We start from the raw sequence: 56,520 nt of genomic DNA, 5'->3' as shown, positions 1-56,520 counted from the left end.
TGGCGCACTCCAGGCAGCTCCAGGTTCGGCGTCACAGTGCCCAGGTCCACCACTTCCAGCTGCGCCGCCAACTGGCGGGCCAGCACGCTGATCGCGGCGCCACCATTGACGAAGTTCAGCAGCATCTGGCCGGTCACTTCCTGCGGATAGGCCGACACACCTTCGGCCACCACCCCGTGATCACCGGCGAAGATGGTGATCCACAGCTGCTCGATGGCGGGCTTGAGCCGGCCTTGCAAGCCCGCCAGGCGCACGGCCAGCGGCTCCAGCCGGCCCAGCGAGCCGGCCGGTTTGGTCAGCTGCTGCTGCCGGGCCAGGGCCTGCTCCACCACTTGGCTATCAATGGACTTGCACGGGTTCTGCCACCAGGAATTGCTCATAACGCGGGTCCTTTCAAAGTCAGGGGCAGGCCAGCCACCGTCAGCACCACTCGCTGACAGCGCTCGGCCAGGGCTTGATGCAGCCAACCGGCTTCATCCACATAGCGGCGAGTCAATTCGCCCAGCGGCACGACACCCATTCCGGTCTCGTTGCTGACAAAGATAATGTCTCCCGGCAGCTCGGCCACGCATTGCAGCAAGGCCTCGCGCTCGGCAGAAAGGCGCTGCTGGTCTTCGAGCATCAGCAGGTTGGTCAGCCACAGGGTCAGGCAGTCCACCAGCAGGCAGCGCCCCGGACTGGCCGCCTGGCGCAGTACCCGGGCCAGCTCCAGGGGCTCTTCGACCAGGCCCCAGTGCGCCGGACGGCGTTCGCGATGATGGGCGATACGCTGGTTCATCTCGCCGTCCAACGGTTGGCTGGTGGCGATATAGGTCACTTCCAGCGCACTGTCGTTGGCCAGTTTCTCGGCCAGGCGGCTTTTGCCGGAGCGGGCACCACCGAGGATCAGTTGCAACATGCTTGGGCACCTCTGAAAAGAAAACCGCACACGGCTGCGTGCCTACAGGCCACAAAGCCTACGCAATGCGGCGGTATCCAGGTGGCGCTCCACCAGGTCCGCCAGGCGTTCGATATCGCGCTCGCGCAAGGCCTGGTAATCCACCTGCTGGACATCCTCCAGGCCGGCCCAGCGCAACAGCGCGCCGCAGGCCGCTGGCGTCTCGAACAGGCCGTGCAGGTAGGTGGCGAGGATCTGCCCGTCGGCACTGCGGGCGCCGTCGCTGCGACCATCGTCCAGGCGCACTGCCGCCTGTTCCAGGGCAGGACCACGACTGACTCCGGCATGGATCTCGTAGCCGCTGACCGCAGCGTCTTCCAGGGTCAGGCGTCCACTGACGTTACGCAGCTGCTTTTGCGCCTCCAGCACGGTTTCGAAAGCCAACAGGCCAAGGCCCGGGCTGGAGCCCGCGGCACCTTCCAGCCCCAGCGGATCGTGCAATTGCTCGCCGAGCATCTGCAGGCCGCCGCAGATACCCAGGAGCTTGCCGCCGTAGCGCAGGTGCCGGGCGATGGCCTGCTCCCAGCCATTGGCGCGCAGGTAGGCGAGATCGCCGCGCACGCTTTTCGAGCCGGGGAGAATGATCAGGTCGGCGGCGGGTATCGCCTGCCCGGGTCCGATGAATTGCAGGTCTACCTGGGGATGCAGGCGCAGCGGATCGAAGTCCGTATGGTTGCTGATGCGCGGCAGCACCGGCACCACCACCTTGAGCAGCTGCTCGACCTTGCCGGCCTGGCGCTGGTCGATGCCGTCCTCGGCCTCCAGGTGCAGGTCCATGACATAGGGCAACACCCCGAGTACCGGCTTGCCGGTGCGCTGCTCCAGCCAATCCAGGCCCGGTTGCAGCAGGGCGATGTCGCCGCGAAAGCGGTTGATGATGAAGCCCTTGACCCGCGCCTGCTCGCTGGGTGAAAGCAGCTCCAGGGTGCCCACCAGGTGGGCGAACACCCCGCCACGATTGATGTCGGCGATCAGCAGCACCGGACAATCCACCGCCTCGGCAAATCCCATGTTGGCGATGTCGCCGGCCCGCAGGTTGATCTCGGCCGGGGAGCCGGCGCCCTCGACCATCACCACCCGGTACGCCTGGCGCAGGCGCTGGTGGGAGGCCAGCACCGCTTGCATGGCGATGGCCTTGTAGTCGTGATAGGCCACGGCATTCATGGTGGTCACCGCACGGCCATGGATGATCACCTGGGAGCCCGTATCGCTGTTGGGCTTGAGCAGCACCGGGTTCATGTCGGTATGGGGCGCGAGGTTGGCGGCCTGGGCCTGGACCGCCTGGGCGCGGCCGATCTCGCCGCCATCGGCGGTCACCGCGCTGTTGAGCGCCATGTTCTGCGGCTTGAACGGCACCACGCTGATCCCCTGGCGCAACAGCCAGCGGCACAGCGCGGTCACCAGGGTGCTCTTGCCCGCGTCCGATGTGGTGCCCTGCACCATCAGCGTGGTCATGGGTAGTCCTTGCGATAAGCCAGCAAGGCCTGCTCCAGGCGAGCGCACTCGGCCTCGTCGGCAGGCAGGCCGAAACGCAGGCTGCTGTTGTGGGCGAACAGGCGCAGGAGAATGCCGCGCCGGGCCATGAAGTGATAGAGCCGCTCAGCCTCGTCGGTGATCAGCCATTGGAACAACGCGCAACCGCCCTGGGGCTTGAAGCCGTAACGCTGCAGCACCTCCACCAACTGCTGGCTGGCGGCCTCGCTGCGCTGGCGCTGGCGGGCATGGCCGGCGACATCCCGCAGGCAAGCCTGCCCCAGGACTCGGGTCGGGCCACTGACAGCCCAGGGCCCTACCTGCTCGGCCAACAGCCGCAACAGCCGATGCTCGGCCAGGACGAATCCCAGGCGCACCCCGGCCAGGCCGAAGAACTTGCCGAACGAACGCAGGACGATCAAGCCCACCTGGTGGGCATGGCTGGCCAGGCTCAGCTCAGGCGTGTTGTCCATGAAGGCTTCGTCCACCACCAGCCAGCCACCGCGCTGGACCAGGCGTGCATGCCACTCCAGCAGGCGCTCGGGGCCGAGGCTCAGGCCTGTGGGATTGTTGGGATTGACCACCACCAGCACATCGAGACTGTCGAGAAAGAGGTCGACTTCCTGCTCCAGCACCTCGCGAACCCGATAGCCACTGCGACGCCAGGCTTCGGCGTGCTCGGCATAACAGGGTGACAGCACCCCGACCTTGCCAGTGCGACGCAAACGCGGCAGCAGTTGGATCGCCGCCTGGGAACCGGCCACCGGCAGTACTTCATTGGCGCCGTAATAGGCACAGGCCGCCTGCTCCAGGCCGTCGTCGGTTTCCGGCAGGCGGGCCCAGGCACGCAGCGGAATCTGCGGCAACGCGAAAGGCCAGGGGGCCAGGCCGCTGGACAGGTCCAGCCAGTCCTCTTCGGCGATGCCATGTTCCTGGGCCGCCCTGCGCAAACGCCCACCGTGCTCAAGCATAGAATTGCGCCCCCAGGCAAAGAATCAGCAACCACAGCCATACCCCACGCTGCACCAGCTGCCAGCCACCATCGATGGACCCGGCGCTGGCCGCTTCCCCCTCGCCCAATTGCGGGCGCTGGTGCAGTTCACCGTGATAGATTGCCGGGCCGCCCAGCTCTACCCCGAGGGCTCCAGCACCGGCGGCCATCACCGGACCGGCATTGGGGCTGTCCCAGGTCGGCCCCTGGCGATACCAGCATTTGAAGGCCAGCCGGGTCTTGCCCAGCAAGGCATAGGTCAGGGCCACCAGGCGCGCCGGAATATAGTTGAGCAGATCATCGATCCGCGCGGCAGCCCAGCCGAAACGCTCGAAGCGCTCGTTGCGGTAACCCCACATCGCATCCAGGGTGTTGCTCAGACGATAGAGCACCACCCCTGGCGCACCGGCCACGGCGAACCAGAACAAGGCGGCGAACACCGCGTCGCTGCCGTTCTCCAGCACCGACTCGGTGGCCGCGCGCGCCACGGCGGGGGCATCCAGCTCGCTGGTCTGGCGGCTCACCAGGAAACCCACCCGCCGCCGCGCCTCATCCAGGTCATCGCTACGCAGGGCCTGGGCCACCGGCTCGACATGCTCGCCAAGGCTGCGCAGCCCCAAAGCGCAATACAGCGCCAGGACTTCCACCAGCCAGCCGATATAGGGGAACCAGGACAAGGCCGTGGCCAACAGGGTGAGGGGCAGGACCGCCAGCACCCAGGCCGTGACGCCATGACTGCGCCAACCCCGCCCGGCGGCGTTGAAACGTTGCTCGATGCGATCCGCCAAACGCCCGAAGGCCACCAGTGGATGCCAGCGCTTGGGCTCGCCCAGCAGCGCATCCAGCGCCACCCCGGCGACACTCAGCAACGCCACGCTCATTGACTCACTCCCCAGTAATTCTCATACAGCAATTCATTCAATGGCCGGGGCTGGGCCCAGCCCTCCAGCGCGAGCATCGGCGCCGCATAGAACTCGGTGACCGGCCCCAGGCACAGCACGGCCAGGGGCTTGGCACCTTCGGGCAAGCCCAGGAGATTGGCCAGGGCCTGGGGCTCGAACAGCGATACCCAACCCATGCCCAACCCTTCGCTGCGCGCCGCCAGCCAGAGGTTCTGGATCGCGCAGGACAGGGATGCGAGGTCCATTTCCGGCAGGGTCCGGCGACCGAAGACATGCCGTTCCCGGCCGTCCATCAACGCGGCCACGAGCAATTCGGCGCACTCGTTGATGCCTTCGACCTTGAGCTTCATGAACTCGTCGGAACGCTCCCCCAGCGCCTCGGCGGTACGTACCCGCTCTTCTTCCACCAACTGCCGGATGTTGTCCCGCAGCGCACGGTCACTGATGCGGATAAACCGCCAGGGCTGCATCAGGCCAACGCTGGGGGCCTGGTGCGCGGCCTCCAGCAGGCGCTGCAACAACTCGGGGGCAACGCTGCCGCCGGCGAAATGACGCATGTCACGACGCTCGGCAATAGCGCGATAGACCGCCTCGCGCTCGGCCGCGGAAAACGCCTGTTCAGTCACACGCCAGGCCCTCGGCAACCCCTGGCCGGGGTGCGAACAACGCCGCCACCGCCACGGGATTGGATGGGAAGTAGAAGTGCACATAGGAGGCGGTCATGCGCCCGTCGCGATACACCGCCTCGGCACCCCGGCCACCATTGGGACTCGCCCCCCGGGCGATGGGCGCAAGCTCGGTACTGGTCAGGGAATGATGATAGGTATGCCCGCGCAGACTACCGTCCGGCAGGTCCACTGCCTGCAAGGCCAGGGCCGCCAGGCGCTTCTGCATCACCGCCTCGCCGGGCAACAGCCCCAGGAGCTCGGCACGCTGGCCTTCGACATCGGTCAGGGCATCGAGCAGGTACAGCATCCCGCCGCATTCGGCGAGCAGTGGCTTGCCGGCGGCGTGATGGGCGCGGATGGCCGCGAGCATGCCACTATTGCTCGCGAGTGCCTGATGGTGCAGCTCGGGGTAACCGCCAGGCAGGTACAGGCTGTCGGCCGCCGGCAACTCACTATCGTGGATCGGCGAGAAGAAACTCAGTTGCGCGCCCATCGCTCGCAGCAGGTCGAGGCTGGCGCCGTAGGTGAAGGCGAATGCCTCATCCCGCGCCACGGCGATCCGCACGCCCTCCAGCAGCGGCTCGCAGGCCACCGGAGCCGGCGCGGCAAACCCCACCGCCGGCGGCAGCGCCACCTGGCAACTGCTGGCCAAGGCCTCGGCAGCGGCATCCAGGCGCAGATCCAGGTCATTGAGTTCATTGGCCTGGACCAGGCCCAGATGGCGGCTGGGCAGCTCGATCGAGGTTTCCCGGGACAAGGCTCCATACCAGCGCAACCCCTCGGTCAGGCTGCCTTCGAGCAGTTGCGCATGGCGCAAGGTCCCCACACGGTTGGCCAACACGCCGGCGAACGGCAGGTCCGGCTGGTAGCGCGCCAGACCCAGGGCCAGGGCGCCGAAAGTCTGGGCCATGGCGGTGCCATCGATCACCCCCAGCACCGGTACGCCGAAATGCCGTGCCAGATCCGCGCTCGATGGCGTGCCATCGAACAATCCCATGACGCCCTCGATCAGGATCAGGTCGGCCTCGCCGGCGGCCTCCCACAGCAGGCGGCGACTTTCCTGCTCGCCCACCATCCACATGTCCAGCTGGTACACCGGGGCACCGCTGGCACGCTCGAGAATCATCGGATCGAGAAAATCCGGACCGCACTTGAACACCCGCACCTTGCGCCCCTGGTTACGGTGCAGGCGCGCCAGGGCGGCGGTCACGGTGGTCTTGCCCTGGCCGGATGCCGGAGCGGCGATCAATACCGCCGGGCAATGACGAACATCATTCATGGGTTCACGCTCACAGCTCGATGCCCTTCTGCGCCTTGATACCGGCCTGGAAGGCGTGCTTGACCATGCCCATTTCGGTGACGGTGTCGGCCAGTTCGAGCATTTCCGGCTTGGCCCCGCGCCCGGTCACCACCACGTGCTGCATCGGCGGACGGGCCTGCAGGTCGCTGAGCACCTGATCCAGGTCCAGGTAACCATGCTTGAGGGCAATGTTCAGCTCATCGAGTACCACCAGGCCGATCTGCGGATCGCGCAACAGCTCCCGGGAAACCGCCCAGGCGGCCTCGGCGGCGGCGATGTCGCGCTGGCGATCCTGGGTCTCCCACGTGAAGCCCTCGCCCATCACATGGAACCGTACCTGCTCGGGAAAGCGCCGGAAGAACAGCTCTTCGCCTGTGCTTTCGCGGCCCTTGATGAATTGCACCACGCCACAATGCATGCCATGCCCCATGGACCGTGCCAGCATGCCGAAGGCCGAACTGCTCTTGCCTTTGCCGTTGCCGGTCAGGACCAGCAACAGCCCGCATTCATTGGGCGAGTTGGCGATACGCTCGTCGATCACCGCTTTTTTGCGCAGCATGCGCGCCAGATGACGTTCGTCACGCTCGAGGGATTCACTCATGGAGCAGCTCTCCGTTGGGGCTTGGGGAACGGGGGGCAGGAATGGAAATGGACGGCGCAAGCCTGGCATCGCCCTCCGTGATGCCGTTGGATGAATCAGGCCGGTCTCCGGGCTCGTGAGCGGCACCACTGCCGGACTGCGCGCCTTCCCATGCCTGCTTTCGACACAGTGGCACTTGCGCAATCTTGACTCACCTACCGTTGCGGGGGCAGCGCCGGAATCGTCGCCGGCTCCATCGCTGGAACGGGCCCTGACCGGCTTCCCTGTTTCACTCTGTCGACCCGGGAGTCACAGAGCACCTGAAACAAGTCGCGAAGGTTAGAGGGTTGGGAATGGAGCGTCAATGAAGCGGCCCGCCGCACCCAACGGAAAACTGCACTGCATCAACAAACTGACGCCAATCTTGTGCCACACTGAAAGCAGTGATATCAAATAGCCACTTTCAGGACATGACGTCCCGTCACAACAATAAGGGGTGAGTTCGATGCAAGGCATGATCATCAGCAATCCAAGGCTGGAATTCCTGCGACCGATGCTGGAGCGCTGGTTCGATTGCATTGACCGCTACAACGCGATTCGCGGCGATAACGAAACCCCTTACTGGTTCGACGAGCAGGCCAACCTGGGACTGCTCTCGGCCGCGGCCTGGATGGCCGAGATGGTGACCCTGGAACGCAGCCCCAGCAAGAAGCAGCTCGAAGAAGGTGCGCGCAATGCCCGTACCGATCTGTACCTGGCCACCAAGGAAGAACGTGCCTACATCCAGGCCACCCAGCGCTGGCCACGAGTCAACAACCTGGCCCTGACCCAGGCCCTGCAGGATATCGCCAATGCAGCGAAGACCATCAGCCACCCCAGCGACCTGAAGCTTGGCTGCCTGTTCGTCGCACCTCAAAAGGCCCAGCACAGCGCGACCCCCGAGGAACTGCAAGACATGCTCGACGACCTGCAGAAGGAACACTGCTGCGCCGTGGCCTGGTACTTCCCGTATGCCTACCGCAAGCTGCACAACGAAGCCGGCCACTACCACCCCGGAGTGGCGGTATTGTTCAAGGAAGCTCGCTAAACACAAGGAACCCCAGGGCGCCCATGCTTCTCTATGATTGAATGTTCGCGCACTCATAGGGATATCAGCATGCTCAAGCCTCGCCATACCTTGCTCATCGCCATCGCCGCCGGCCTCGCCGCCTGCGGCGAAACCTCCAGCCTGCAGGTTGCGGACGGCACCGGCCCGAACCCCAAGCTGCCGGAACCCAACCCCACCCTGATCCCCACGCTGAACATCGCTCCGGCCATCGGTTGGCCCGAGGGAGCGAAACCGCTGGCCGCCAGCGGAACCCAGGTCAGCGCCTTCGCCGAGAATCTCGATCATCCACGCTGGCTCTATGTACTGCCTAACGGGGACGTGCTGGTGGCGGAAACCAACGCTCCACCCAAACCGGACGACAGCCGGGGCATCCGCGGCTGGGTAGCCGGCAAGGTGATGGGGCGCGCCGGGGCCACGGTTCCCAGCGCCAACCGCATCACCCTGTTGCGCGATGCCGACCACGACGGCGTGGCGGAGACGCGCAGCGTCTTCCTGGAGAACCTCAATTCACCCTTCGGCATGACCCTGGTGGGCAACGATCTGTATGTAGCCGATACCGACAAGCTGCTGCGCTTTCCCTACCAGAGCGGTGACACCAGGATCAGCGCCAGGGCCACCAAGGTAGTGGACCTGCCCGGCGGTACGCTGAATCACCACTGGACCAAGAATGTCATCGCCAGCAAGGATGGCAGCAAGCTGTACGTCACCGTCGGCTCGAACAGCAATGTCGGCGAAAACGGCCTGGACAAGGAAGAAGGCCGGGCAGCGATCTGGGAAGTGGACCGTGCCAGCGGCCAGCATCGCTTGTTCGCCACTGGGCTGCGCAACCCCAACGGCCTGGCCTGGGAGCCAGTCAGCGGAGCCCTCTGGACAGCGGTGAACGAACGGGACGAGATCGGCAGCGACCTGGTGCCCGACTACATCACATCGGTCAAGGATGGTGCCTTCTACGGCTGGCCCTTCAGCTACTACGGCCAGCACGTGGACGTACGGGTCAAACCCCAGGATCCGGCACTGGTGGCCAAGGCAATTGCCCCGGACTACGCCGTAGGGCCGCACACGGCCTCGCTGGGCCTGGCGTTCGCCACTGGCAGCAAGCTGCCCGCGCCCTTCACCGAAGGCGCGTTCATCGGCCAGCACGGCTCCTGGAACCGCAAGCCCCACAGTGGCTACAAAGTGCTCTTCGTGCCGTTCAGCGGCGGCAAGCCCCAAGGACAGCCGATCGACCTGCTCAGCGGCTTTCTAGATGCCGACAAAAACGCCATGGGGCGCCCGGTAGGAGTGGTGATCGACCAGCAAGGGGCCCTGCTGGTCGCAGATGACGTCGGCAACAAGATCTGGCGCGTGAGCGCTGCCAAGAAGCCCTGAGTTCAGCGCTTGCGGCACAGGGTCAGGCCATCCCCCAGGGGCAGCAGCGACAAATCGATACGCGGGTCATCCTTGAGGGCACGATTGAGCGCCTGGATGGCCCGGGTATCCTCGCTGGCAGGAGCCACCTCCAACACCCGCCCGCTCCACAAGGTGTTATCGAACACGGCCAGCCCCCCGGTACGCAGCAAGCGCAGCGCGAACTCCAGGTAAGCCGGGTAATTGGCCTTGTCGGCATCGATGAAGATCAGGTCGAAGGAATTACCCTGCCCCTGCCGCTCCAGGCTGGCCAGGGTTTCCAGGGCAGGCGCCAGACGCAGATCGATAAGCTGCTGGACTCCAGCCTCCTGCCAGTAACGGTGGGCAGTGGCGTTGTAGTCGCCGGGAAGATCACAGCAGACCAGCGAACCATCCCCAGGTAGCGCCTGGGCCATGCACAAGGCGCTATAGCCAGTGAAAGTGCCGACCTCCAGTACCCGGCGAGCACCGATCAGCTTGACCAGCAGGGCGAGGAATTGCCCCTGCTCCGGCGCAACCTGCCAGCGCGCAGTGGGCAAGGCCCGGGTTTCATCCCGCAGGCGACGCAGCAACGGCGTGTCACGCAGGGATACATCCAGCAGGTATTGATAAAGGGCGTCGTCGAGGTTGAGCGTACGAGCAGTCACGAACACCTCGACAAGAAAGGATTATGGATTGCGCGCCAGGTGTTCCGGCTGCAGCACGCGCTTGGCGCTCAGGTAGGCTTTCTGCCAGTAGGCCTTGGACAGGCTGTCGAGCTTCACCGTGCCGCCAGTGGCCGGGGCATGCACGAAGCGCCCTTCGCCGACGTAGATACCGGCATGGCTGACCTGGGAGCCGCCATTGGTGGCGAAGAAGATCAGGTCGCCGGTCTGCAAGGCATTCTTGCCGACATCCTGAGCCTGCATGCCGATCATTTCCCGGGTCGAGCGTGGCAGCGAGATACCTGCGGCATCGCGATACACGTAGCCGATCAGGCCACTGCAATCGAATCCGGAGTCCGGAGTGTTGCCACCCCAGCGATAAGGCGTACCCACCAGGCCCAGGGCGCGGAACAGCACGTCTTCGGCAACCGGTGAAAAGGTCTGGGCAGGGCTGAATACCGGAGTTCGCACCACGGGCGCAGGTGGCGGAGTACGGCTGGCGCAGGCGCTGAGCAGCGCGGCGAGGACAACAAGAGCGATACGGGCCGAGGTCGACATAAGCTGGACAATCCTGATCGGGATGCGGCTTTCTCTGCCGTGGTACTGAAAACAAAACCGCGTAAGCAGGGCTTACGCGGTTAGTTTCAACAATAGATCAGGATTCTAGCGCCTACACGTCAAACTTCAAGTAAGACTTTAACTTCGCCCTACAAATAGTCCGTTTATTTGCGTGCGGTGACCACGGTCGGAGCCATGGCGAGTGCACGCTTGGCTTCGATGAAGGTCTTGCTCCAGTAGCTGTCGCCCAGGCTATCGACCCGCACACCGCCACTGCGACGGCTGCTGGAGTGGATGAACTGGTCGTCGCCCAGATAGATACCGGCATGGCTGACGCGCCCGCGGCCATTGGTACTGAAGAACAGCAGGTCACCTGGCTTGAGGTTGTTGCGCGCGACCAGCGGCGCCTTGACGTTGATCATCTCGCGAGTGGAGCGCGGCAGGTTCATGCCAGCCTCTTCGCGGAACAGGTAGCCGATGAAACCGCTGCAATCGAAGCCGGCTTCGGAGCTACCACCGAAACGGTAGCGGGTACCGATCAGGGACATGCCGCGCTCGAGGATGCTGTCAGCCAGAACTGGCAACTGGTAAGGCTTGCTGTCAGCGAATTCTGCCAGTTCCTTTTCAGTTGCCAGCTCTTCCTGGTAGACCGCGGAAGACTGGTTGGTAGTGGTGACTTTAGCCTGCTGTACGACTTGCTGCTGCGACACCGGGGCATGAGAGGCGCAGCCAAACAACAGGGTAACGAGTGCGAGAGGCACGAGGGGTGCGAAGCGATTTAGCATGGGCACGACCGTGGCTTGTTATAAAAGAAGGAGCGACTATGCCTTCTATCGCTCTCATTTGCAAATTCAATCGATCAGAATGTGACTTATGAGTTTCTTCAGTACATCTAAGGCTTTAAGCCCATTTAAACGCCACCTGCCTGTGGAAACCCTGCCAAAGGCGCGTTTTCTGGCGCCTGGAATATGCCAAAACCCGACCAAAGGTCGTTTCTAACCGCTGGACTCACCAGCCCAGGGTTTCCTTCAGGAAGGGAATGGTCAGCTTGCGCTGGGCCTGGAGCGAGGCTTGATCGAGGCGCTCCAATAGCTCGAACAAGGCACTCATGCTCCGCGTACCCCGGGTCAGGATGAAATGCCCGACCTCGTCGGTCAGGTGCAAGCCACGCCGGGATGCACGCAACTGCAGGGCACGCAGCTTGTCTTCATCGGAAAGTGGGCGCATCTGGAAGATCAGCGCCAGGGTCAGGCGCGACTTGAGGTCCGCCAGCTTCACCGGCAACTCTCGCGGAGATGTCGAGGCTGCGATCAGCAGGCGCCGACCGCTGTCGCGCAAACGATTGAACAGATGGAACAAGGCCTCTTCCCAGTCGGCCTTGCCAGCCACCACCTGAAGGTCGTCCAGACATACCAGCTCGTATTGTTCGAGGTGGTCGAGGATCTCGATCCCTCGATCCAGCAGTTCCGCCAGCGGAAGGTATACAGCAGGCTCCCCCAATTGCTCGAAACGCAGGCAAGCCGCTTGCAGCAAATGAGTACGCCCCACACCATCCTTGCCCCAAAGGTAGATCAGGCTCTCGGTCCAGCCGGCATCGGCTTCGCAGAGACGCTCGACATAGCCGAGTGCTGCGGCATTGGCGCCTGGATAGTAGTTGATGAAGGTGGCGTCATCACGCAGACGCACCCCCAGGGGCAGCTGAATCGGTTTCATGCTGGCTGAACAGTTCCAAACGAACCGTTAGTGGCCTCTGTGTAAATTTTGCAAAGTTTATACCCGTGACGCCGAGCGCACAATCCGGCAGACCACAAGCAAAATCAAAGGTTTGCGTGAGCCGAAAGCCCTGCCAATGACTTCCTTGACAGCTCGGGATCGCTGCACGACCACCGAAATGAAGGAGCGCCAAGCTCTGGCGCCCCTGCTGCTCGCGCTACAAGTCGGGGTCTTGCGTCCCACTATAGAGGTTCGAGTCCTTGTACAAGTCATGTACATGACGTACCAGCACCATGATTACCGCCGCCACCGGCAAGGCCAACAGTACCCCGGTGAAGCCGAACAGCTCGCCGCCGGCAAGGATGGCGAAGATCACGGCCACCGGATGCAGGCCGATGCGGTCGCCAACCAACAATGGAGTGAGCACCATCCCCTCCAACGCCTGCCCCACCATGAACACCGCGACGATGCCGATCATGGGATACAAGTCGCCACCGAACTGGAACAGGCCCGCGATCAACGCTGCACCGATACCGATGATGAACCCCATGTAGGGCACGATGGCCGCGAGCCCGGCGATCAAGCCGATCAGCAGGCCCAACTCAAGCCCCACCAGCATCAACCCGGCGGCATAGATCATGCCCAGAGCCACCATGACCAGCAGCTGGCCACGAACAAAGGCCCCCAGCACCTCATGGCACTCCCCAGCCAGGGACACCACCTGATCTTCGCGATCCCGTGGCAACAGGCTGCGGACCTTGGTCATCATCAAGTCCCAGTCACGCAGCAGATAAAAGCTGACCACCGGAATCAACACCAGGTTGGCCAACCAGCCGATCAGCGCCAAGCCAGAGGCCGTGGCCTGGCTCAGCACCACGCCGACGATGTCGGTGGTCTGCCCCATATGCTCGCTGATGGCGGCCTTGACCTTGTCGAACTTCCAGAAACCATCCGCCAGCCCCAGCCGGGATTGGACCCAGGGCATAGCCGTGTGCTGGACCCAGTCGAGCATTTGCGGCGCCAACTCATAAAGGCGCACCAACTGCTTGGCCAGCATGGGCACCAGCACCAGCAACAGGGTCATCACGATCAGGGTGAACAGGGCGAAGACCGCCACCACCCCCCAGGTGCGCGACAAGCCCCACTTCTCCAGGCGATCCACCAGGGGATCGAACATGTACGCCAGTAATAGCGCGACCAGGAACGGGCTGAGGATCGGATGCAACAGGTAAAGGAACCCGCAGACCAACAGCGCCACGCCCAACCAGACCCAACGACGGGTATCACCCATAAAGCACTCCTGCTTCTATATAGAAGGAAACCACCCGCTACCAACGAAAACGCAACTGCGCCCCAGAGTCTGGAGCGGCCGCCGGCGCACTACCTTCGACTCCTGCGGCAGGCAACGGTTGCGCCTGCCCGGCGGGAATTTCCTGCAACTTGGCCAGGGACAATTGCGCACGCAACTGCTCGGTGCTGCCATTGACTCGATAAACGATCCGATCGCCGTCGACGCTGCGCAACTGCGCACCAAAAGGCTCCAGCAAATGGCCCAGACTCGCATAACGTTCCAGGTTCATGCCTTGCACCTCCAGCAACTGCTCGCTGGAAACACCCGGACGCGTGACGAAGCGCGGCGCCAGGCGCTGGCTCACGGCCAGCAACACCGCATCGGCCAAGGCGCCAGTGTCAGCTCCCTGGACCGTCCCCTGCTCCTTCTGGTCACCCAGCCACAACCGCCACTTGGCCTGCCACTGGCCGCCCTCTTCACGGGCATGCACCGCCAGCAGCGCATCCGCGCCATATCGTTCCGACGCCTCGCGCAGTGGCGCCGGGTCGGCCCCCTCGAGATTAGGCGCAGTGGCGACGATCTGTTCGTCCAGATCCCCCAGCGGCAGGCGCAGCGGCAATCCGCGATGCTGGGCGGCTCGCCGCAAAGGCTCGGCGCTGGCCTGGCCATCGCCCACCAGGGTCGAGCCCTCGGTGGAGTCGCTCAGCCACCAACCGAGGATCGACGGCCGATTGCTCCCCCACAGCGACAAGCCGGCCTGGCGCAAGGCGCGGTCGGTACTGGCCGGATCGAAGTCCACCTGCAGGCTCTCCGGCGGCCCGGCGTCATAGCCGTACTGGCTGATGATCTGCTGCGGATCCTTGCGGACTTCCGCCAGCCCCGGCCCCTGGGCCGCCTTGGCATCGCCGGTGAGGCGCAGCACCAGGGTCTCCAAGGCTCGCTGGGTGGCCTGGTCGCGCTCCTGGGGCGACTGGCTGCTCACCGGTTCGCGGACCTGATACAAGCCATTGAGGGTTTCGGCATGACTCGCCAGGCTGACCAATGACAAGCAGCCCACAAATAGAAATTGACCCAGACGCATGGAAGATTCTCGATGACAAAAACGATTGAAACAGCGCGCATGCATCGCTGCGGACAAGGCTGTGACCACAAGCCCCGGCAAAACATTCACCGTCGCCGGACGGTTTTCGCACTGTCATGACGACAACCAATCAAGCGCTATACCTTATACAGACAAGGGCGCAACCACCAACATGGGCGATCCCAGTTTTTTTAGCAGGATATGCCTCTACCCGTCGGCCCGAGGATGGCCGCTGCCCCTCAAGCCTGATAAAATCGCGCGCCTTCGCAGACCGCCATCAGCGGGTCCCTTGAAGCACAGTCCCAGTGTTTCAGCGGCCTCATTGGTTCGGTCGATATCCCTGAATCCCCTTAAAGGCCTGGATCAATGAGCAAGCAACCCTCCCTGAGCTACAAAGACGCCGGTGTAGACATCGACGCCGGCGAAGCACTGGTCGAACGCATCAAGGGCGTCGCCAAGCGCACCGCACGCCCTGAAGTCATGGGTGGCCTGGGCGGCTTCGGCGCCCTCTGCGAGATCCCGGCCGGCTACAAGCAGCCAGTACTGGTCTCCGGCACCGACGGCGTCGGCACCAAGCTGCGCCTGGCACTGAACCTGAACAAGCACGACAGCATCGGCCAGGACCTGGTCGCCATGTGCGTCAACGACCTGGTGGTGTGCGGCGCCGAGCCGCTGTTCTTCCTCGACTACTACGCCACCGGCAAGCTCAACGTCGACGTGGCTGCCACCGTGGTCACCGGCATCGGCGCCGGCTGCGAGCTGGCCGGCTGCTCCCTGGTCGGTGGTGAAACCGCCGAGATGCCAGGCATGTACGAAGGCGAGGACTACGACCTGGCAGGCTTCTGCGTCGGCGTGGTGGAAAAGGCCGAGATCATCGACGGTTCGAAAGTGGTCACCGGTGATGCGCTGATCGCCCTGCCCTCTTCCGGCCCGCACTCCAACGGCTACTCGCTGATCCGCAAGATCCTCGAAGTTTCCGGCACCGACATCGACAACACCCAGCTGGACGGCAAGCCACTGGCCGACCTGCTGATGGCGCCGACCCGCATCTACGTGAAACCGCTGCTCAAGCTGATCAAGGACACCGGCGCGGTCAAGGCCATGGCCCACATCACCGGCGGCGGCCTGCTGGACAACATTCCGCGCGTGCTGCCAAAAGGCGCCCAGGCCGTAGTCGACGTGGCCAGCTGGCAACGTCCGGCGGTCTTCGACTTCCTGCAGGAAAAAGGCAACGTCGACGAGCATGAAATGCACCGCGTGCTGAACTGCGGGGTGGGCATGGTCATCTGCGTAGCCCAGGACCAGGTCGACAACGCCCTGAACGTGCTGCGCGCAGCCGGCGAGCAACCTTGGGTCATCGGCCAGATCGCCAATGCCGCCGAAGGCGCGGCCCAGGTCGAGCTGAAGAACCTCAAGGCTCACTGATGCAAGAGCGGAAGTCGCCGACCTGTGATGTTGTGGTGCTGTTGTCCGGCACCGGCAGTAACCTGCAAGCACTGATCGACAACGCGCGGACCGACGACAGTCCGGTCCGCATCGCTGCAGTGATCTCCAATCGCGCCGACGCCTACGGGCTGCAGCGCGCCAAGGAGGCGGGCATCGCTACCCGCTTCCTCGATCACACCACCTTCGAGGGCCGCGAGGCCTTCGACCAGGCGCTGATCGAACTGATCGACACCTTCCAACCGAAGCTGGTAGTACTGGCCGGATTCATGCGCATCCTCAGCGCAGGTTTCGTCCGCCACTACCAGGGTCGCCTGCTGAATATCCACCCTTCGCTGCTACCTAAATACAAAGGGTTACACACTCACCAGCGGGCCCTGGAAGCCGGAGACCCGGAACACGGCTGCAGCGTGCACTTCGTCACCGAGGAACTCGATGGCGGGCCTCTGGTCGTACAGGCTGTGATCCCGGTAGAGTTGCACGACTCGCCCCAGAGCCTGGCGCAGCGAGTGCATGTCCAGGAACACCGGATTTACCCAATGGCCGTACGCTGGTTTGCCGAAGGTCGACTGGCCCTCGGCGACCAAGGTGCTTTACTGGACGGCAAATTACTGGCCGCCAGCGGTTACTTGATTCGAACCTAGGAGATTTTATGCGTCGCGCCCTGCTCTTCGCTTGTGCTCTGTTCGCCCTGCCGGTTGTGCAGGCGGCAGATCTTCACCCGTTCTCCGCCAGCTACACCGCCGACTGGAAGCAACTGCCCATGAGCGGCACTGCTGAGCGCAGCCTGGAAAAAACCGCCAGCGGCGCCTGGAAACTCAGCTTCAAGGCATCGATGATGATCGCCAGCCTGACTGAGGAAAGCACCCTGACCCTGGAAAAGGACACCCTGGTGCCCCAGTCCTACCACTTCGAACGTGGCGGCCTGGGCAAAGCCAAGAAGTCCGACCTGGACTTCGACTGGACCGCCAAGATGGTCACCGGCACCGACCGCGGCGACGCGGTGAAGCTGCCCCTGAACACCGGGATGGTGGACAAGTCGACCTACCAGCTGGCCCTGCAGCATGACGTCGCCGCTGGCAAGAAGACCATGAGCTACCAGGTGGTGGACGGCAGCGATGTCGATACCTATGACTTCCGCGTCCTGGGCTCTGAGAAGGTCGACACCAAGGCCGGCCAGATCGACGCCATCAAGGTCGAGCGCGTTCGCGATCCAACGCAGAGCAAACGCACCACCGTGATGTGGTTCGCCAAGGATTGGGATTACCTGCTGGTGCGCCTGCAACAGGTGGAAACCGACGGGAAGGAGTACAACATCATGCTCCTCAACGGCACCGTCGATGGCAAGGCCGTCAAGGGCAACTGAAGCTACCAACGAAAAGCCCCGCTCATGCGGTGATGCTGTTCACTTAAGCATTTGAGCTTGTGCCGGGCTTCCTAGAAAATCCGATACCAGAATTCTGGCATCGGATTTTTTATGTCTGTTCAGCAGGATCTGCTCGACCTCAGTGACCTTTTCAACTTCTGCGACCTGAACACTTTCACTCAAAATATTCCCATCGAGTGGGTAGCTTCTGCTCTGCAACTGTCCACTCAGGCCACTATTCGTCGACGTCTCCTACCGACCGACCAGGTCCTGTGGCTGGTACTTGGCATGGCGCTGTTTCGTGACGAGCCGGTTCATGAAGTGGCCAGGCGCTTGAACATCTGCGCCCAAGGCTTGGCCTGCGACCATTTGCTGGCCCGTAGCGGCCTGACCGAAGCACGTAAACGGCTCGGTGCCGATCCCGTTCAATGGTTGTTCCGCAAAACTGGCGCCCAGTGGGGAGCGCAGCGATATGACGGCGATACCTGGCAGGGCCTTCAGGTGTTCGCGGTGGACGGCGCATTCTTGCGTACCCCGGATATGTGATTCTGGATGCTCAACTGAGCCCTTACCGGCGCAGCGAAATACGCTTGGCCGACGAACTTCTACAGCAAGTCCCCGACCACTCGGTGACCTTATTCGACAAAGGGTTCTGGGGCGCCGAGATGCTGTTGAAGCTGAGCCAGGCAGGGACCCATCGCCATTGATTGATTCCCGCCAAGAAAGGTCTGGTGTGTGAAGAGCTGGCCCGTTACAGCCAGCACGACCGTTTAGTGCGCATGAAGGTCTCGCCTCAAGCCCGAAAGCGCCATCCGGCGCTCGACACGTACTGGGAGGCTCGCGAAGTCAGCTATGAGGTTCAAGGCAAACTCAAGACCGTCATGACTTCGTTGCCCGCCAGCACCTACGACACCAAGGCCGTTACCGAGCTTTATCAGGAACGCTGGGAGATCGAATTAGGCTTCAGGGATATCAAGAGTTCGATGCAGCGGAACGCGATGACCTTACGGAGTAAAAAGGTCGATCTGGTCTATCAGGAGGTGTGGGGACTGTTACTGGCTTACAACGTGATCCGTCGAGAAGCCAGCCAGGCGGCGATGGCATTTGGTCGAGCACCGTCGGACATCCGGTTCAAACCAGCCTGCCAGTACATTGCCGTGCAACTGATCGTGATGGCGGCAGCCAATCCGGTTTCAGCGACAGGCAGACGCCTGGCAGAGTTGAGGGCCGGAATCGGAGGATTGTTCCTGGATCGCCGTCCCAGGCCTTCGAGGCCAAGGACGGTGAAGATCTCAAAGACCCGGTTTCCAGTGGACCGTAAGGCCGCTCCACTTAAGTGAACAGCATTACGCTCATGCGGGGTTTTTTTTGCCCGAAATCCGCCATCACCTCGACTTGCAAGGCGAGAAAGATGAAACTTTTTTCATGAAACTTCCGGCCCTGCGACCGAATGTCACGGTTTTCGGGGGCTGTGGAATTGTCTTCATTTTTGCAAAGGTCTATTGCAAACCAGGTCGATTTACTTAGCTAGCTAACAAAATATATAACAGAGGCCTGCACACGCCTTGCTGCAGATCAACAGAGATTGGAGCTAGCAGATGACTGTAAAAGTGACTGAACGCGACGATTCACATATGTCCCATGAAGGCGTAGCCGCGGGCGTACGTATCTGGGACGTGCATCAACAAGACATGCTGGTGGGCATGTTCCACTCCGAAAGCGAAGCCCACAGCTACAAGGCAGAACTGGAAAAACTCGAACAGCAGCGCACCCTGCTGGGCTCCTGAGTCAAGGCCGATCCGCAAGGCGGGAATCTCCACGCCGGTCCCCGCCCTTGCAACAACGACAAACCCCGCTCATGGCGGGGTTTGTCGTTGTTGCTGGTTACCACATCAGATCGTCGGGGATCTGGTAGGCCGCGTATGGATCATCCTCGTCCGGCGCTTCGGTCGGGGTATTGAGCTGCACGATGCGGCTGGGGTCACGCTCCTGGATCTTCAGCGCCGCCTCCCGGGGAATCACCTCGTAACCACCACCATGGTGGACGATGGCCAGGGAACCGCTGCTCAGCTTGTTGCGCATCAGGTTGTTCACCGACAGGCGCTTGACCTTCTTGTCATCGACGAAGTTGTAGTAGTCCTCGGTGGTCAGCTTGGGCAGGCGCGACACCTCGATCAACTGCTTGATCTGGGCGGTCCGGGCCTTCTGCTCGGCCTTCTCCTGCTGCTGGCGGTTGAGCTCCTGGTCACGCTTGACCTTCTCGGCCATCGCCTCTTGGGCGGCGCGTTGTTGGGAGTCGTCGAGCACGACCTGCCCCTTGTGGGCCAGACGCTGCTGCTTCTGCTTGTCCTTGCCGACCTGCTTGGCCTGCTTTTGGTTGACCAGGCCTGCTTTGAGCAACTGGTCGCGAAGGGAAAGGCTCATGGTGCTTACTCACTTGGGCTACGGCTTGCGCCGCAGTTGGGCAAAATCTTTTCCTGGCGCTTGGCCTCGCCCCACAGGGCATCCAGCTCTTCCAGGGTGCAATCTTCCACGGGACGACCGTTATCGCGCAATGCCTGCTCGATGAATCGGAAGCGGCGATCGAACTTGCCATTGGCACCGCGCAGCGCGGTTTCCGGGTCGACCTTGAGCTGCCGGGCCAGGTTGACCACCGCGAACAACAGGTCGCCGATCTCGTCGGTGATGGCTGCGGAGTCATTGTCGGCCATGGCTTCCAGCACCTCGTCCAACTCCTCACGCACCTTGTCCACCACCGCCAGCGGTTCTGGCCAGTCGAAACCGACCTGGGCCGCACGCTTCTGCAACTTGGCCGCACGGGACAAGGCGGGCAGCGCCGCCGGCACATCGTCCAGCAACGACAACTGCTGCGGCACGACAGCCTTCTCGGCACGTTCCTCGGCCTTGATCTGCTCCCAGCGTTCCTTGACCTGCTCTTCGTCGAGGCGCGGGGTGTCCAGCGGCGCATACAGGTCCCCGGTCGGGAACACATGGGGATGACGGCGAATCAGCTTGCGAGTGATGCAATCCACCACCGAAGCGAACTCGAAGCGCCCCTCTTCCCGGGCCAGCTGGCTGTAGTACACCACCTGGAACAACAGGTCCCCCAGCTCGCCTGGCAAGTGATCGAAATCGCCGCGCTCGATGGCATCGGCCACTTCGTAGGCTTCCTCGAGGGTATGGGGGACGATGCTGGCGTAGCTCTGCCTGAGATCCCAGGGGCAGCCGTATTGCGGATCCCGCAGGCGCGCCATGAGGTGAAGCAGGTCGTCGAGGCTGTACATCGGTTCGTTCATGTCCTGGGTTGTCATGGAGTCCGGTTGCGCCGGGTCTCGATGATGTTCGGCAACTGCGAGATCCGCCCCAGCAAGCGCCCCAGCGCATCCAGGCCGGGGATCTCGATGGTCAGGGACATCAGCGCGGTATTGTCTTCCTTGTTCGAGCGGGTGTTGACCGCCAGCACGTTGATCCGCTCGTTGAGCAGTACCTGGGATACGTCACGCAGCAATCCGGAGCGATCGTAGGCCCGGATGATGATATCCACCGGGTAGGTCAGCACCGGCACCGGCCCCCAGCTGACCTGGATGATCCGTTCCGGCTCGCGTCCGGCCAACTGCAGGACCGAGGCGCAGTCCTGGCGATGGATGCTGACGCCGCGGCCCTGGGTGATGTAGCCAACGATGGCGTCGCCCGGCAATGGTTGGCAGCAACCGGCCATCTGGGTCATCAGGTTGCCCACGCCCTGGATCTGGATATCGCCACGCTTGCCCGGCTTGTAGCCCGCGGCCTTGCGTGGAATCAGCTCCAGTTGCTCGTTGCCGCGCTCGGGCTCCACCAGTTGCTGGGCCAGGTTCACCAGTTGCGCCAGGCGCAGGTCACCCGCACCCAGGGCGGCGAACATGTCCTCGGCGATCTTCATGTTGGCCTTCTCGGCCAGCTTGTCGAAGTCCACCTGGGGCAGGCCCAGGCGGCTCAGCTCGCGCTCCAGCAGGGTCCTGCCGGCAGCGACGTTCTGGTCGCGGGCTTGCAGCTTGAACCAGTGGACGATCTTCGCCCTCGCCCGGGACGTGGTGACGTAGCCCAGGTTGGGGTTCAGCCAGTCGCGGCTCGGAGTGCCGTGCTTGCTGGTGATGATCTCCACCTGCTCGCCGGTCTGCAGGCTGTAGTTGAGCGGCACGATCCGGCCGTTGATCTTCGCGCCACGGCAGTTGTGGCCGATCTCGGTGTGCACCCGGTAGGCGAAGTCCAGTGGCGTGGCGCCCTTGGGCAGGTCGATGGCGTGGCCATCGGGAGTGAAGATGTAGACCCGGTCCGGCTCGATATCCACCCGCAGTTGCTCGGCCAGGCCACCGATATCGCCCAGCTCCTCGTGCCATTCCAGCACCTGGCGCAACCAGGAGATCTTCTCTTCGTAATGGTTGGAACCGGACTTGACGTCGGTGCCCTTGTAGCGCCAGTGGGCACAGACTCCGAGCTCCGCTTCCTCATGCATCGCATGGGTGCGGATCTGCACTTCCAGCACCTTGCCCTCGGGACCGATCACTGCCGTATGCAACGAGCGATAACCGTTTTCCTTGGGGTTGGCGATGTAGTCGTCGAATTCCTTGGGAATGTGTCGCCACAAGGTGTGCACGATACCCAGCGCGGTGTAGCAGTCGCGCATTTCCGGCACCAGGACCCGCACGGCACGCACGTCGTAGATCTGGCTGAACTCCAGGCCCTTGCGCTGCATTTTGCGCCAGATGGAATAGATGTGCTTGGCCCGGCCGCTGATGTCGGCATTGACGCCAGTGGCCTGCAACTCGCTCTGCAACTGGTTCATCACATCGCTGATGAAGCGCTCGCGATCCAGGCGCCGTTCATGCAACAGCTTGGCGATCTGCTTGTACTGCTCGGGCTCCAGGTAACGGAAGGACAGGTCCTCCAGCTCCCACTTGATATGCCCGATCCCCAGGCGATGGGCCAGGGGCGCATAGATATCGAAGACTTCCCGGGCGACCCGGTTGCGCTTCTCCTCGTCGGCGCCCTTGACCGCACGAATGGCGCAGGTCCGCTCGGCCAGCTTGATCAGGGCCACGCGCACGTCGTCGACCATGGCCACCAGCATCTTGCGCAGGTTTTCCACCTGGGTCTGGGTACCCAGCACCAAAGACTGCCGTGGGCTGAGGCTGGCGGTGATCGCCGCCATGCGCTGCACGCCATCGATCAGCTTGGCCACCACCGGACCGAAACGCGGGCCGACCGCCGTCAACGGGATCTGCCCTTCACGAACGCCGCGGTACAACACCGCGGCGACCAGCGAGTCCTGGTCCAGCTTGAGGTCGGCGAGGATCTCCGCGATCTCCAGCCCCGTGCTGAAGCACGATGCCTCCTCGGGATCGAGATTCTTCGCCGCGATGTATTGCTGCTCCGCCTCGCGAGCGAACTCGCAGGCTTCCTTCAAGGCTTCACGGTCCAGTGCCATGTCGATACTGACCGTATGATCGAGCCATGCCTCGAGATTGATACTGCCGTCGGTGTTGATCGGCTGGTGCGCTCTCACCTGTACCATCTTGCTTTACCTTCCCTACGACGCACGTCAGTGCGTCAAATCGCTGACCTTCACAACACTCAGGTCTCGCTCGCAGGGCCCGCGAGCCGGACCTTGAGGACCAGTCGGATTAGACAAGCCATCCTAGCTCGCTTCGAATAACGCCATGGCCTCGACATGCGCCGTTTGAGGAAACATATCGAGAATCCCGGCACGTTTTAACCGATAGCCCTGCCTGGTCAGTTCGACCGTGTCACGGGCCAGAGTCGCCGGGTTGCATGACACATATACCAACCGCTTGGCGCCCAGGGCCGCAAGATTGCGAACCACCTCGAAAGCACCGTCGCGGGGTGGGTCCAAGAGTACCGCAGAAAAGCCCTCGGCGGCCCACTCGGCAGTACCCAGGGGCTGGGATAAATCGGCTTGAAAAAAGCGCGTGTTATGCAAATTGTTGCCGGCGGCATTTTCCGCCGCCCGCGCCACCATGGTTGCCACGCCTTCTACCGCCACCACTTCCCGCACCTGGCGAGCCAGCGGCAGGGCGAAGTTGCCCAGGCCGCAGAACAGGTCCAGGACCCGCTCGCCAGCCTGTGGAGCCAACCACTCCAGGGCCTGGGCCACCATCGCCTCGTTGACCCCGGCATTGACCTGGACGAAGTCTCCCGGCCGGTAGGCCAGGTGCAGGTCCCAAGCCGCCAGGCGATAGCCCAGGGCCTGCGATGAATCGAAAGGCTGCGGCTCGCCTTCGCCCTGCAACCACAACTGCGCCTGATGGAAATCGCAGAAATCCTTGAGGATCCCCAGGTCGCTTTCCGACAGCGGCGCCATATGCCGCAACAGCACCGCCAGGGCCGAGCCGCTGAACAGCTCCACATGCCCCAGCGCCTGGGGCTTGCTCAAGCGCCGCAACATGGCGGGCAAACGCTGCATGATCGGCTGCAACTCAGGCACCAGCACCGGGCAGTCGTCGATGGCGACGATGTCCTGGCTGCCGGCCGCGCGAAAGCCCACTTCAAGCTGGCGGGCCTTGCTGTCCCAGCGCACCGCCACCCTGGCCCGGCGTCGATAGCCGAACTCGGGGCCACTCAAGGGCTCGGCCCAGGCCTCGGGCTCGATGCCGGCCACCTTGGACAGTTGCTCGGCGAGCATGCGTTGCTTAAGGGCCAATTGCTCTTCGTGGGGCAAGTGCTGGACGCTGCAGCCACCGCAGCGCCCGGCGTGGGCACAGGGCGCAGGGCGCCGCAACTGGCTGGCGCTGAAGATCCGCTCGGCGCGGGCCTCGACCACCTTGCCGTGGGCACCCAGGACCCGGGCCTCGACTTCCTCGCCAGCCAGGGCACCGTTGACGAACCAGGTGCGCCCTTCGACGAAGGCGATACCGCGACCGTCGTTGGCCATGCGCTGGATGCTCAGGCGCTGCTTCTTGCCCACCGGCACCTGTGGCGCCCGGCTGCCGCCCGCAGGCTGGAAGCGCAGGCCTCTCTCGTGCTTAGCCATCAGTTGGGAGCATCGAAGATGCCGGTCGACAGGTAGCGATCGCCACGATCACAGATGATCGCGACCATGACCGCGTTTTCCACTTCACGGGACAAACGCAGCATCGCAGCCACTGCGCCACCGGACGACACGCCGCAGAAGATGCCCTCTTCCCGGGCCAGGCGCCGGGTCACGTCCTCGGCTTCGCTCTGGGCCATGTCGACGATCCGGTCGACCCGACTGGCCTGGTAGATCTTCGGCAGGTATTCCTCGGGCCAGCGGCGGATGCCGGGAATGGCCGAGCCTTCCATGGGTTGCAGGCCGACGATCTGCACACCGGGGTTCTGCTCCTTCAGGTAGCGCGAGGTCCCCATGATGGTGCCGGTAGTGCCCATCGAACTGATGAAGTGCGTGATGCTGCCCTGGGTCTGGCGCCAGATTTCCGGGCCGGTACCGGTGTAGTGGGCCTCAGGATTGTCGCCATTGGCGAACTGATCGAGCACCTTGCCGCGACCTTCGGCCTGCATCCGCTCGGCCAGGTCCCGGGCACCTTCCATGCCCTCCTCCTGGCTCACCAGGATCAGCTCGGCGCCATAGGCGGTCATCGCCGCCTTGCGTTCGGCGCTGGAGTTGTCGGGCATGATCAGGATCATCTTGTAGCCCTTGATCGCCGCAGCCATGGCCAGGGCGATCCCGGTATTGCCCGAGGTCGCCTCGATCAGGGTATCGCCGGCCTGGATCTGCCCGCGCAATTCGGCACGGGTGATCATCGACAGTGCCGGGCGGTCCTTGACCGAACCCGCCGGGTTGTTGCCCTCGAGCTTGAGCAGCAGGGTATTGCTGGTGGTGCCGGGCAGGCGCTGCAAACGAATCAGCGGGGTGTTGCCGACGCAATCGGCGATGGTTGGGTATTGCAAGGTCATGGCGTATTCGCAATCCAGACTGCGGGGGCGCCTATCATACCGGCAAACCTCCTGACGCCATATCACGCAAAGTGAGGGTCTTATGGCTTATTGGCATAAGGCCGACTGACGATCTTCAGACGACGGCCGGCGGTTGTGCCGCCAGCAAGCGCAGATGGATGCGCAAGCCCTGCTCGGTGTTCTGTGCCCATATCTGCCCCCCCTGGCGTCCCACGGCATTGCGCGCGATGCTCAGGCCCAGGCCGAACCCGCCGTCCCCGGGACGCGAGCCATCCAGGCGGGTAAAGGGTGCGAAAATCCGCTCCAGGTCCTGTTCGGCGACTCCCGGCCCCTGGTCGTCCAGCCACAGGTGCCAGTACTGGTTTTCACGCTGACCGTCCAGGGTTACCCGGGCGCCGGGCGGAGAATGCCGGATCGCGTTGCGCAGGACGTTTTCCAGAGCCTGGGCCAAGGTATTGAGATGCCCCCGCACCCAGCAGTCGGCCACCAGCTCGCAGCGCAACTGCGCACTGGACCAGCCGCTTTCGAAACAGGCGTTTTCACTGAGCATCTCCCACAGCGCCTGGACCTGGATCTGCTCCTCGGCCAGGGGCGACCGCTCGGTATCCAGCCAGGCCAGTTGCAGGCTGTCTTCCACCAGGCGCTGCATGCCGTCGACTTCGCGCCCCAGGCGCTCGCGCAGGGCGACAAGACTCTGCTCGCTTTCGCTGGCGACCCGCAGGCGGCTCAAGGGTGTGCGCAATTCATGGGACAAGTCCCGCAGCAACTGCTGCTGAGTAGCCACGGTACTTTGCAGGCGCTCGGACATCTGGTCGAAAGCCCGCCCCAGTTCCCCCAGTTCATCCTTGCGCAAGGTGGTCTCGGTGGACAGCCGGGCATTCAATTGCTCTGCCCGCCAGGCATTGGCCTGCTCACGCAGCTGGTTGAGCGGCACCACCAGCAAGCGGTACAGCCCCACGCACAACAACAAGGTAAATAGCCCGGGGATCACGCCATTGGTCATGACCTGCCAGAACAACCGGTAGCGGCCGGGCATGAAGCGCTGCGGCAACTCCATCACCAGGCTGCCGGCAGAAGGCTCTTCGGGGAAGGGAATCTTCAACCAGGGCAAGCTCCGGGCATGCCGGCTCACCGGCCAGTCCGGCCCCCGCAGGAAGGTCAGGCGCTGGGCCTCCATGGGTTTGAGGGGGTAGCTGCCGAGGGACTGCAAGTCGCTGCCGATGACCCCGACCCAGCTCTTCTCGCGACTGGCCATCTGCTGGACCCAGGCATCGACACCCGTCTGCTGGCCGCTCTTCCAGGCTTCTTCGGCTTCCCGCGCATAAGCGTGAAGAGTGGTCCGGGCTTCATCGGACAGGTACAGGTTCTTCTGTTCGACATAACGGCCCCAGGACCAGCTCAGCCAGATCATCAGCAGACAGAAGGCCACCAGCAGGAATGCCAGCTTCCAGAACACCGAATGCCGCCCGGGCAGCTCAGGCCAGCTCATCGGCGCTCAACACATAACCCTTGCCCCACACGGTGCGCAGTTGGCGTTCGCTGTAGCCCAGCGCCTTGAGCTTGCGGCGGATCTGGCTGACATGCATGTCCAGGCTGCGATCGTGGGCGGCATATCCACGCTGGAGCACATGCTGGTAGAGGAAGGCCTTGCTCAGCACTTCGTCGGCATTGCGATGCAGGGTCTCCAGCAAGCGGTATTCGCTGCGGGTCAGCCCGGCCCATTGCTCGGCGAAGAACACGTCGCACAGCTCGTCGTCGAACCGCAGGCTCTGCTGCTGGCTGACGGGCACCGGCGGCATCGGGCGCCGATCCAGGGCCACCCGACGCAGGATCGCCTCGATCCGCACCCGCAACTCGGCGATGCTGAATGGCTTGGGCAGGTAGTCGTCGGCGCCCAGGCGGAAACCGCTGATGCGATCGGCTTCCGCCCCCAGGGCCGACATCAGCAGCACCGGAGTGGAATGGCTCTGGCGCAGGTGCGTGAGCACCGTCAGACCGTCCATTCCGGGCAGCAGGATATCCATCAGCAGCACGTCGAACGACTGCTGGCGGGCGATGCCCAGCCCTTCCTGGCCATTACGGCACCAGGTCACGGTAAAACCGCAGCGCTGCAGTTGCTCATGGACATAAGCACCGAGCACCGGGTCGTCCTCGATGGCCAGGACACGGGGGGAGTCAATAGATACGGGAGTCATTGGCTTGTGCAAGTGATTCTCAGTTGGCCGATTATTCAAGATTGCCCGAGGCGCGGCAACCGATGCCTTGGTCGCACCCGCCCGCGCCGACCACCGGCTCCTTCCAGCGAGGCCAGCCATCGGCGCAGGCGAAACAATTTGCCAAGATTGACCACCGGCAAATCGTTACACTGCGCAGGTGGCGCATCACGGACGTGCCCGTTCACCTATCGAAATCGCGTGGAAGCAGGAGAGTTGCGTGCTCAAGAAACTGGGAATCAAAGGCCGCGTACTGTTGCTGACCTTGCTGCCCACCAGCCTGATGGCCCTGGTGCTGGGTGGTTACTTCACCTGGATGCAGCTATCGGAGCTGCAGACCCAACTCCTGCAACGCGGTGAAATGATCGCCGAACAACTGGCCTCCCTGGTGGCCCCGGCGATGGGCAACCGCAACACCCAGATGCTCGAGCGCATCGCCACCCAGGCCCTGGAACAACAGGATGTGCGCGCAGTGTCGTTCCTCGCTCCGGACCGCACGCCCCTGGCCCATGCCGGCCCCACCATGCTCAACCCGGCCCCCATGGGCGACAACACCCAGATGATGCAACGCAGCGGCAACGATGCGACCCGCTACCAGTTGCCGGTCTTCGGTCGCCATCGCAACCTCGCGGGCGACCTGATCCCCGATGAGTCCGACCGGTTGCTGGGCTGGGTGGAACTGGAGCTGTCCCACAGCGGCATGTTGCTGCGCGGCTATCGCAGCCTGTTCGCCAGCCTGCTGCTGATCGCCTCCGGCCTGGCCGTGACGGCCCTGCTGGCGGTGCGCATGGGACGGACCATCAACAACCCGCTGAGCCAGATCAAGCAGGCGGTGACCCAGCTCAAGGACGGCAACCTGGAAACCCGCCTGCCGCCACTGGGCAGCCAGGAGCTGGACGACCTAGCCTCGGGCATCAACCGCATGGCCAGCACCCTGCAAAATGCCCAGGAAGAACTGCAGCACAGCATCGACCAGGCTACCGAGGACGTACGCCAGAACCTGGAGACCATCGAGATCCAGAACATCGAGCTGGACCTGGCGCGCAAGGAGGCCCTGGAAGCCAGCCGGATCAAGTCCGAGTTCCTGGCCAACATGAGTCACGAGATCCGCACACCACTCAACGGCATCCTCGGCTTCACCCACTTGCTGCAAAAGAGCGAGCTGACCCCGCGCCAGCTGGACTACCTGGGCACCATCGAGAAATCCGCCGACAGCCTGCTGGGGATCATCAACGAGATCCTCGACTTCTCGAAAATCGAAGCCGGCAAGCTGGTGCTCGACAGCATCCCGTTCAACCTGCGCGACCTGTTGCAGGACACCCTGACCATCCTCGCCCCGGCGGCCCACGCCAAGCAGCTGGAACTGGTGAGCCTGGTGTACCGCGATACGCCGTTGTCGCTGGTCGGCGACCCGCTGCGGCTCAAGCAGATCCTCACCAACCTGGTGAGCAACGCCATCAAGTTCACCCGCGAGGGCACCATCGTCGCCCGGGCCATGCTCGAAGAAGAGCACGAAGACAGCGTGCAACTGCGCATCAGCATCCAGGATACGGGCATCGGCCTGTCGAACCAGGATGTGCGTGCCCTGTTCCAGGCCTTCAGCCAGGCCGACAATTCGCTGTCGCGCCAACCTGGCGGTACTGGCCTTGGGCTGGTGATTTCCAAGCGCCTGATCGAGCAGATGGGCGGCGAGATCGGGGTCGACAGCACGCCCGGCGAAGGCTCGGAGTTCTGGATCAGCCTGAGCCTGCCCAAGACCCGCGACGACGCCGAGGACCTGCCCGCGCCACCGCTGCTGGGCCGGCGCGTGGCGGTGCTGGAAAACCACGAGCTGGCGCGCCAGGCCCTGCAGCACCAGTTGGAAGACTGTGGCCTGGAAGTGAGGCCGTTCAACACCCTGGAAGCCCTGACCAACGGCATCACCGGTGTCCACCAGAGCGACCAGGCCATCGACCTGGCGGTACTCGGCGTGACCGGCAACGACATGTCGCCCGAACGCCTGAGCCAGCACATCTGGGATCTCGAACACCTGGGCTGCAAGGTCCTGGTGCTATGCCCCACCACCGAACAGACGCTGTTCCAGCTTTCGGTCCCCAACCCCCACAGCCAGTTGCAGGCCAAACCGGCCTGCACCCGCAAACTGCGTCGGGCACTGTCTGACCTGGTCACCCCGCGAAGGGTCCGCAGCGAACCCGAGGAAGCGCTTTCCAGCCGTGCGCCACGGGTTTTGTGCGTCGATGACAACCCGGCCAACCTGCTGTTGATCCAGACCTTGTTGCAGGACATGGGCGCCAAGGTGCAGGCGGTGGACAACGGCTATGCCGCCCTGAACGCTATCCAGCACGAACCCTTCGACCTGGTGATGATGGACGTGCAGATGCCCGGCATGGACGGTCGGCAGAGCACCGAGGCGATCCGCCAGTGGGAAAGCGAACGCCAGGGGCCGCCATTGCCGATCGTGGCCCTGACCGCCCACGCCATGGCCAATGAAAAACGCGCCCTGCTGCAAAGCGGCATGGACGACTACCTGACCAAGCCCATCAGCGAGCGGCAACTGGCCCAGGTGGTACTCAAGTGGACCGGGCTGGCCCTGCGCAACCAGGGCTCGGACCGCAGCGGCGAACGCCCTGAGCTGGGCCTGGAACTGCAGGTGCTGGATCAGGACGAAGGCCTGCGCCTGGCCGCCGGCAAAGCCGACCTGGCCGCCGACATGCTGGCCATGTTGCTGGCCTCGCTGGAGGCCGACCGCGAGGCGATCAACGCCGCCCGGGCCGCCAACGACCACAGCGCCCTGATCGAACGGGTCCACCGCCTGCACGGCGCCACCCGCTACTGCGGGGTGCCACAGCTGCGAGCGGCCTGCCAGCGCAGCGAGACCCTGCTCAAGCAGGAGGACGCCAAGGCCTTCGCCGCGCTGGACGAACTGGACCACGCCATCGATCGCCTGGCCAGCGAGGCACGGGTCAAGGCCTGACCCAGGGCAACCCCGGCCCGGCGCCCAGGCCCCATGCTGGGCGTCCTCCCCGAACAAGGATGCAGCCATGCGTACGATTCTTTTCAGCAGCCAGAACTACGATCGTGAGAGTTTTCTCGGCGCCCGCCTGCCCCAGGGCCTGGAGCTGCAGTTCCAGGCCGCTCGCCTGAGCCTGGACACCGCGGCCCTGGCCGAGAGCCATGAAGTGGTCTGTGCCTTCATCAACGACGATCTGGGCGCACCGGTGCTCGAGCGCCTGGCGGCCGGCGGCACCCGCCTGATCGCCCTGCGCTCGGCCGGCTACAACCACGTCGACCTGGCGGCGGCCAAGCGCCTGGGCCTGGACGTGGTCCGGGTCCCGGCCTACTCGCCCCACGCCGTGGCCGAACATGCCGTGGCCCTGATCCTGGCACTCAACCGCCGCTTGCACCGGGCCTACAACCGTACCCGCGAAGGTGACTTCAGCCTGCACGGCCTGACCGGCTTCGACCTGGTGGGCAAGACCGTGGGCATCGTCGGCACCGGGCAGATCGGCGCCACCTTCGCCCGCATCATGGCCGGCTTCGGCTGCCAGCTGCTGGCCCATGATCCTTATCCGAATCCGGCCGTGCAGGCCTTGGGGGCCCGCTACTTGAGCCTGGCGGAACTGCTGGAGCAGTCGCAGATCATCAGCCTGCACTGCCCCCTGACCGACGACAGCCGCTACCTGATCAACCAGCAGAGCCTGGCCCGGATGCAGCCCGGGGCGATGCTGATCAACACCGGTCGCGGCGGCCTGGTGGACACCCCGGCGCTGATCGACGCCCTGAAGAATGGCCAACTGGGCTACCTGGGGCTGGACGTCTATGAAGAAGAAGCCCAGCTGTTTTTCGAGGACCGCTCCGACCTGCCCTTGCAGGATGATGTACTGGCGCGATTGCTGACCTTCCCCAACGTGATAGTGACCGCCCACCAGGCCTTCCTGACCCGCGAGGCCCTGGCGGCGATCGCCGACACCACCTTGCACAACATCGCCAGTTGGTTCGCCGGCCAGCCACAGAACCTGGTCCATGACTGAGCGCCGCGCACGGGCTGATCGAAGGTCGCCAGCCCGCGCCCTGTGGCGCCGGGGCCCGTGCTAGCATACGCGGCAGATTTGGAGGACCCATGGTCGAACACGATTTCCGCTACACCCTGATGAGCCCGCAACACACCCTGATCGAATGCCGCGCACTGGTGCCGGGCCGCTATCAAGTCACCGGCAACGGTGGCTCGATCCGCGCCAGCGACGTGCTGCTGGTCACCCTCAAGGGCAGCAAGGACTTGTCCATGCGCCTGACGGTGGACACCGTTCGCCACCTGATCAACCCGGTCGGCCAATGGGTCGCGGTCGCCAGCGGCCCGGTCTTCGGCGAACTGGCCATCCACCAATGGCAGGTCAACTGCGATAGCTGCGCCACCCAGTTGGACTTCGAATTCGCGGTGGATGCCAAGCTTGGCGAAAAGGCGCGCCAACCCGCCGCCAGCGCACGGATCGCCGAACTCGGCTGGAGCAGCGAAGGCGAGCGCCACCTGTGCCCTCGATGCCGCCAGGCGGCGCAATGAAACGCCTGGCGCTGGTCCTGGCACTGGGCGCTGGCCTGCTGGGCTGCGCCGCCGAGCCGCTGCAGCTCAAGCAAGACCGCAGCTATATCCTGGAATGGATCGGTGAGCGTCCGCTCATCGACTACAGCCACCTGACCATCACCCTGGGCGAGGATGGCCGCGCCTACGGCAATGGCGGCTGCAACCACTGGTTCGCCCCTTATACCCTGGATGGCCAGAAGCTCAGCTTCGGCAAGGTGGGCAGCACCCGCAAGCTCTGTGCCCCGGCCCTGATGGAACAGGAACGACGCTTCCTCCAGGCCCTGGAGACCGTCGAACGCTGGGATATCTCGCCCATCGAGCAGGTACGCTTCTGGCCTGCCGAAGGCAAGCCGCTGCGCTGGTGGCAGGAAGAAGGCTGACTGTCCTGCGCCCGGGGGCCCCCCCCCCCGCCCCTCATCAATGACCGCGCAGGGCCTGCAGTTTCGCCAATACCCCTGCCGCGGTCTGTTCACCCAGCAGTTGCTCCCGCACCTTGCCCTGGTCGTCGATGATGTAGGTCACCGGCAGCGCCTCGGTGCGTGGCAGGTCGAAGATCGGCGAAGGATCCTGGGCCAGCACGGTGAACTTGATCCCCAGCTTCTCGCTGGCGCTCTTGAGCTCCTCGCCCTGCACGTTGTCGAAGTTGACCCCCAATACCGTCACCGACTGCCCCTTGAGCTGCTCGTCCAGGGCGTTCAGCTCGGGCACCTCGGTCCGGCACGGACCACACCATTCGGCCCAGTAGTTGAGCACCAGCCACTGCTTGTCGAGGCGTTCGGAGGCGACTTTGCGGCCATACTGGTCGACCCCGTAGTCATTGCCACAACCGCCCAGCAATAGGGTCGTGATGATCGCCAATGCCGCTGCCAATTGCCTTGCCATGCCTGTTTTCCCGTCTTTGAAAGTGTCTTGGATGATCCACGGCCGCCCATGGCCGCTGCGACCGAACGACTCTCGAGGTTCAGCAGAGCCCGTCGCGCGGTTAGAATAGCCGCCACCTTACGCAAGATGCGACCCGCACATGACCGACCTGACGCTTTATCACAACCCGCGCTGCTCGAAATCCCGTGCCGCACTGGAGCTGCTGGAACAACGCGGCCTGGCCCCGACTGTGGTCCGCTACCTGGAAACCCCACTGGACGCCGCCCAACTGCGCAGCCTCCTGGGCAAGCTCGGTATCGGCGCCCGTCAGTTGCTGCGCACCGGCGAAGACGAGTACAAGGAGCTCGGGCTGGCAGACACCAGCCTCAGCGAAGAGCAGTTGATCGCTGCCATCGCCCAGCACCCCAAGCTGATGGAGCGCCCAGTTCTGGAAGCCGGTGACAAGGCCGTCATTGGCCGACCACCGGAAAACGTGCTGGAGATCCTGCCTTGAGCACGCCGTACATCCTGGTGCTGTACTACAGCCGCAATGGCTCCACCAGCGAGATGGCCCGGCAGATCGCCCGAGGCATCGAGCAAGCCGGCCTGGAAGCCCGCCTGCGTACCGTCCCGGCCATTTCGGCCGAATGCGAAGCCGTGGCCCCGGCCATCCCCGACAGCGGTGCGCTGTATGCCAGCCTCGACGACCTGAAGAACTGCGCCGGCCTGGCCATGGGCAGCCCGACCCGTTTCGGCAACATGGCGGCGCCGCTCAAGTACTTCCTCGACGGTACCAGCAACCTGTGGCTGACCGGCGCCCTGGTGGGCAAGCCCGCTGGCGTGTTCACCTCCACCGCCAGCCTGCATGGCGGCCAGGAAGCCACCCTGCTGTCGATGATGCTGCCCTTGCTGCACCACGGCATGTTGATCACCGGCTTGCCCTACAGCGAATCGGCGCTGCTGGAGACCCAGGGCGGCGGCACCCCCTACGGCGCCAGCCACCATGCCGGCGCGGATGGCAAGAGCCCGCTGGACCAACACGAGATCGCTCTGTGCCGGGCCTTGGGCCTGCGCCTGGCCAAGACCGCCCAGCGACTGGAGAACGGCCGTGGCCAAGAAGCCTAAGATCCTGCCCGAGATCCACTGGCTACAACCCCGGGTGCGAGTGGCCCGGGCCCTTAGTCTTATGTGTTTCTTCGCCCTGGTGGGCCTGCTGTGCATCTATTACCTGCTGGTCGCCGACCTGCACGGCGCCCGGCCCTGGGTGATCCTGCTGATCGAGCTGGTGCCCCTGTTGCTGATGGCGCCCGGCATGCTCAGTGGCAGCGCCCGCGGGCACTCCTGGATGTGTTTCGTGGTCAACCTGTACTTCATCAAGGGCGCGCTGGCGGCCTATGACCCGAACCGCCAGTTGTTCGGCCTGCTGGAAATGTTCGCCAGCCTCGCGGTGTTCACTTCCTCGCTGCTGTACGTGCGCTGGCGCTTCCAGCTCAACCGCCGGCTGGCCGGCGAAGGCGCCACCCCGGCCTGAGGCAAGATGCAAGCCCCCATCGCAAGATGCCGGGGCTTGCATCCATGCCAGCCGCCCCCACCTTGCACAACGGACCTTCTGACCGACACTCCCGATCCGACCGGAGCAGGCATGCACGATTACAAATGGCTGAATGAATACTGTCTCAACCGCTTCGGCTCCGCCGCAGCCCTGGAGGCGCGGCTGCCGACTCCGGCCAGCGACGACTACCTGCGCACCCTGGGGGCCGATCGCTACCTGTCGCTGCTGGCCCTGCGGGTCTTTCGCGCCGGCCTGAAGCACAGCCTGGTTGACGCCAAGTGGCCAGTCTTCGAACAAGTGTTCTTCGGCTTCGACCCCCACAAAGTGGTGCTGATGGGGGCCGAGCACCTGGAGCGGCTGATGCAGGACACGCGGATCATTCGCCACCTGGGCAAGCTCAAGAGCGTCCCGCGCAATGCCCAGATGATCCTCGACGTGGAGCAGCAGCACGGCAGCTTCGGCAGCTTCATCGCCGACTGGCCGGCCCAGGACATCACCGGCCTCTGGCAGTACCTGGCCAAGCACGGCAACCAGCTGGGCGGCCTCTCGGCGCCGCGCTTCCTGCGCATGGTGGGCAAGGACACCTTCATTCCTTCCCAGGACGTGGTGGCAGCCCTCAATGCCCAGGGCATTGTCGACAAGGTACCCAGCAGCAAACGCGACCAGGCCCTGGTACAAGCGGTGTTCAATCAGTGGCAGCAAGAGAGCGGCCGTCCGCTGTGCCAGCTGTCGGCGATGCTGGCCTACACCGTCAACCACTGATCCCTGTCCACTTCCAGAGCATCTCCCTGCCTGCAACGGGCAGGGAGATCTTCCTCACTTTCGCCCAACCGACTACGCAAGCTGACAATAAGCTGAACTAAACGCGGGGATTTCTCACTCGCTGTTTGCGATCGGATAAAGTCCGCCTGAACTTTCCATACGATTAAAAACAATCAGCAAAGGCTTGGTGGAATCGACATTCTGCAATCATTAGCCATGTACAAACGAACTACGAGGCATTGATCAGGCCAACAAGCTGAACAAAGGCTGTCGGCTTTTAAAATAATGATCGTGATCCATTCGTTTTTTTCACATTGCTTTCACCCTTCGCTAACCCGGCACGCTCTAGATTGGCAAGCAGTTGCAGCGCAGGTCCCGTTACCGGTCTTTTCAGAACATCAGCTCCAACCCGAATGACAAGCCCTCTTCCAGAACAGTTCAGGTAAGCGAAGTGATCGACACTGCTAAATCCGGCACGGGCACCGAGGCCTCGCGTCCAAACCGATTCCGCAAGGCCATGGCATGGGCCAGTGTGGCAGTCTTGGCAATCCTGGTCAGCGGCTTCGTGCTCTGGCCTGGCGCGCCCCTGGACCTGGGAGCCGCCAACCAGATGGAAAGCGCAGGCATGTACCGTCATTGGAACAGCGGCGAAGTGATCGCCCTGGTGCGCCATGCCGAACGCTGCGACCGTTCGCCTACTCCCTGCGTAGGGCCTGGAGATGGCATCACATTGGCCGGAAGCAGCATGTCCAGGAGGCTGGGCCGGGCATTCCAGGTCCTGGGCATGGACTCTACCGATGTCCTCAGCAGCCCCGCCACCCGCACCCGGCAAACCGCGGAATTCATGTTCGGCCAGCCCGCGAAAACCCAGGACTGGCTGCTCAGTTGCGGTAGCCAGCTTGGCGAAACGATCAAGGCGCACAAGGCTGCGCGACGCAACCTGGTGCTGGTCACCCACAGCGATTGCATCAGCGACCTGGAGAGCCAACTGGGCTTCGAGCATGCCCCCCACAGTCAGTACAACAGTTCGCTGTTCGTCACCCTGAACAGCGATGGCACGTTGCAGATACTTGGCAGCATCAAGGTCGAGGACTGGCAACAGGCACTTGGGCCGGAGGCAGCCAAGCTATAACTCTTTTTTACAACATCCCAACAGATTTCACTCAACGCAAAGACACACTAGACGCTTGAGCAAGTTGACTTCGATAGAACTTGTACTAATAGAAGAAACTATCGCGCGACTTATAACAGCACCGCACCAGTAACAGGGCCAGGTCAAAACGCTAACGACGACCACCTGGAACTCTTTGCGAGCTAAAAATACTGAGCTTGCTAACTAGTAATGCTTTATCGGCTGCATTCGATACAAGTAACGCCCCAGCTTCCAGCAGATGACTTAGAGGACACCAATGCACCGCACCTTGCCACCCCAGGCTTATGGAACAAGCACTACGCCGGTCGGCTACACCGTGGGTGCAAGTACGACCGACATCCTGCAACGCTGGGGGCTGCTCTTTCTTTTGCTGGCCTTCGGCCTGTTCTACCTGCTGCCACTGACCGGCCATGGCTTGTGGATCCCGGATGAAACCCGCTACGCGCAGATCAGCCAGGAAATGCTGCAGAGCGGCGATTGGGTCGCACCGCACTTCATGGGCATCCGCTACTTCGAAAAACCCATTGCCGGCTACTGGATGATCGCCATCGGCCAGGCCATCTTCGGCGACAACCTGTTCGGCGTGCGTATCGCTTCCGCCGTGAGCACTGGCCTGAGCGTGGTACTGGCCTACCTGGTCACCCGCCGGATGTGGAGCGACCCACGCAAGAGTTTCACCGCAGCCTTGCTGTACATGAGCTTCGGCCTGGTGGCCGGCCAGGCCGGGTATTCCAACCTCGACCCGCAGTTCACCTTGTGGGTCAACCTGAGCCTGGTGGCGTTGTGGTTCGCCCTGCACAGCCAAACCGTGCGCGCCCGCCTCCTGGCTTGGGCTGCCCTGGGCGCAGCCTGTGGCATGGGGTTCATGACCAAGGGCTTCCTGGCCTGGCTGCTACCGGTGCTGATCGCCCTACCCTACGCGCTCTGGCAGCGCCGCCTCGGCCAACTGTTGCGCTACGGCCTGGTGGCGGTGCTGGTGGCGGTGCTCATCAGCCTGCCCTGGGTGCTGAGCATCCATGCCCAGGAACCGGACTTCTGGCGTTTTTTCTTCTGGCATGAACATATCCGCCGCTTTGCCGCCGAGAACGCCCAGCACACCCGCCCATGGTGGTTCTACTTGCCGATCCTGGTGGTTTCGAGCCTGCCGTGGGCGGCCCTGCTGCCCGGCACCCTGCTCCAGGCCTGGAAGGACAAGCGCCAGGCCGCCACGGGCTTCCTCCTGCTGTGGATGATCCTGCCGCTGGCGTTCTTCAGCCTGAGTCGAGGCAAGCTGCCGACCTACATCATGCCGTGCTTGCTGCCCCTGGCCGTGCTCATGGGCCATGCCCTGGTGGAGCGCATCAACGCCGGCCAGGGCCGGGGGATCCGCCTCAACGCCCTGCTCAACCTGGCGATCGGCGTTGGCGCCCTGGTGGGGCTGCTGGTCCTGCAGATCACCCGGCCGGTGTACGGCCACGATGAAATGCTCGGCCTGTCCCTGGTGTTCATCATGCTCATGGGCTGGATCATCGCCAACCTGCTGCCCGTCTCCAAACCGCTGCAATACTGGGCGGCACCGGCCCTGGGTATCTGGCTGCTGGTGGCGCTGCTACCGACGGGCATGCCGGCGATGATCGTCCACAAGGAAATGCCCGACCAGTTCATCAAGGAACACCTTGTGGAGCTGCAACAAAGCAAGACCCTGTTGAGCAATGACCTGGGCACGGCATCGGCCTTGGCCTGGCGCCTGCAACGCCCGGAGGTGGCGCTGTACAACACCGAGAGCGAACTGAAGTACGGCCTGGCATACGCCGATTCGATCCAGCGCAAGGTCAGCATGGAGAACGTCGGCCAGTGGATGGAAGCGGCGCGCAGCCAGGGATCGGTCGGGGTGGTCATGCGGGTCAAGGATGTGATGGAAAACCAGGAGCTGGCGCTGCTGCCGCCAGGCGGCAAGCGCTATACGAAGGGCAACCTGGTGATCCTGATCCTGCCGGCAACCCAGCCCTGATCCGCGCACCCTGATACCTGCTGACAACGTCAGCGTCGGCCCAGTCCAACGCTGGCGTTTTACACGTGCGACGGCGATGGACCGCCTCTTCCTCGATCCTGTCCACGGAAATCCCACCGATGAAGATCCACAGCAACGAACGCAAGGCCCTGGCCCTGCTGCTCGGCGTGTCCGCCCTGATCCTGCTGCTCGGCCTGGGCTCGCGCGAACTATGGGGCCCGGAAACCCGCTGGGCCAACATCGTGCTGCAGATGCTGCAGAGCGGCGATTACTTCGATCCCTATCTCAAGGGCAGTCCCTATTACGACAAACCCCTGCCCTCCTACTGGCTGATCGTCGCCAGCACCTGGCTGACCGGAGGCCTGGGACATTGGTCGCTACGATTGTCCTCGGTACTGGCCGCCTGGCTGAGCATCTGGCTGGTGTACCGGCTGGGCGAGCAGCTGTTGCGCAAGGGCACGGGCCTGATCGCCGGCTGGATGCTGGCCACCACCTTCTATTTCGTCTTCTGGGCCCGGGTCGCCACCGCCGACATTCTCACCGTGTGCGGGGTGCTAGCCGCGGTGTGGTGGTACTGGCGGGGCCCGGAAGATACCCGCCTGGGCCGCTACACGGTGTTCTTCCTGATTTTGGCGATCACCTCACTGCTCAAGGGGTTGATCGGCTTTGTCCTGCCAGGCCTGATCCTGCTGCCGCATCTGCTGGCCCAGGGGCGCTGGAAGCGCCACCTCAACCTGCGCCTGGCCCTGGCAATACTGCTGGCCGGTGTCTTGTACATGGTGCCGTTCCTGCTCTCGCATCTATATGGCACGCCGCATTCCGGAGAAAGCGGCCTGAGCCTGGTATTTCGCGAGAACGTCGTCCGCTTCTTCGAACCGTTCGACCATGTCGGGCCGATCTACACCTACCTGGTGTACCTGCCGCTCTACACTTTGCCCTGGGCCCCTTGCTGGATCCTCGGGCTCTGGGTCGCAACCCGGCATTGGCGCCAGTTGCACGCCAACGAACGCTGGCTGGTCTGGGCCCTGGGCTTGCTGTTCCTGTTTTTCACCGCCAGCGGCAGCCGGCGCAGCTACTACGTCCTGCCCCTGGTGCCCTTCGCCCAGTTGCTGGGTGCCTGGTGGCTGTCCCGACGGCTGGAGCTGGCACGGGACCTCGGCCGGGAGCGCAGTCGCGGCTGGAACCTGGGATTGGCCAGCGCCGCCATGGTGATGCTGTTGGTGCTGGGGCTGGCCTACCCCTGGAGCAACGGCGGTGGCGGAGTGCTCGGTTTCGCCGCGCAGGTCAAGGCCGAGGCCAGCCGGATAGCTCCCTGGAACCAATGGCGACTGGTGATGGTGGAGGTCGACAACAAGCTGCCGATGTACGTGCAGAACCAGGGGGCGCCGTTCTACTACGTGCCCGGGAACCAGGATTTCCCGAAGCGCGGCACCAGCGCCGACTTCATGGCCTGGCTGGAGCGCACCAGCGGCCAGCACTGGGACCCCCAGCGCACCCTGATCTTCGTGGCACAGGACAACAAAGGCCCGCAGTTGCTGGAGTACCTGGGTGACGATCACCAGGTGATCAGGACCCAACCGACCAATGGCGAACGGCTGGCCGGCAAACCCGCGGAAGGCAACCTGGCGTTCATTCCCCATCCCGCCACGGAATGAAACAGCGCGCCGCGCCGGCAATGAGCGGCGCGGCAAACTCCCGGGCTTAGAGATTCACTACGTTGACGAAGCGCGGCGTGGCGCTTTCATCGATACGCAGGCTGGTGAAGTCGAACAGGTTGCGGTCCGCCAGCTGGGACGGGATGACGTTCTGCAGGCCGCGGAAGATGCTCTCGGTCCGACCCGGGCTCTTGCGCTCCCACTCCTGGAGCATTTCCTTGACCACCTGGCGCTGCAGGTTCTCCTGGGAACCACAGAGGTTGCAGGGGATGATCGGGAACTGCTTGAGGTCGGAATAGGCCTGGATGTCCTTCTCGCTGCAGTAGGCCAGCGGACGGATCACCACGTTACGCCCGTCGTCGGCCAACAACTTGGGAGGCATGGCCTTGAGCGAGCCGTTGTAGAACATGTTGAGGAAGAAGGTCTCGACTATGTCGTCGCGATGGTGACCCAGGGCCATCTTGGTCGCGCCGATCTCGTCGGCGAAGGTGTACAGGGTGCCCCGACGCAGGCGCGAGCACAGCGAGCAGGTAGTCTTGCCTTCCGGCACCAGCTCCTTGACCACCGAGTAGGTGTCCTTCTCGACGATGTGGTACTCGATCCCCAGTTCCTTGAGGTAGGCCGGCAGTACGTGCTCGGGAAAGCCAGGCTGCTTCTGGTCCATGTTCACCGCGACGATCTCGAACTTGATCGGGGCCACCTTCTGCAGGTGCAGCAGCACGTCGAGCATGGTGTAGCTGTCCTTGCCGCCGGACAGGCAGACCATGACCTTGTCGCCATCTTCGATCATGTTGAAATCGGCGACCGCTTCGCCCGCCTGCCGGCGAAGGCGTTTCTGCAGTTTGTTCTGGTTGACCGTAAGAGTGCCCATGGCGCTTGGAATCCGCGAGGTGTGTGACGAAAAGCCGGACATTTTACGCAAAAACACCCGCCCCGCGAAAGCGCTGCCGAGCAGCGGCCACCGAGTCCAAAGTGACAGAGGTCCTGGCGATTAGCCCAGGTTTTTACAGCGCAATTTGCTCTAAAGAGGCGTACATCTGGCGACAACTCCTCCCTATACTGCGACATAAGGTCGCACATACAGACCTGCACTGTGCCACGTGGTTGTAGCGCTCCGCTGGGGGGCGATGGCAACAACAAAGGAGTGACTGACCATGATTCATCATGTCGTAGGACTCTTCACCCACCCCGATCAGGAATGGCGGGACATCCGTGGCGATGCCGAAGAAAGCATCAGCCACATGTACCTCACCCACACGTTGATCCTGGCGGCGATCCCCGCCATCTCGGCCTTCATCGGTACCACCCAGGTCGGCTGGGTCATCGGCAGTCGCGCGCCGGTGATGTTGACCAGTGAAAGCGCCCTGTGGATGACCATCCTGTCGTACCTGGCCATGCTCGGCGGTGTCGGGGTCATGGGCGGCTTCATCCACTGGATGGCCCGCACCTACGACGCCAATCCGAGCCTGGCCCGCTGCGTAGCCTTCGCCACCTATACCGCGACCCCGTTGTTCGTCGGCGGCCTGGCGGCGCTCTATCCACACATGTGGCTGGGCATGATCGTCGGCACGGCGGCCATCTGCTACACGGTCTACCTGCTCTACGTCGGGCTGCCGACCTTCATGAACATCCCGTCCGATGAAGGTTTCCTGTTCTCCAGCTCGGTACTGGCGGTGGGATTGGTGGTGCTGGTGGCGATCATGGCGTTCACCGTCATCGTCTGGGGCCTGGGCGTCGGCCCCATCTACACCAACTGACGCCGCGCCAATAATAATCCTCTGTCTGCCAATACAGGCCGCCGCAAGGCGGCCTTCCTCTTTCCGGGGATGACCATTGGGCGGCTGGGCGGTTCGGATTCAGCGGCCTTTGCGGCATACTCGAGCGCTCTGGAGAACCGCCAAGCATGCCCGAGCAACTCAATACCCGCGTCGAAGACTGTTTCCTACTCGCTGAATCCTTTTTCAAACGTCCCTTCAAGCGCCCAGTGGTCAGCCTCAAGTTGCGTGGCCAGAAAGCCGGGGTCGCCCACCTGCACGAGAACCTGCTGCGCTTCAACCCGCAGCTGTACCGGGAGAACACCGAGGACTTCCTCAAGCAGACCGTGGCCCACGAAGTGGCGCACCTGATCGCCCACCAGCTGTTCGGCGACCGCATCCAGCCCCATGGCGAGGAGTGGCAGTTGATCATGCGCGGGGTCTACGAACTGCCGCCCAATCGCTGCCATACCTACGAGGTGCAGCGGCGCAGCGTGACCCGCTATATCTACCGCTGCCCCTGCGCCCAGAGCGATTTTCCGTTTTCCGCCCAGCGCCACAAGCTGGTGGCCCAGGGGCGGCGCTACCTGTGCAGGCGCTGCCGGCAGACGCTGGTCTACAGCGGCGAAACCCGGGTCGAATGACCTGCCCCTAGGCGATCACCCGGTCGCGTCGCAATGCCTCGATCCGCTCGGCGTCGTATCCCAGCTCCGCCAACACCTCGGCGGAATGGGCCCCCAGCCTTGCACCGACATGTCGCGGCTCGGGCAGGCCCGCGGAAAACTTCAGCGGACAAGCGATCTGCGCCTGCCGGCTGCCGTCCTCGCGGGGCACCTGGCTGACCAGCTGGCGCGCCTGCAATTGTGGATGCTCCAAGGCCTCGGCCAGGCCCAGAACCGGCTCGACACAGGCATCCAGGCCCTCGAACAGCCGGCACAACTTGGCAAAATCATGCTTCTCGAATTCGACCTGCAGGGCCTGCTTGAGGGCTTGCTGCTGTTCGGGAACAGGCGACAGCCCCTGGGCCGCCAGCTCCGGCCGCCCCAGGGCCGCGCACAACTGCTGCATGAACCCCGGCTCCAGGCTGCCCACCGACAACCAGCGCCCGTCGCGGGTACGGTAGTAGTCATAGAAACTGCCACCGTTGAGCACTTGCTGCTCCATGCCGGGCTCCACCCCACAAGCCAGGTAGCCGGCACCGGCCATGGCGTGGAGGCTGAACACGCAATCGGTCATGCTCACGTCCAGGTGCTGGCCCTGGCCGTTGTGCTGGCGGGCGATCACCGCGGCCAGCAGGCCGATCACCCCGTGCAGGGAACCGCCGGCGATGTCCGCCGCCTGGATCCCCAGGGGCAACGGCCCTTGTTCCCGGCGGCCGGTCTGGCTGGCCAGGCCGGCCAGGGCCAGGTAGTTGATGTCGTGCCCGGCGCGGTCCTTGTAGGGGCCGGTCTGGCCGTAGCCGGTGATGGACACGTAGATCAGCCCCGGCTTGATCGCCTTCAAGGCCTCGTAGCCCAGCCCCAGGCGCTCCATCACTCCCGGGCGGAACTGCTCGAGGACGATGTCGTAGTCCTGCACCAGTTGCCGTACCACTTCCAGGGCCTCGGGTCGCTTCAGGTCCAGGGCCAGGCTGCGCTTGTTGCGGTTGAGGTAGGCATGGCTGGCCGATACGCCCTGGTCGTGGGGCGGCAGGACCCGCAGCAAGTCCATGCGGGTCGGTGACTCGATGCGCAGCACCTGCGCGCCCATGTCCGCCAGCAGCAGCGAAGCGAACGGCCCCGGCAGCAGGGTGGAGAAATCCAGTACCTTGAGTGACGCCAACGGCCCTTGCATGTGCCTCTCCTTCTGATCGACTGCCCACAGAGTAGGCAGCCACGGCACGTCCGCCAATCACCGCAACGGTCAGCGGCAATGACCGTTGCGCTCAAGTCCCGGGCAATAAAAAACCCGCCGAAGCGGGTTTTTCATGGACAACGCAGCTTACTTGACGCTTGGCGCCGGGCCTTCGGCCACGCCCAGGTCGTCGGTTTCGCGGGTATCGATGATCGCCCGGCCACCGGATGCCAGCTCGGCTTGCAGCTGGTCTTCGTCCAGCTCCTTGACCCACTTGGCGACCACCAAGGTGGCCACGGCGTTGCCCACCAGGTTGGTCAGGGCACGGGCTTCGGACATGAAGCGGTCGATGCCGAGGATCAGCGCCAGGCCGGCCACTGGCAGGTGGCCCACGGCCGACAGGGTGGCCGCCAGGACGATGAAGCCGCTACCGGTGACGCCGGCAGCACCCTTGGAGGACAGCAGCAACACCAACAGCAGGGTGATCTGGTGGGTGATGTCCATGTGGCTGTCGGTGGCCTGGGCGATGAACACCGCGGCCATGGTCAGGTAGATCGAGGTGCCGTCCAGGTTGAAGGAGTAACCGGTAGGGATCACCAGGCCGACCACCGACTTCTTGGCGCCCAGGCGCTCCATCTTGATCAGCATGCGTGGCAGCGCCGACTCCGAGGAGGAAGTGCCCAGTACGATCAGCAGTTCCTCACGGATGTAGCGGATCAGCTTGATCACGCTGAAGCCGTGGGCACGGCAGATGGCGCCCAGGACCACCAGCACGAACAGCACGCAGGTGATGTAGAAGCAGATCATCAGCTGGCCCAGTTGCACCAGCGAACCCACGCCGTAGGCGCCGATGGTGAACGCCATGGCACCCAGCGCGCCCAGGGGAGCCAGCTTCATGATCATGTTGATGATGTTGAACATCACATGGGCGAAACGGTCGATGAAGTCCAGGATCGGCTTGCCGTAGGCGCCCAGGCGATGCAGGGCGAAACCGAAGATCACCGAGAACATCAGCACTTGCAGGATGTCGCCGTTGGCAAAGGCACCGACGATGGTCGCCGGGATGACGTTGAGAATGAAGGCGACGACGCTCTGCTCGCTACCGGCAGTCACGTAGGCGGCGACTTTCGAGGCGTCCAGGGTCGAGGCGTCGATATGCATGCCGGCGCCCGGCTGCACGACGTTGACCACCACCAGGCCGATCAGCAGGGCGATGGTGGAAACGATTTCGAAGTACAGCAGCGCGTAGCCACCGGTCTTGCCCACCGACTTCATGTTCTGCATGCCGGCGATACCACTCACCACGGTGCAGAAAATGATCGGCGCGATGACCATCTTGATCAGTTTGATGAAGCCGTCACCCAAGGGCTTGAGGGCCACGCCCGCCTGGGGATAGAAGTGACCGAGCAGGATGCCGATGGCGATGGCAACGATCACCTGGAAATACAGGGATTTGTACAGTGGCTGACGAGTCGTCATTGCAAAGTTCCTCAAGAGCCCCGGCATGCTGCTTCCATCACGGCATGCGGTGCCTAAAGTGCGAACCCTCCTGCGCTGGAGGGATTTGTTGTGTCGAGCTGCGTACAGGCAGATCTGCAGGCTCTATCGCAAGGCCCGTGCCACCTTGTAAAAAATCCATACAAGCCTTTTAAAACAAGGGGTTAGAACCGAACTCCGTTTCCAGTGAGCAACGATGAACTTGGCGGATTTCCGCCCACTCGTCGATTCTCGTCCTACAATTTGGCGGATATCCGCCTTGTTCCCTCATGGAGGTGCTGGCTAATATCCGCCACTCAATGGACGGACCTGCCTGCATGCGCGAACGTACTATCGCCAGCCACTTTGCCCGGGCCGCCCTCGGCGGCGCGCATCGTCGCGGCTATGACTACCTGCCGCTGCTGCAGCGCCTGGGCATCAGCCCCGAGTTACTGCACCAGCCCAGGGCCCGCATCGCTCCCGAGCAGTTCACCCAGCTGCTGCAACAGCTATGGCTGGAAATGGACGACGAATACCTGGGGTTCGGTGATGGACCGAGCAAACCCGGGACCTTCGCCATGATGTGCCACGCCCTGATCCACTGCCGCACCCTGGAGAAGGCACTCCATCGCGGATTACTGTTTTATAGCCTATTCCCGCAGGCCCCGCGGCTGAGCCTGACGCGTGAAGGAGACATGGCCCGCCTGAGCCTGGACGACTCCGCCCTCTGGGACCCCGAGCACTTTCTCAGCGAATGCCTGCTGGTGATCTGGCACCGGCTGGGCAGCTGGCTGATCGGCCAGCGAGTCCGCCTGGAACAAGCCTGCTTCAGCTATCCGCGCCCTGAACACGGGGCGGAATACGACTTGCTCTTCCCCTGCCCGCTGCAGTTCGACCAGCCCCACAGCAGCTTGCTGTTCCACAGCCGCTACCTGGGCATGCCCTTGCTGCAGGATGAACGGACCCTCAAGCACTTTCTCGAACGCTCCCCCGCCGACCTGCTGTCGCGCCCCGATGAAGGCGACAGCCTCGCCAACCAGCTGCGCCGCCTGCTGGCCCGCGATCGTGAACACTGGCCGGACCTGGAAAGCGTCGCCCAGCACATGCACATCAGCCCCCAGACCCTGCGCCGGCATCTACGGGAAGAAGGCTTGAGCTTCCAGGAACTCAAGGACGAGCTGCGGCGCGATATCGCCATCTATCACCTGGGGCGCGCCGACCTGTCGTTGCAACAGATCGCCGAACAACTGGGGTTTTCCGAACCATCGGCCTTCCATCGGGCCTTCAAGAAATGGACCGGGCTGACCCCGGGCGCCTATCGCGCCCGGACCCAGTGAGCAACCACGCTAAAGGACCGGGAAGTGAATCCGGAAGGCCGCCCCGCCCAGGGCCGAATCCCCCAGGGCCAGGCGCGCGCCGTAGCTTTCGATGATGTCCTTGACCACCGCCAGGCCGATGCCCTGCCCCGGATGCTGGCGATCCAGGCGCTCGCCACGCTGGAGGATCCGTGCCCGCTGGTCCGGCGGCACTCCCGGCCCGTCGTCCTCCACGCACAACTCGGAACCATCGAGGCTCTCGCGCACGCTGATGCGCACCGACCCCAGGCACAGGCGGTAGGCGTTTTCCAGCAGGTTGCCCAGCAGCTCCAGCAAGGCACCGTGCTCGATCGGCAAGTAGCAACGCTCGGGCAGGTCGAACGAGACCCGTACCCGCTTGTCGCGATAGACCTTGTCCAGGGTGTCGCACAGGCTCTGCAACAATGGCCGCAGGCGTACCTGGTGGCGCACCAGGCCGCTCTTGCGCAGGCTGGCTCGCTGCAGCTGGTAGCTGATCTGCTGGCTCATGCGTTCGATCTGGGTTTGCAGGACCCAGGCCTGCTCACGATCCTGGGGTCGCAGGGCCATGTCCTCGCTGACCCCTTGCAATACCGTCAGTGGGGTCTTGAGGCTGTGGGCCAGATCGTCCAGGGAGTCCCGATAGCGGCTACGCTGGTCGCGCTCGCTTTGCAGCAGGCGGTTGAGCGACCCCGTCAGGCGCAGCAGCTCGCGCGGATGTTCCTCGCTCAGGCTCTGGCGGGTGCCGCTCTCGATCTGGTCCAGCTCCTGGCTCAGGCGTCGCAGCGCCTGCAATCCCCAGGTCAAGCCCAGCCAGAGCAGCGCCAGCAGCACCAGCAACGCCGCACCGAAGCCCAGGTAGAGGTTCTCGCGCACCCCTTCCAGGGTCTGCTGGTACTCGCGCACCGGCTGCAAGGCGACGATGCTGAACGCCGCGCTCTTGCCTCCCAGCAGCTTGATCTCGACGTCGTAGACGAAGAACTCCTGGCCATTGGCCTCGCGGATCCGGGCGAACTCGTTGCCACGTCCGTCGTAGCGCGGCCGGTAGTTGATGTTCTCTTCCTGGGTGGCCCGGGAACGCCAGACCAGGTGCCCCTCGCGATCGTAGATGTAGCCCAGCAGCCGGCTATCGGCGAGATTGAAACGCTCGTCGGGCAATTGAGCCGGCATTTGCAGGCGGTTGTCCTCGATGCGCGCAGCCGAGATCAGGGTGGTGACGTCCGAAGCCAGGCGCTGCTCGATGGAGTCTTGCAGGGCCAGGCTGAAAGCGCCCTGCATGGCTGGCAGCAAGGCCAGCATGAACAGGACCGCGAGGATGGTTGCGGCCAACATCAAGCGCAGGCGTAGCGAACGAATCATCGGCAGCGCTCATTGAACAGATAGCCCAGGCCGCGCACCGTGTCGATCGGCTTGAAGCCCGACGGCGCTTCAAGCTTGCGCCGCAACCGCCCCACCAGCACCTCGATGACATTCGGGTCGCGCTCGTCATCGTCCGGATACAACTGCTCCATCAGCCGGTCCTTGGCCACTACTTGCTGGTGATGGCGCATCAGGTATTCGAGGATCCGGTATTCGTAGGCCGTCAGGGCCAGGGGCTGCTCGTCCAGGGACGCCTGCTTGCGATTGAGGTCCAGCAGCAGTGGGCCGGCGACTATGGTCGACTGGGTGAAACCGCTGGAGCGCCGCAGCAACGCATTGAGCCGGGCTTCCAGCTCCTCGAACTGGAATGGCTTGACCACATAGTCGTCGGCGCCGGTGGCCAGGCCCTCGACCTTGTCCTGCCAGTTGCCACGGGCCGTGAGGATGAGGATCGGGAACGTCTTGCCCCGGGCGCGCAGCTGCCGGATCAGATCCAGCCCGCCCATGCCAGGCAGGCCCAGGTCGATCACCGCCAGGTCGTGGTTGAACTGCTCGGTCTGGTACAGCGCCTCTTCGGCATTGGCCACGGACTCGACGACATGACCGCTGTCGGTAAGGCGGGTTTGCAAGTGATGACGCAACAGCGCCTCATCCTCGACGACCAGCAATTTCATAATGCTCTCCCAGGCAAAATTCGACGTCTGCGGGGCACTCCTGCGCCCAGATGATTAATACGCCAACGCCGGACCGTGCCCAAGGCAAGGTCCGGCGTGGTTCAAGCCCGGCCGCTTCAGAAAGCGTAGTTGGCCGAGAGATAGGTCTGGGCGCTGCTGGTGAGACTCAGCGAACCCTGCTTGCCACCGCCCCGCTCGCTCATCTGGGTTCCGGCATTGCTGCGCAGGTACCGATAGCCGAGCTCCACCGAGGCATTTTGTGAAACCTGCTGCAGGACACCGGCCTGCACCCCCAGCGCATAACCGATATCGCTGTCATGGCTGAACCCAGGGGACTTCTGGGTCAGCTTGGTCAGGCCGGCACTGGCGCCGCCGAACAGCCGGGTGCTGCTGGTCACCGGCAGGAACCGGTCATAACTGCCCAGCAGGTTCTGCTGACGCAGTTTAATGCCATTGTGCGAGCCGGAAACGTAGTCGTAGGTAGCGTAGTAGCGGCCCTGGTCATTCTGCTGACCAACCCGCAGCCCCCAGGTGTTGTCCTTGCCGATCACGCCATCGGTATTCGGATGGCCGAGATTGTTGTTGAGCGAACCGGATTTCTTGATCTTGTCGCTGGTCTGGCCGAAGGACAGGCTGGCGAAGTTGCTGTCAGCGGCCTGGGCGGCAGCGCTGGCACCGAGAACGGTAAAGGCCAGCAGCAGTTTTTTCAACGAAGTCATAGGAAACTTCCTTTGCGCTATTGACGTTTAGGTAAGGCGCAAGAGTAAACGTCCCGCCCTGAACTCCCACTGAACATCCCCTTAACCTTTCCTGAACCGGCGCGCCCCAAGGCATTGCGCCCGGCAACTGTTCGCAGCGCCAGCCGGCTCTCTTTATAGAGCGCATGACTACCTTCCCTGGGCGCAACCCGGCACACTAGCGGCCATGAACGAACGCCGACTCCTCCCCGCCTGCTGTACCGTCCCGCAAGCTTCCTGGCCCCTGCCGGAGGCCTTGCCCAATACCCTCCTGCTCAGTACCCGGTTCGACTCCAAGCAGTTGGCTGCCGACGACTTCCAGCGCAGCGGCATCGAGGCCCCAGCGAACATCCAGCGCTCGGTGGCCAAGCGCCAGGCCGAGTTCCTCGCCGGGCGCCTATGCGCCCGGAACGCCTTGTGGCAATTGCAAGGACTGGACTGGGTACCGGCGATCGGCGATGACCGTGCACCGGTGTGGCCGGAGCATATCTGCGGCTCGATCACCCACAGTACCGGCCGCGCCGCGGCCATCGTCGCCGATAAACAACATTGGCGAGCCCTGGGCATGGACCTGGAAGTGATGCTCGAGAGAGAACGCTCGGCCAACCTGGCAGGACATATCCTGACCCCCGCCGAGCTGCAGCGCCGCGACCAGCTACCAGACGAACTGCACGCCCTGGCGGTGACCCTGACCTTCTCGATCAAGGAAAGCCTGTACAAGACCCTGTACCCGCTGGTGCGCAAGAATTTCTATTTCGAGCATGCCGAGGTGCTGGAGTGGAACCTCGATGGTCAAGTGCGCCTGCGCTTGCTGACCGAGTTGTCCGAGGAGTGGCACCAGGGTCGCGAGCTCGACGGCCAGTTCACCGTCGAGGACGGGCAGGTCTTGAGCCTCGTGGCCATTTCCGCCTGAGCCTTAGCGCGGCTCCTGCTGCCGTGGCCAGCTGAGGCTGAAGCAGGCGCCGCCCAGGCTCTTGCTGCGACCGATCAGTGCCCGGCCACCGTGCCAGTAGATGATCCGCCGCACGATCGACAGCCCCAATCCATGGCCGCCGGACGCCCGGGTCCGACTGTCATCCAGGCGCAGGAATGGCGTGAAGATTTTCTCCCAGGCGCTCTCGGGCACTCCAGGGCCATCGTCCTCCACATCCACCCGACAGCGCGACTGGCCCACCTGGTAGCTGACGGTCACCTGGGACTCGGCATGCCGCATGGCGTTGCCCACCAGGTTCTGCAGCGCGCGGTGCAGGTAACGCGGCTCGGCCTCGACCCAGGCACCATCGCAATCGGCGGCCGACAGGCACAGGCCACGCTGGACCTGGAGGTTGGCGCGCAACGGCGCCAGTTCGCCGATCACCTGGTTGATCAGGGCGTCCAGGTCGACCCGCTGGAAATTCAGGGCCGGCGAACCCTGCTCCAGGCGAGCATAGGTGAGCATCTCGTCCACCAGCCGGTCGAGGTCCTGGATGTCGTTGTCCATGCCGTCCAGATGCTTGTGCCGTGCCTGGTCGGTACTCGCGGTGGCAATCATCTCCAGACCGAAACGCAGGCGCGCCACCGGGGTCCGCAACTCATGGGATACAGCACGTACCAGCTCGCGCTGGATCGCCAGCAACCGCTGCAGGTGTTCGGCCATGTCGTTGAAGGCCGCCGCCAGGCGCCCTACCGAATCCGCGCCCCTGGCCGGCACCCGGACTTCCAGGCTGCCCTTGGCGATACGCGTGGCAGCGGCCTCCAGGCCATTGACCCGGCGCTCCAGCTGGCGCACCAGCAGATAGACGATCAAGCCGATCAGGCTCAAGCCCAGCACCGCGATCAACACCAGCCACTGCGGCGGATAGGGATTCATCTGGTACAGCGGGCCTATCTCCAGCACCCAGGGCGTACCCACCAGCCCGGCGAACACCCGGATCGAATCTCCCCCCTTGCCCAGCGCCATCACGGTATCGCCTTCGGCGACCCGGCGGCGCTGGTCATCGTCCATGTCGGTGGCATCCAGGGTCGACAAGTGCATGTCGAAGCCGAACCCCTTGTCCTGCTTCAACGCCGCCAGGCGCTGGGGCTGCTCGGCCACGGGATAGCGTACCAACTCGTCCGCCAGCAGATAGATGGTGGCCCGGGCCAGTTGCTCGCTGATCTGCTGGACCTCGGCGCTGAGCAGCAGTTGTTCCTTGTCGCTGACCAGGCGGTAGACCCGGGCCGCGAACGGGCCGGTCTGCTCCACCAGGGCCTGGCCGCGCAGCACCCGGCCACGCTGGCTGCTATCCAGGTCGGTCTGGCTGAAAGTCTTGAGGCTCAGGGGAATGCCCAGCAGCCGCTCCCAGACGGCCAGGGCCCGGCGACGCTCGATCTCGCTCATCGGCTGCAGGTTGTCGGCCATCAGGGAGAAAGTGCCATGGGCCAGGCGCTCGCGGTATTGCTCGCTACGCACCTGGTTGAGCAAGTGCAGGGCCAGCACCCCCAGCAGCGCCACCAGGACCAGGGCGGCGCACATGCCGCCGTAGATACGCAGGAAGATCGAGTTCACGATGGCATGTCGGCAGCGGCTTCGGGCACGAACAGGTACCCCTTGCTGCGGATGGTCTTGATCAGCCGCGGATGCTCCGGGTCGTCGCCGATCTTGGGACGGATGCGGGAGATGCGTACGTCGATGGAGCGGTCCTGGCCGTCATAACCGATACCGCGCAAGGCCGTGAAGATTTCCTCGCGGGACAGGATTCGCCCGGCATTGGCCACCAGCAGCCACAGCAGGTCGAACTCGGCGCTGGTGAGCTCGATCCCGGCATCGCACAACCAGGCCTCGCGCAGGGCGTTGTCCACTACCAGGGGACCGAACTGCAGGCGCCGGGTCTTCTCCTGGGCAGGCTCCGGCGCCTCGCTGCGCCGTAGCAGGGCCTGGATCCGCGCCAGCAGCAAGCGCGGGCGCACCGGCTTGCAGACATAGTCATCGGCCCCCAGGTCCAGGCCCATGACCTGGTCCATGTCGTCGGTGCGCGCGGTGAGCATGAGGATCGGCCCGTCGTAGCGGGCGCGGACCTTGCGGCAGATGCTCAGGCCGTCTTCCCCCGGCAGCATCAGGTCGAGGATCACCAGGTCCGGCTGCTCGGCGATGATCCGCGCGGCGGCCAGGGCGCCGTTGCCCTCGATCGCCACCCGCAATCCGTTGCTCTCCAGATATTCCCGGGTCAACTCAGCCAGACGCTGGTCATCCTCGACAATCAGTACCTGCCAGGCTTCTTGCTCCACGCTCGACCTCTTCTTGTTTTTTGTTGCCAGCATTGGGCGCAACCGAACGCGTACATCCTTCTGTCATGAAAAAGGCCGATAACCGGCCCTGAAGGAGACGCCTTGCGCGGTGGATCGCGACGGATTGTAGCAACCGCCGCAGGCCTTCATACAAGCCACTGAAACGGCTCGGACAGGACGGTTTTTTGTGATAGGGTTCGCGCCCGCAAAAATCCTTCCCCGGGCAATTTTTGCAGGTAAAAAACAGTGACAAACGGTTCCATGCAGTGGGACTGCGGGCTGCGAGAGTTTTACCCAGTCCATGCACACTTTACGCACAAACTTATCCACAGGCCGTACGTTGCAACCACCCCCCAAACGCATTATCTTGTAGCCCGGCGGCAAAAAAACCCTATATCTAGGGTTTTGCCCAAAAAACCAAACACAATTCAGACAAGAAACTCAAGCGCTTTTCTTGCGCCCGTTTGGTGGAACCAATCGCTGTTTTAGAAGACCAACACCGCGCGTGCGGATGGCACCGTTTTCCACCCTGCCCAGGAGAAGACGGTACGGGTGTTGCAGCAACAGACTGCCACCCAGGAACAAGGTGTCGGAGCCCATGCCCGGCACCCAGGACTTCGGCATGGAAGCGGCGCCAAAAGCCCCCTTCCTGAACTGTTCCGAAGTCGTCATGCCGGCCTGTGCCGGCTGCAGTGCTTCTGGACGGAACGGTGGGCACCTTCTTGGTGCCCAAATAAACATAGAGAACGTGGAGACACCCATGCAAACCGACACAACTCGCGAGAACCCGCAGGCCCATGCGCCGCAGGCCGGCGATTCCAACCTGGATCTGTCTGCTACCGCACCTGGCCAACTGCGCGTGATCAAGCGTAACGGCACTGTCGTTCCCTACACCGACGACAAGATCACCGTCGCTATCACCAAAGCGTTCCTCGCAGTTGAAGGCGGCACCGCTGCCGCCTCGTCGCGAATCCACGACACCGTGGCACGCCTGACCGAACAGGTCACTGCCACCTTCAAGCGTCGCATGCCTTCGGGCGGCACCATCCATATCGAAGAGATCCAGGACCAGGTCGAACTGGCCCTGATGCGCGCCGGCGAACAGAAAGTCGCCCGCGACTACGTGATCTATCGCGACTCCCGTGCCAAGGAACGCGCCACCCGTTCCAGCAGCGAAGAGCCGGTGAACGCCCACCCTTCGATCCGCATCACCCGCGCCGACGGCAGCTTCGCGCCCCTGGACATGGGCCGCCTGGGCACCATCGTCAGCGAAGCCTGCGAAGGCCTGGAAGAAGTCGACGGCGACCTGATCCAGCGCGAAACCCTGAAGAATCTGTACGACGGCGTGGCCATCAAGGACGTCAACACCGCCCTGGTGATGACCGCCCGCACCCTGGTGGAGCGCGAGCCCAACTACTCGTTCGTCACTGCCCGCCTGCTGATGGACACCCTGCGCGCCGAAGCCCTGGGCTTCCTGGGCGTCGCCGAAAGCGCCACCCACCACGAGATGGCCGACCTGTACGCCAAGGCCCTGCCGGCCTACGTCGCCAAGGGCGTGGAGTTCGAACTGCTGAACCCGGTACTGGCCGAATTCGACCTGGAGAAACTGGGCAAGGCCATCAACCACGAGCGTGACCAGCAGTTCACCTACCTGGGCCTGCAGACCCTGTACGACCGCTACTTCATCCACAAGGATGGCGTGCGCTTCGAACTGCCTCAGATCTTCTTCATGCGCGTGGCCATGGGCCTGGCGATCGAAGAGAAACAACGCGAAGACCGCGCCATCGAGTTCTACAACCTGTTGTCGTCCTTCGACTACATGGCTTCGACCCCGACCCTGTTCAACGCCGGTACCCTGCGCCCGCAGCTGTCCAGCTGCTACCTGACCACGGTTCCGGATGACCTGTCGGGCATCTACGGCGCCATCCACGACAACGCCATGCTGTCGAAATTCGCCGGCGGCCTGGGCAACGACTGGACCCCGGTACGCGCCCTGGGCTCGTACATCAAGGGCACCAACGGCAAGTCCCAAGGCGTCGTGCCATTCCTGAAAGTGGTCAACGACACCGCCGTCGCGGTCAACCAGGGCGGCAAGCGCAAGGGAGCGGTCTGCGCCTACCTGGAAACCTGGCACCTGGACATCGAGGAATTCCTCGAGCTGCGCAAGAACACCGGTGACGACCGTCGCCGCACCCACGACATGAACACCGCCAACTGGATCCCGGATCTGTTCATGAAGCGCGTCTTCGACGACGGCAAGTGGACCCTGTTCTCGCCATCGGAAGTGCCTGACCTGCACGACCTGACCGGCAAGGCCTTCGAAGAGCGCTACGAGTACTACGAAGCCCTGACCGAGTACAACAAGATCAAGGTATTCAAGACCATCCAGGCCAAAGACCTGTGGCGCAAGATGCTGTCGATGCTGTTCGAGACCGGCCACCCATGGCTGACCTTCAAGGACCCATGCAACCTGCGCTCGCCGCAGCAGCACGTGGGCGTGGTCCACAGCTCGAACCTGTGCACCGAGATCACCCTGAACACCAACAAGGACGAGATCGCCGTCTGCAACCTGGGCTCGATCAACCTGCCGAACCACATCGTCGACGGCAAGCTGGATACCGCCAAGCTGGCACGCACCGTCAAGACCGCCGTGCGCATGCTCGACAACGTGATCGACATCAACTACTACTCGGTGCCGCAAGCGCAGAACTCGAACTTCAAGCACCGTCCAGTGGGCCTGGGCATCATGGGTTTCCAGGACGCGCTGTACCTGCAGCACATCCCGTATGGCTCCGACGCCGCTGTGAACTTCGCCGACAAGTCGATGGAAGCAGTCAGCTACTACGCCATCCAGGCTTCCTGCGACCTGGCCGATGAGCGCGGCGCCTACCAGACCTTCGACGGCTCGCTGTGGTCCAAGGGCATCCTGCCGCTGGACAGCCAGCAGATCCTGATCGAGGCCCGCGGCCAGAAGTACATCGACGTCAACCTGGAAGAGTCCCTGGACTGGGCACCGATCCGCGAACGCGTGAAGAAAGGCATCCGCAACTCGAACATCATGGCCATCGCGCCAACCGCCACCATCGCCAACATCACTGGCGTATCGCAGTCGATCGAGCCGACCTACCAGAACCTGTACGTGAAATCGAACCTGTCGGGCGAGTTCACCGTGATCAACCCGTACCTGGTACGCGACCTCAAGGCTCGCGGCCTGTGGGACTCGGTCATGATCAACGACCTGAAGTACTACGACGGCTCGGTACAGCAGATCGAGCGTATCCCGCAAGAACTGAAGGACCTGTACGCCACCGCGTTCGAAGTCGAGACCAAGTGGATCGTCGATGCCGCCTCCCGTCGCCAGAAGTGGATCGACCAGGCCCAGTCGCTGAACCTGTACATCGCCGGCGCTTCGGGCAAGAAGCTGGACGTGACCTACCGCATGGCCTGGTACCGTGGCCTGAAAACCACTTACTACCTCCGTGCACTGGCCGCCACCAGCACCGAGAAGTCCACCATCAACACCGGCAAGCTGAACGCTGTTTCCAGCGGCGGCGACCACGGTGACAGCTCGGTCCTGGCAGCCCCTGCCGGTCCTGCCCCGGTACCGAAGGCTTGCGCCATCGACGAGCCGGATTGCGAAGCTTGCCAATAAGCTGAGCAGACAGGCGCCTTCATTGGCGCCTGTGCCAACCCCCGATACGCCCCTGGTGTATCGGGGGTTTTCTTTTGCCCGCGACAAACTCCGCGCTAGCGGCCTCGCGAACAACTCCAGCCCCCTGCCTGACGCACGCCCGCACTCCGGGCCACCCCCGCAAAGACCAGCCAGCGGCGAACAGGCATAAAAAAGCCCCTCAGAGAGGGGCTTCTTGTCCAACACGCCAGAGTGGCATCAGGTCATCTGGATGATGGTCTGCATGATGGTGCTCTGGGTGGAGATGGTCTTGGCGTTCGCCTGGTAGTTGCTCTGGGCCT

The 56,520-nt window shown here is 63.5% G+C and carries 53 protein-coding genes, 1 pseudogene and 1 riboswitch (1 of these 55 only partly in view); of the genes and pseudogenes, 23 read left to right on the top strand and 31 right to left on the bottom strand.

Annotated features, from left to right (window positions below; all coding sequences use genetic code 11):
- The 8 genes in view from cobT to cobO are tightly spaced (at most 42 nt apart) and all read right to left on the bottom strand, a layout consistent with a single transcriptional unit that may run on beyond the window.
- Window positions 1-380 carry the 5' portion of a nicotinate-nucleotide--dimethylbenzimidazole phosphoribosyltransferase gene (cobT, locus tag AC3WK8_RS28005; protein ID WP_103326529.1) on the bottom strand. The gene continues 676 nt to the left of window position 1, outside the view, so the window shows 380 of its 1,056 coding nt (coding positions 1-380); it begins with the start codon at window positions 378-380; its stop codon lies beyond the left edge, outside the window.
- A complete protein-coding gene (gene cobU, locus AC3WK8_RS28000; RefSeq protein ID WP_022640220.1) occupies window positions 377-898 on the bottom strand; it encodes a bifunctional adenosylcobinamide kinase/adenosylcobinamide-phosphate guanylyltransferase in 522 nt (173 codons plus the stop codon). Before cobU ends, cobT begins: the two co-directional genes overlap by 4 nt.
- A gap of 42 nt (window positions 899-940) precedes the next feature.
- Window positions 941-2,392, bottom strand: coding sequence for a cobyric acid synthase (locus AC3WK8_RS27995; RefSeq protein ID WP_085596846.1), 1,452 nt, complete (start codon window positions 2,390-2,392; stop codon window positions 941-943).
- On the bottom strand, window positions 2,389-3,381 hold the full coding sequence (gene cobD / locus AC3WK8_RS27990; protein ID WP_085596847.1) for a threonine-phosphate decarboxylase CobD: 993 nt from the start codon (window positions 3,379-3,381) through the stop codon (window positions 2,389-2,391). Before cobD ends, AC3WK8_RS27995 begins: the two co-directional genes overlap by 4 nt.
- Window positions 3,374-4,282, bottom strand: coding sequence for an adenosylcobinamide-phosphate synthase CbiB (gene cbiB, locus AC3WK8_RS27985; protein WP_103326528.1), 909 nt, complete (start codon window positions 4,280-4,282; stop codon window positions 3,374-3,376). Before cbiB ends, cobD begins: the two co-directional genes overlap by 8 nt.
- Window positions 4,279-4,929, bottom strand: coding sequence for a 5,6-dimethylbenzimidazole synthase (gene bluB / locus AC3WK8_RS27980; RefSeq protein WP_022640222.1), 651 nt, complete (start codon window positions 4,927-4,929; stop codon window positions 4,279-4,281). The genes cbiB and bluB overlap by 4 nt, the downstream gene beginning before the upstream one ends.
- Complete coding sequence (locus AC3WK8_RS27975) at window positions 4,922-6,250, bottom strand: cobyrinic acid a,c-diamide synthase CobB (protein WP_103326527.1); 1,329 nt, start codon at window positions 6,248-6,250, stop codon at window positions 4,922-4,924. Before AC3WK8_RS27975 ends, bluB begins: the two co-directional genes overlap by 8 nt.
- A gap of 10 nt (window positions 6,251-6,260) precedes the next feature.
- Complete coding sequence (gene cobO, locus AC3WK8_RS27970; protein WP_022640225.1) at window positions 6,261-6,872, bottom strand: cob(I)yrinic acid a,c-diamide adenosyltransferase; 612 nt, start codon at window positions 6,870-6,872, stop codon at window positions 6,261-6,263.
- 81 nt (window positions 6,873-6,953) lie between these two features.
- Window positions 6,954-7,190: riboswitch (cobalamin riboswitch) on the bottom strand.
- 166 nt (window positions 7,191-7,356) lie between these two features.
- Here cobO and AC3WK8_RS27965 point away from each other — a divergent pair.
- Together AC3WK8_RS27965 and AC3WK8_RS27960 are read left to right on the top strand one after the other, a co-directional pair.
- A complete protein-coding gene (locus AC3WK8_RS27965; RefSeq protein WP_085596851.1) occupies window positions 7,357-7,938 on the top strand; it encodes a hypothetical protein in 582 nt (193 codons plus the stop codon).
- A gap of 69 nt (window positions 7,939-8,007) precedes the next feature.
- Window positions 8,008-9,327, top strand: a complete 1,320-nt coding sequence (locus AC3WK8_RS27960; RefSeq protein WP_103326526.1) for a PQQ-dependent sugar dehydrogenase — start codon at window positions 8,008-8,010, stop codon at window positions 9,325-9,327.
- Window positions 9,328-9,329: 2 nt separating this feature from the next.
- Here AC3WK8_RS27960 and AC3WK8_RS27955 read toward each other — a convergent pair whose 3' ends face one another.
- From AC3WK8_RS27955 to AC3WK8_RS27930, 6 genes are all read right to left on the bottom strand, one after another.
- Window positions 9,330-9,992 carry a class I SAM-dependent methyltransferase gene (locus AC3WK8_RS27955; RefSeq protein WP_103326546.1) on the bottom strand — a complete coding sequence of 221 codons (663 nt, stop codon included), beginning with the start codon at window positions 9,990-9,992 and terminating at the stop codon, window positions 9,330-9,332.
- A 21-nt stretch (window positions 9,993-10,013) separates the two neighbouring features.
- Window positions 10,014-10,547, bottom strand: coding sequence for a C40 family peptidase (locus tag AC3WK8_RS27950; RefSeq protein ID WP_085596852.1), 534 nt, complete (start codon window positions 10,545-10,547; stop codon window positions 10,014-10,016).
- Window positions 10,548-10,711: 164 nt separating this feature from the next.
- Complete coding sequence (locus AC3WK8_RS27945; RefSeq protein WP_031320311.1) at window positions 10,712-11,332, bottom strand: C40 family peptidase; 621 nt, start codon at window positions 11,330-11,332, stop codon at window positions 10,712-10,714.
- Between the two features lie 223 nt (window positions 11,333-11,555).
- Window positions 11,556-12,260, bottom strand: a complete 705-nt coding sequence (hda, locus tag AC3WK8_RS27940; protein WP_022640231.1) for a DnaA regulatory inactivator Hda — start codon at window positions 12,258-12,260, stop codon at window positions 11,556-11,558.
- 217 nt (window positions 12,261-12,477) lie between these two features.
- Complete coding sequence (locus AC3WK8_RS27935; protein ID WP_103326525.1) at window positions 12,478-13,551, bottom strand: AI-2E family transporter; 1,074 nt, start codon at window positions 13,549-13,551, stop codon at window positions 12,478-12,480.
- Between the two features lie 37 nt (window positions 13,552-13,588).
- Window positions 13,589-14,632 carry a DUF2066 domain-containing protein gene (locus AC3WK8_RS27930; protein ID WP_103326524.1) on the bottom strand — a complete coding sequence of 348 codons (1,044 nt, stop codon included), beginning with the start codon at window positions 14,630-14,632 and terminating at the stop codon, window positions 13,589-13,591.
- A 366-nt stretch (window positions 14,633-14,998) separates the two neighbouring features.
- Here AC3WK8_RS27930 and purM point away from each other — a divergent pair, with 366 nt between their 5' ends.
- From purM to AC3WK8_RS27905, 5 genes and pseudogenes are all read left to right on the top strand, one after another.
- A complete protein-coding gene (gene purM, locus AC3WK8_RS27925; RefSeq protein ID WP_022640234.1) occupies window positions 14,999-16,057 on the top strand; it encodes a phosphoribosylformylglycinamidine cyclo-ligase in 1,059 nt (352 codons plus the stop codon).
- Window positions 16,057-16,719 carry a phosphoribosylglycinamide formyltransferase gene (purN, locus tag AC3WK8_RS27920; RefSeq protein WP_103326523.1) on the top strand — a complete coding sequence of 221 codons (663 nt, stop codon included), beginning with the start codon at window positions 16,057-16,059 and terminating at the stop codon, window positions 16,717-16,719. The genes purM and purN overlap by 1 nt, the downstream gene beginning before the upstream one ends.
- Window positions 16,720-16,727: 8 nt before the next feature.
- Window positions 16,728-17,441, top strand: a complete 714-nt coding sequence (locus tag AC3WK8_RS27915) for a DUF3108 domain-containing protein (RefSeq protein WP_053133372.1) — start codon at window positions 16,728-16,730, stop codon at window positions 17,439-17,441.
- Between the two features lie 111 nt (window positions 17,442-17,552).
- Window positions 17,553-18,781, top strand: a pseudogene (locus AC3WK8_RS27910) (IS4 family transposase).
- 258 nt (window positions 18,782-19,039) lie between these two features.
- Window positions 19,040-19,228, top strand: a complete 189-nt coding sequence (locus AC3WK8_RS27905) for a hypothetical protein (RefSeq protein ID WP_085596857.1) — start codon at window positions 19,040-19,042, stop codon at window positions 19,226-19,228.
- A gap of 97 nt (window positions 19,229-19,325) precedes the next feature.
- Here the strand turns inward: AC3WK8_RS27905 and AC3WK8_RS27900 are convergent, their stop codons facing one another.
- The 7 genes from AC3WK8_RS27900 to AC3WK8_RS27870 form a co-directional block, all read right to left on the bottom strand.
- Window positions 19,326-19,865 carry a DUF2058 domain-containing protein gene (locus tag AC3WK8_RS27900; RefSeq protein WP_022640237.1) on the bottom strand — a complete coding sequence of 180 codons (540 nt, stop codon included), beginning with the start codon at window positions 19,863-19,865 and terminating at the stop codon, window positions 19,326-19,328.
- Between the two features lie 5 nt (window positions 19,866-19,870).
- Window positions 19,871-20,725: a nucleoside triphosphate pyrophosphohydrolase gene (gene mazG / locus AC3WK8_RS27895; RefSeq protein WP_085596858.1), complete on the bottom strand. Its 855-nt coding sequence runs from the start codon at window positions 20,723-20,725 to the stop codon at window positions 19,871-19,873.
- 23 nt (window positions 20,726-20,748) lie between these two features.
- Window positions 20,749-22,992, bottom strand: a complete 2,244-nt coding sequence (gene relA / locus AC3WK8_RS27890) for a GTP diphosphokinase (RefSeq protein WP_022640238.1) — start codon at window positions 22,990-22,992, stop codon at window positions 20,749-20,751.
- A 123-nt stretch (window positions 22,993-23,115) separates the two neighbouring features.
- Window positions 23,116-24,468, bottom strand: coding sequence for a 23S rRNA (uracil(1939)-C(5))-methyltransferase RlmD (gene rlmD / locus AC3WK8_RS27885; RefSeq protein WP_103326522.1), 1,353 nt, complete (start codon window positions 24,466-24,468; stop codon window positions 23,116-23,118).
- Window positions 24,468-25,370 (bottom strand): cysteine synthase CysM, encoded by a 903-nt coding sequence (cysM, locus tag AC3WK8_RS27880; protein WP_022640240.1) that lies wholly within the window; start codon window positions 25,368-25,370, stop codon window positions 24,468-24,470. The genes rlmD and cysM overlap by 1 nt, the downstream gene beginning before the upstream one ends.
- Window positions 25,371-25,485: 115 nt before the next feature.
- Entirely contained in the window at window positions 25,486-26,859 is a 1,374-nt protein-coding gene (locus AC3WK8_RS27875) for a sensor histidine kinase (RefSeq protein ID WP_103326521.1), read from the bottom strand.
- Window positions 26,846-27,565, bottom strand: a complete 720-nt coding sequence (locus tag AC3WK8_RS27870; protein ID WP_085596861.1) for a response regulator transcription factor — start codon at window positions 27,563-27,565, stop codon at window positions 26,846-26,848. The genes AC3WK8_RS27875 and AC3WK8_RS27870 overlap by 14 nt, the downstream gene beginning before the upstream one ends.
- Window positions 27,566-27,803: 238 nt before the next feature.
- Here AC3WK8_RS27870 and AC3WK8_RS27865 point away from each other — a divergent pair, with 238 nt between their 5' ends.
- From AC3WK8_RS27865 to AC3WK8_RS27850, 4 genes are all read left to right on the top strand, one after another.
- On the top strand, window positions 27,804-30,557 hold the full coding sequence (locus AC3WK8_RS27865; RefSeq protein WP_103326520.1) for a response regulator: 2,754 nt from the start codon (window positions 27,804-27,806) through the stop codon (window positions 30,555-30,557).
- A 67-nt stretch (window positions 30,558-30,624) separates the two neighbouring features.
- Window positions 30,625-31,614: a 2-hydroxyacid dehydrogenase gene (locus AC3WK8_RS27860; RefSeq protein ID WP_085596863.1), complete on the top strand. Its 990-nt coding sequence runs from the start codon at window positions 30,625-30,627 to the stop codon at window positions 31,612-31,614.
- 89 nt (window positions 31,615-31,703) lie between these two features.
- Complete coding sequence (locus tag AC3WK8_RS27855) at window positions 31,704-32,141, top strand: hypothetical protein (RefSeq protein WP_085596864.1); 438 nt, start codon at window positions 31,704-31,706, stop codon at window positions 32,139-32,141.
- Window positions 32,138-32,542 (top strand): META domain-containing protein, encoded by a 405-nt coding sequence (locus AC3WK8_RS27850; protein ID WP_103326519.1) that lies wholly within the window; start codon window positions 32,138-32,140, stop codon window positions 32,540-32,542. Before AC3WK8_RS27855 ends, AC3WK8_RS27850 begins: the two co-directional genes overlap by 4 nt.
- A 37-nt stretch (window positions 32,543-32,579) precedes the next feature.
- On the opposite strand, the gene AC3WK8_RS27845 is transcribed toward AC3WK8_RS27850, so the two are convergent.
- The gene (locus AC3WK8_RS27845) at window positions 32,580-33,044 is read right to left on the bottom strand and encodes a TlpA family protein disulfide reductase (protein WP_031320315.1); all 465 of its coding nucleotides are present in this window, start codon (window positions 33,042-33,044) and stop codon (window positions 32,580-32,582) included.
- Between the two features lie 139 nt (window positions 33,045-33,183).
- Between AC3WK8_RS27845 and arsC the strand changes: the two genes are divergently transcribed.
- The 7 genes from arsC to AC3WK8_RS27810 all read left to right on the top strand — a co-directional run bounded on the left by arsC (window position 33,184) and on the right by AC3WK8_RS27810 (window position 40,135).
- Complete coding sequence (gene arsC, locus AC3WK8_RS27840; protein ID WP_085596865.1) at window positions 33,184-33,537, top strand: arsenate reductase (glutaredoxin); 354 nt, start codon at window positions 33,184-33,186, stop codon at window positions 33,535-33,537.
- On the top strand, window positions 33,534-34,148 hold the full coding sequence (wrbA, locus tag AC3WK8_RS27835; protein ID WP_022640248.1) for an NAD(P)H:quinone oxidoreductase: 615 nt from the start codon (window positions 33,534-33,536) through the stop codon (window positions 34,146-34,148). The genes arsC and wrbA overlap by 4 nt, the downstream gene beginning before the upstream one ends.
- Window positions 34,132-34,554, top strand: a complete 423-nt coding sequence (locus AC3WK8_RS27830) for a DUF2069 domain-containing protein (protein WP_085596866.1) — start codon at window positions 34,132-34,134, stop codon at window positions 34,552-34,554. The genes wrbA and AC3WK8_RS27830 overlap by 17 nt, the downstream gene beginning before the upstream one ends.
- A gap of 111 nt (window positions 34,555-34,665) precedes the next feature.
- Entirely contained in the window at window positions 34,666-35,337 is a 672-nt protein-coding gene (locus AC3WK8_RS27825) for a DNA-3-methyladenine glycosylase I (RefSeq protein WP_103327079.1), read from the top strand.
- 532 nt (window positions 35,338-35,869) lie between these two features.
- The gene (gene pmrG / locus AC3WK8_RS27820; protein WP_256578571.1) at window positions 35,870-36,469 is read left to right on the top strand and encodes a lipopolysaccharide core heptose(II)-phosphate phosphatase PmrG; all 600 of its coding nucleotides are present in this window, start codon (window positions 35,870-35,872) and stop codon (window positions 36,467-36,469) included.
- 277 nt (window positions 36,470-36,746) lie between these two features.
- Window positions 36,747-38,480 (top strand): lipid IV(A) 4-amino-4-deoxy-L-arabinosyltransferase, encoded by a 1,734-nt coding sequence (gene arnT / locus AC3WK8_RS27815; RefSeq protein WP_103327077.1) that lies wholly within the window; start codon window positions 36,747-36,749, stop codon window positions 38,478-38,480.
- A gap of 119 nt (window positions 38,481-38,599) precedes the next feature.
- Entirely contained in the window at window positions 38,600-40,135 is a 1,536-nt protein-coding gene (locus AC3WK8_RS27810) for an ArnT family glycosyltransferase (RefSeq protein WP_103327075.1), read from the top strand.
- 46 nt (window positions 40,136-40,181) lie between these two features.
- On the opposite strand, the gene ttcA is transcribed toward AC3WK8_RS27810, so the two are convergent.
- Entirely contained in the window at window positions 40,182-41,006 is an 825-nt protein-coding gene (ttcA, locus tag AC3WK8_RS27805) for a tRNA 2-thiocytidine(32) synthetase TtcA (protein WP_022640254.1), read from the bottom strand.
- A gap of 283 nt (window positions 41,007-41,289) precedes the next feature.
- Here ttcA and AC3WK8_RS27800 point away from each other — a divergent pair, with 283 nt between their 5' ends.
- Complete coding sequence (locus AC3WK8_RS27800; protein WP_085596871.1) at window positions 41,290-41,892, top strand: Yip1 family protein; 603 nt, start codon at window positions 41,290-41,292, stop codon at window positions 41,890-41,892.
- A gap of 146 nt (window positions 41,893-42,038) precedes the next feature.
- On the top strand, window positions 42,039-42,533 hold the full coding sequence (locus tag AC3WK8_RS27795; RefSeq protein WP_103327073.1) for a SprT family zinc-dependent metalloprotease: 495 nt from the start codon (window positions 42,039-42,041) through the stop codon (window positions 42,531-42,533).
- 7 nt (window positions 42,534-42,540) lie between these two features.
- Here AC3WK8_RS27795 and AC3WK8_RS27790 read toward each other — a convergent pair whose 3' ends face one another.
- Both AC3WK8_RS27790 and AC3WK8_RS27785 read right to left on the bottom strand, forming a co-directional pair.
- Entirely contained in the window at window positions 42,541-43,722 is a 1,182-nt protein-coding gene (locus tag AC3WK8_RS27790; RefSeq protein WP_103327071.1) for a CaiB/BaiF CoA transferase family protein, read from the bottom strand.
- 147 nt (window positions 43,723-43,869) lie between these two features.
- Window positions 43,870-45,201 carry a dicarboxylate/amino acid:cation symporter gene (locus AC3WK8_RS27785; protein ID WP_022640258.1) on the bottom strand — a complete coding sequence of 444 codons (1,332 nt, stop codon included), beginning with the start codon at window positions 45,199-45,201 and terminating at the stop codon, window positions 43,870-43,872.
- A 335-nt stretch (window positions 45,202-45,536) separates the two neighbouring features.
- Between AC3WK8_RS27785 and AC3WK8_RS27780 the strand changes: the two genes are divergently transcribed.
- The gene (locus AC3WK8_RS27780; RefSeq protein WP_103327081.1) at window positions 45,537-46,535 is read left to right on the top strand and encodes an AraC family transcriptional regulator; all 999 of its coding nucleotides are present in this window, start codon (window positions 45,537-45,539) and stop codon (window positions 46,533-46,535) included.
- 9 nt (window positions 46,536-46,544) lie between these two features.
- Here AC3WK8_RS27780 and AC3WK8_RS27775 read toward each other — a convergent pair whose 3' ends face one another.
- From AC3WK8_RS27775 to AC3WK8_RS27765, 3 genes are all read right to left on the bottom strand, one after another.
- Window positions 46,545-47,891, bottom strand: coding sequence for an ATP-binding protein (locus AC3WK8_RS27775; protein ID WP_103327069.1), 1,347 nt, complete (start codon window positions 47,889-47,891; stop codon window positions 46,545-46,547).
- A complete protein-coding gene (locus AC3WK8_RS27770; RefSeq protein WP_022640261.1) occupies window positions 47,888-48,565 on the bottom strand; it encodes a response regulator in 678 nt (225 codons plus the stop codon). The genes AC3WK8_RS27775 and AC3WK8_RS27770 overlap by 4 nt, the downstream gene beginning before the upstream one ends.
- 116 nt (window positions 48,566-48,681) lie before the next feature.
- A complete protein-coding gene (locus tag AC3WK8_RS27765; protein WP_022640262.1) occupies window positions 48,682-49,284 on the bottom strand; it encodes an outer membrane beta-barrel protein in 603 nt (200 codons plus the stop codon).
- Window positions 49,285-49,489: 205 nt separating this feature from the next.
- On the opposite strand from AC3WK8_RS27765, the gene AC3WK8_RS27760 reads away from it, so the two are divergent.
- Entirely contained in the window at window positions 49,490-50,215 is a 726-nt protein-coding gene (locus AC3WK8_RS27760) for a 4'-phosphopantetheinyl transferase family protein (RefSeq protein WP_103327068.1), read from the top strand.
- 3 nt (window positions 50,216-50,218) lie between these two features.
- Here AC3WK8_RS27760 and AC3WK8_RS27755 read toward each other — a convergent pair whose 3' ends face one another.
- Both AC3WK8_RS27755 and AC3WK8_RS27750 read right to left on the bottom strand, forming a co-directional pair.
- Complete coding sequence (locus AC3WK8_RS27755; protein ID WP_103327066.1) at window positions 50,219-51,829, bottom strand: ATP-binding protein; 1,611 nt, start codon at window positions 51,827-51,829, stop codon at window positions 50,219-50,221.
- Window positions 51,826-52,548: a response regulator gene (locus AC3WK8_RS27750; protein ID WP_085596879.1), complete on the bottom strand. Its 723-nt coding sequence runs from the start codon at window positions 52,546-52,548 to the stop codon at window positions 51,826-51,828. Before AC3WK8_RS27750 ends, AC3WK8_RS27755 begins: the two co-directional genes overlap by 4 nt.
- A gap of 760 nt (window positions 52,549-53,308) precedes the next feature.
- Here AC3WK8_RS27750 and AC3WK8_RS27745 point away from each other — a divergent pair.
- Window positions 53,309-56,200: a ribonucleoside-diphosphate reductase subunit alpha gene (locus tag AC3WK8_RS27745; RefSeq protein ID WP_085596880.1), complete on the top strand. Its 2,892-nt coding sequence runs from the start codon at window positions 53,309-53,311 to the stop codon at window positions 56,198-56,200.
- 237 nt (window positions 56,201-56,437) lie between these two features.
- On the opposite strand, the gene AC3WK8_RS27740 is transcribed toward AC3WK8_RS27745, so the two are convergent.
- Window positions 56,438-56,520, bottom strand: an 83-nt coding sequence (locus AC3WK8_RS27740; protein WP_442964166.1) for a flagellar basal body rod C-terminal domain-containing protein, incomplete at its 5' end; no start/stop codon positions are given.

Source organism: Pseudomonas sp. FW507-12TSA, from assembly GCF_058781435.1.
The sequence above is the reverse complement of the archived record's forward strand: the minus strand, read 5'-3'. Positions and strand labels throughout refer to the sequence as shown.

Bases quoted from the DNA above. Each gene is read 5' to 3' on its own strand.
- AC3WK8_RS27870 (WP_085596861.1), bottom strand. From the start codon at position 27,565: ATGACTCCCGTATCTATTGACTCCCCCCGTGTCCTGGCCATCGAGGAC.
- AC3WK8_RS27780 (WP_103327081.1), top strand. From the start codon at position 45,537: ATGCGCGAACGTACTATCGCCAGCCACTTTGCCCGGGCCGCCCTCGGC.
- purN (WP_103326523.1), top strand. From the start codon at position 16,057: ATGCAAGAGCGGAAGTCGCCGACCTGTGATGTTGTGGTGCTGTTGTCC.
- ttcA (WP_022640254.1), bottom strand. From the start codon at position 41,006: ATGGGCACTCTTACGGTCAACCAGAACAAACTGCAGAAACGCCTTCGC.
- AC3WK8_RS27845 (WP_031320315.1), bottom strand. From the start codon at position 33,044: ATGGCAAGGCAATTGGCAGCGGCATTGGCGATCATCACGACCCTATTG.
- AC3WK8_RS27790 (WP_103327071.1), bottom strand. From the start codon at position 43,722: ATGCAAGGGCCGTTGGCGTCACTCAAGGTACTGGATTTCTCCACCCTG.
- AC3WK8_RS27935 (WP_103326525.1), bottom strand. From the start codon at position 13,551: ATGGGTGATACCCGTCGTTGGGTCTGGTTGGGCGTGGCGCTGTTGGTC.
- AC3WK8_RS27915 (WP_053133372.1), top strand. From the start codon at position 16,728: ATGCGTCGCGCCCTGCTCTTCGCTTGTGCTCTGTTCGCCCTGCCGGTT.
- AC3WK8_RS27965 (WP_085596851.1), top strand. From the start codon at position 7,357: ATGCAAGGCATGATCATCAGCAATCCAAGGCTGGAATTCCTGCGACCG.
- cysM (WP_022640240.1), bottom strand. From the start codon at position 25,370: ATGACCTTGCAATACCCAACCATCGCCGATTGCGTCGGCAACACCCCG.
- AC3WK8_RS27795 (WP_103327073.1), top strand. From the start codon at position 42,039: ATGCCCGAGCAACTCAATACCCGCGTCGAAGACTGTTTCCTACTCGCT.
- purM (WP_022640234.1), top strand. From the start codon at position 14,999: ATGAGCAAGCAACCCTCCCTGAGCTACAAAGACGCCGGTGTAGACATC.
- relA (WP_022640238.1), bottom strand. From the start codon at position 22,992: ATGGTACAGGTGAGAGCGCACCAGCCGATCAACACCGACGGCAGTATC.
- AC3WK8_RS27975 (WP_103326527.1), bottom strand. From the start codon at position 6,250: ATGAATGATGTTCGTCATTGCCCGGCGGTATTGATCGCCGCTCCGGCA.
- AC3WK8_RS27860 (WP_085596863.1), top strand. From the start codon at position 30,625: ATGCGTACGATTCTTTTCAGCAGCCAGAACTACGATCGTGAGAGTTTT.
- AC3WK8_RS27875 (WP_103326521.1), bottom strand. From the start codon at position 26,859: ATGAGCTGGCCTGAGCTGCCCGGGCGGCATTCGGTGTTCTGGAAGCTG.
- cobD (WP_085596847.1), bottom strand. From the start codon at position 3,381: ATGCTTGAGCACGGTGGGCGTTTGCGCAGGGCGGCCCAGGAACATGGC.
- cobU (WP_022640220.1), bottom strand. From the start codon at position 898: ATGTTGCAACTGATCCTCGGTGGTGCCCGCTCCGGCAAAAGCCGCCTG.
- cbiB (WP_103326528.1), bottom strand. From the start codon at position 4,282: ATGAGCGTGGCGTTGCTGAGTGTCGCCGGGGTGGCGCTGGATGCGCTG.
- cobO (WP_022640225.1), bottom strand. From the start codon at position 6,872: ATGAGTGAATCCCTCGAGCGTGACGAACGTCATCTGGCGCGCATGCTG.
- AC3WK8_RS27785 (WP_022640258.1), bottom strand. From the start codon at position 45,201: ATGACGACTCGTCAGCCACTGTACAAATCCCTGTATTTCCAGGTGATC.
- AC3WK8_RS27930 (WP_103326524.1), bottom strand. From the start codon at position 14,632: ATGCGTCTGGGTCAATTTCTATTTGTGGGCTGCTTGTCATTGGTCAGC.
- AC3WK8_RS27855 (WP_085596864.1), top strand. From the start codon at position 31,704: ATGGTCGAACACGATTTCCGCTACACCCTGATGAGCCCGCAACACACC.
- mazG (WP_085596858.1), bottom strand. From the start codon at position 20,725: ATGTACAGCCTCGACGACCTGCTTCACCTCATGGCGCGCCTGCGGGAT.
- AC3WK8_RS27745 (WP_085596880.1), top strand. From the start codon at position 53,309: ATGCAAACCGACACAACTCGCGAGAACCCGCAGGCCCATGCGCCGCAG.
- AC3WK8_RS27770 (WP_022640261.1), bottom strand. From the start codon at position 48,565: ATGAAATTGCTGGTCGTCGAGGATGAGGCGCTGTTGCGTCATCACTTG.
- AC3WK8_RS27760 (WP_103327068.1), top strand. From the start codon at position 49,490: ATGAACGAACGCCGACTCCTCCCCGCCTGCTGTACCGTCCCGCAAGCT.
- AC3WK8_RS27775 (WP_103327069.1), bottom strand. From the start codon at position 47,891: ATGATTCGTTCGCTACGCCTGCGCTTGATGTTGGCCGCAACCATCCTC.
- AC3WK8_RS27810 (WP_103327075.1), top strand. From the start codon at position 38,600: ATGAAGATCCACAGCAACGAACGCAAGGCCCTGGCCCTGCTGCTCGGC.
- arsC (WP_085596865.1), top strand. From the start codon at position 33,184: ATGACCGACCTGACGCTTTATCACAACCCGCGCTGCTCGAAATCCCGT.
- AC3WK8_RS27905 (WP_085596857.1), top strand. From the start codon at position 19,040: ATGACTGTAAAAGTGACTGAACGCGACGATTCACATATGTCCCATGAA.
- AC3WK8_RS27995 (WP_085596846.1), bottom strand. From the start codon at position 2,392: ATGACCACGCTGATGGTGCAGGGCACCACATCGGACGCGGGCAAGAGC.
- AC3WK8_RS27960 (WP_103326526.1), top strand. From the start codon at position 8,008: ATGCTCAAGCCTCGCCATACCTTGCTCATCGCCATCGCCGCCGGCCTC.
- arnT (WP_103327077.1), top strand. From the start codon at position 36,747: ATGCACCGCACCTTGCCACCCCAGGCTTATGGAACAAGCACTACGCCG.
- AC3WK8_RS27945 (WP_031320311.1), bottom strand. From the start codon at position 11,332: ATGCTAAATCGCTTCGCACCCCTCGTGCCTCTCGCACTCGTTACCCTG.
- AC3WK8_RS27800 (WP_085596871.1), top strand. From the start codon at position 41,290: ATGATTCATCATGTCGTAGGACTCTTCACCCACCCCGATCAGGAATGG.
- AC3WK8_RS27765 (WP_022640262.1), bottom strand. From the start codon at position 49,284: ATGACTTCGTTGAAAAAACTGCTGCTGGCCTTTACCGTTCTCGGTGCC.
- AC3WK8_RS27825 (WP_103327079.1), top strand. From the start codon at position 34,666: ATGCACGATTACAAATGGCTGAATGAATACTGTCTCAACCGCTTCGGC.
- AC3WK8_RS27900 (WP_022640237.1), bottom strand. From the start codon at position 19,865: ATGAGCCTTTCCCTTCGCGACCAGTTGCTCAAAGCAGGCCTGGTCAAC.
- AC3WK8_RS27850 (WP_103326519.1), top strand. From the start codon at position 32,138: ATGAAACGCCTGGCGCTGGTCCTGGCACTGGGCGCTGGCCTGCTGGGC.
- AC3WK8_RS27950 (WP_085596852.1), bottom strand. From the start codon at position 10,547: ATGTCGACCTCGGCCCGTATCGCTCTTGTTGTCCTCGCCGCGCTGCTC.
- hda (WP_022640231.1), bottom strand. From the start codon at position 12,260: ATGAAACCGATTCAGCTGCCCCTGGGGGTGCGTCTGCGTGATGACGCC.
- rlmD (WP_103326522.1), bottom strand. From the start codon at position 24,468: ATGGCTAAGCACGAGAGAGGCCTGCGCTTCCAGCCTGCGGGCGGCAGC.